General features: G+C 55.4%; 60 protein-coding genes and 2 pseudogenes (1 of these 62 cut by a window edge). 32 read left to right on the forward strand and 30 right to left on the reverse strand.

Annotation, left to right across the window (positions count from 1 at the left end; translation table 11 throughout):
* On the forward strand, positions 1-2,340 hold a 2,340-nt coding region (locus tag ACZRKZ_RS24905), incomplete at its 5' end, for an autotransporter domain-containing protein (RefSeq protein WP_463983054.1).
* 508 nt (positions 2,341-2,848) lie between these two features.
* Here ACZRKZ_RS24905 and ACZRKZ_RS24910 read toward each other — a convergent pair.
* From ACZRKZ_RS24910 to ACZRKZ_RS24995, 18 genes and pseudogenes are all read right to left on the reverse strand, one after another.
* A pseudogene (locus tag ACZRKZ_RS24910) lies at positions 2,849-3,175 on the reverse strand (transposase); the annotation flags it as partial.
* 359 nt (positions 3,176-3,534) lie between these two features.
* Positions 3,535-4,173 carry a KfrB domain-containing protein gene (locus ACZRKZ_RS24915; protein WP_463983055.1) on the reverse strand — a complete coding sequence of 213 codons (639 nt, stop codon included), beginning with the start codon at positions 4,171-4,173 and terminating at the stop codon, positions 3,535-3,537.
* A 47-nt stretch (positions 4,174-4,220) separates the two neighbouring features.
* Positions 4,221-4,703, reverse strand: coding sequence for a hypothetical protein (locus ACZRKZ_RS24920; protein WP_175389886.1), 483 nt, complete (start codon positions 4,701-4,703; stop codon positions 4,221-4,223).
* Positions 4,704-4,717: 14 nt separating this feature from the next.
* Positions 4,718-5,323, reverse strand: a complete 606-nt coding sequence (locus tag ACZRKZ_RS24925) for a phospholipase D family nuclease (RefSeq protein WP_175389885.1) — start codon at positions 5,321-5,323, stop codon at positions 4,718-4,720.
* The gene (locus ACZRKZ_RS24930) at positions 5,313-5,642 is read right to left on the reverse strand and encodes a TrbM/KikA/MpfK family conjugal transfer protein (protein ID WP_054902290.1); all 330 of its coding nucleotides are present in this window, start codon (positions 5,640-5,642) and stop codon (positions 5,313-5,315) included. Before ACZRKZ_RS24930 ends, ACZRKZ_RS24925 begins: the two co-directional genes overlap by 11 nt.
* A gap of 29 nt (positions 5,643-5,671) precedes the next feature.
* The gene (locus ACZRKZ_RS24935) at positions 5,672-6,577 is read right to left on the reverse strand and encodes a lytic transglycosylase domain-containing protein (protein WP_054902291.1); all 906 of its coding nucleotides are present in this window, start codon (positions 6,575-6,577) and stop codon (positions 5,672-5,674) included.
* Positions 6,561-7,589, reverse strand: a complete 1,029-nt coding sequence (gene virB11, locus ACZRKZ_RS24940; RefSeq protein WP_175389884.1) for a P-type DNA transfer ATPase VirB11 — start codon at positions 7,587-7,589, stop codon at positions 6,561-6,563. The genes ACZRKZ_RS24935 and virB11 overlap by 17 nt, the downstream gene beginning before the upstream one ends.
* A 9-nt stretch (positions 7,590-7,598) precedes the next feature.
* Positions 7,599-8,882 (reverse strand): TraB/TrbI/VirB10 family type IV secretion system protein, encoded by a 1,284-nt coding sequence (locus tag ACZRKZ_RS24945; RefSeq protein ID WP_094933918.1) that lies wholly within the window; start codon positions 8,880-8,882, stop codon positions 7,599-7,601.
* Between the two features lie 2 nt (positions 8,883-8,884).
* Positions 8,885-9,676 carry a TrbG/VirB9 family P-type conjugative transfer protein gene (locus ACZRKZ_RS24950; RefSeq protein ID WP_094933917.1) on the reverse strand — a complete coding sequence of 264 codons (792 nt, stop codon included), beginning with the start codon at positions 9,674-9,676 and terminating at the stop codon, positions 8,885-8,887.
* Positions 9,677-9,701: 25 nt separating this feature from the next.
* A complete protein-coding gene (locus tag ACZRKZ_RS24955) occupies positions 9,702-10,367 on the reverse strand; it encodes a VirB8 family type IV secretion system protein (RefSeq protein ID WP_094933916.1) in 666 nt (221 codons plus the stop codon).
* Between the two features lie 3 nt (positions 10,368-10,370).
* The gene (locus ACZRKZ_RS24960) at positions 10,371-11,234 is read right to left on the reverse strand and encodes a TrbL/VirB6 family protein (RefSeq protein ID WP_094933915.1); all 864 of its coding nucleotides are present in this window, start codon (positions 11,232-11,234) and stop codon (positions 10,371-10,373) included.
* Entirely contained in the window at positions 11,222-11,626 is a 405-nt protein-coding gene (locus tag ACZRKZ_RS24965; protein ID WP_094933914.1) for a hypothetical protein, read from the reverse strand. Before ACZRKZ_RS24965 ends, ACZRKZ_RS24960 begins: the two co-directional genes overlap by 13 nt.
* Positions 11,619-11,831 (reverse strand): hypothetical protein, encoded by a 213-nt coding sequence (locus ACZRKZ_RS24970; protein WP_094933913.1) that lies wholly within the window; start codon positions 11,829-11,831, stop codon positions 11,619-11,621. The genes ACZRKZ_RS24965 and ACZRKZ_RS24970 overlap by 8 nt, the downstream gene beginning before the upstream one ends.
* A gap of 27 nt (positions 11,832-11,858) precedes the next feature.
* The gene (locus tag ACZRKZ_RS24975) at positions 11,859-12,533 is read right to left on the reverse strand and encodes a TrbJ/VirB5 family protein (protein ID WP_175389883.1); all 675 of its coding nucleotides are present in this window, start codon (positions 12,531-12,533) and stop codon (positions 11,859-11,861) included.
* An 8-nt stretch (positions 12,534-12,541) separates the two neighbouring features.
* Positions 12,542-15,226, reverse strand: a complete 2,685-nt coding sequence (locus ACZRKZ_RS24980) for a VirB4 family type IV secretion/conjugal transfer ATPase (RefSeq protein ID WP_256669010.1) — start codon at positions 15,224-15,226, stop codon at positions 12,542-12,544.
* Positions 15,213-15,506, reverse strand: coding sequence for a VirB3 family type IV secretion system protein (locus ACZRKZ_RS24985; RefSeq protein WP_169882272.1), 294 nt, complete (start codon positions 15,504-15,506; stop codon positions 15,213-15,215). Before ACZRKZ_RS24985 ends, ACZRKZ_RS24980 begins: the two co-directional genes overlap by 14 nt.
* 3 nt (positions 15,507-15,509) lie before the next feature.
* Positions 15,510-15,971, reverse strand: coding sequence for a TrbC/VirB2 family protein (locus ACZRKZ_RS24990; protein WP_169882270.1), 462 nt, complete (start codon positions 15,969-15,971; stop codon positions 15,510-15,512).
* Positions 15,972-15,987: 16 nt separating this feature from the next.
* Complete coding sequence (locus tag ACZRKZ_RS24995; protein ID WP_169882269.1) at positions 15,988-16,260, reverse strand: MobD protein; 273 nt, start codon at positions 16,258-16,260, stop codon at positions 15,988-15,990.
* Positions 16,261-16,910: 650 nt separating this feature from the next.
* Here ACZRKZ_RS24995 and ACZRKZ_RS25000 point away from each other — a divergent pair.
* The 8 genes from ACZRKZ_RS25000 (at position 16,911) to ACZRKZ_RS25035 (ending at position 23,108) form a co-directional block, all read left to right on the forward strand.
* Positions 16,911-17,684, forward strand: a complete 774-nt coding sequence (locus tag ACZRKZ_RS25000; RefSeq protein WP_218585540.1) for a ParA family protein — start codon at positions 16,911-16,913, stop codon at positions 17,682-17,684.
* Between the two features lie 10 nt (positions 17,685-17,694).
* Positions 17,695-18,621 carry a ParB/RepB/Spo0J family partition protein gene (locus ACZRKZ_RS25005; RefSeq protein ID WP_169882266.1) on the forward strand — a complete coding sequence of 309 codons (927 nt, stop codon included), beginning with the start codon at positions 17,695-17,697 and terminating at the stop codon, positions 18,619-18,621.
* Positions 18,618-18,959: a TrfB-related DNA-binding protein gene (locus ACZRKZ_RS25010; protein ID WP_169882264.1), complete on the forward strand. Its 342-nt coding sequence runs from the start codon at positions 18,618-18,620 to the stop codon at positions 18,957-18,959. The genes ACZRKZ_RS25005 and ACZRKZ_RS25010 overlap by 4 nt, the downstream gene beginning before the upstream one ends.
* Before the next feature lie 4 nt (positions 18,960-18,963).
* Complete coding sequence (locus ACZRKZ_RS25015; protein ID WP_169882262.1) at positions 18,964-19,380, forward strand: hypothetical protein; 417 nt, start codon at positions 18,964-18,966, stop codon at positions 19,378-19,380.
* Positions 19,381-19,647: 267 nt separating this feature from the next.
* The gene (locus ACZRKZ_RS25020) at positions 19,648-20,277 is read left to right on the forward strand and encodes a recombinase family protein (protein ID WP_169882260.1); all 630 of its coding nucleotides are present in this window, start codon (positions 19,648-19,650) and stop codon (positions 20,275-20,277) included.
* Between the two features lie 471 nt (positions 20,278-20,748).
* Positions 20,749-21,318 (forward strand): helix-turn-helix domain-containing protein, encoded by a 570-nt coding sequence (locus tag ACZRKZ_RS25025; protein WP_169882257.1) that lies wholly within the window; start codon positions 20,749-20,751, stop codon positions 21,316-21,318.
* Position 21,319: 1 nt separating this feature from the next.
* Positions 21,320-21,829: a hypothetical protein gene (locus ACZRKZ_RS25030; protein ID WP_169882255.1), complete on the forward strand. Its 510-nt coding sequence runs from the start codon at positions 21,320-21,322 to the stop codon at positions 21,827-21,829.
* Between the two features lie 10 nt (positions 21,830-21,839).
* Positions 21,840-23,108, forward strand: a complete 1,269-nt coding sequence (locus ACZRKZ_RS25035) for a DUF1173 family protein (protein WP_175389882.1) — start codon at positions 21,840-21,842, stop codon at positions 23,106-23,108.
* A 647-nt stretch (positions 23,109-23,755) separates the two neighbouring features.
* Here the strand turns inward: ACZRKZ_RS25035 and ACZRKZ_RS25040 are convergent.
* The 3 genes from ACZRKZ_RS25040 to ACZRKZ_RS25050 all read right to left on the reverse strand — a co-directional run bounded on the left by ACZRKZ_RS25040 (position 23,756) and on the right by ACZRKZ_RS25050 (position 26,254).
* Positions 23,756-25,015 carry a Y-family DNA polymerase gene (locus tag ACZRKZ_RS25040; protein ID WP_463983056.1) on the reverse strand — a complete coding sequence of 420 codons (1,260 nt, stop codon included), beginning with the start codon at positions 25,013-25,015 and terminating at the stop codon, positions 23,756-23,758.
* A gap of 643 nt (positions 25,016-25,658) precedes the next feature.
* Positions 25,659-25,955, reverse strand: coding sequence for an addiction module antidote protein (locus ACZRKZ_RS25045; protein WP_169882211.1), 297 nt, complete (start codon positions 25,953-25,955; stop codon positions 25,659-25,661).
* A complete protein-coding gene (locus ACZRKZ_RS25050) occupies positions 25,952-26,254 on the reverse strand; it encodes a type II toxin-antitoxin system RelE/ParE family toxin (protein WP_011475355.1) in 303 nt (100 codons plus the stop codon). Before ACZRKZ_RS25050 ends, ACZRKZ_RS25045 begins: the two co-directional genes overlap by 4 nt.
* A 209-nt stretch (positions 26,255-26,463) precedes the next feature.
* On the opposite strand from ACZRKZ_RS25050, the gene ACZRKZ_RS25055 reads away from it, so the two are divergent.
* From ACZRKZ_RS25055 to ACZRKZ_RS25115, 13 genes are all read left to right on the forward strand, one after another.
* On the forward strand, positions 26,464-26,682 hold the full coding sequence (locus ACZRKZ_RS25055) for a hypothetical protein (protein ID WP_169882212.1): 219 nt from the start codon (positions 26,464-26,466) through the stop codon (positions 26,680-26,682).
* Between the two features lie 63 nt (positions 26,683-26,745).
* Entirely contained in the window at positions 26,746-26,907 is a 162-nt protein-coding gene (locus tag ACZRKZ_RS25060) for a hypothetical protein (RefSeq protein ID WP_169882213.1), read from the forward strand.
* A 99-nt stretch (positions 26,908-27,006) separates the two neighbouring features.
* Positions 27,007-27,195 (forward strand): hypothetical protein, encoded by a 189-nt coding sequence (locus ACZRKZ_RS25065; RefSeq protein ID WP_169882214.1) that lies wholly within the window; start codon positions 27,007-27,009, stop codon positions 27,193-27,195.
* A gap of 156 nt (positions 27,196-27,351) precedes the next feature.
* Positions 27,352-27,594 carry a hypothetical protein gene (locus tag ACZRKZ_RS25070; RefSeq protein ID WP_169882215.1) on the forward strand — a complete coding sequence of 81 codons (243 nt, stop codon included), beginning with the start codon at positions 27,352-27,354 and terminating at the stop codon, positions 27,592-27,594.
* 51 nt (positions 27,595-27,645) lie between these two features.
* Entirely contained in the window at positions 27,646-29,328 is a 1,683-nt protein-coding gene (locus ACZRKZ_RS25075) for a DNA cytosine methyltransferase (RefSeq protein ID WP_169882216.1), read from the forward strand.
* Positions 29,329-29,411: 83 nt separating this feature from the next.
* Positions 29,412-29,630 carry a hypothetical protein gene (locus ACZRKZ_RS25080; protein WP_169882217.1) on the forward strand — a complete coding sequence of 73 codons (219 nt, stop codon included), beginning with the start codon at positions 29,412-29,414 and terminating at the stop codon, positions 29,628-29,630.
* A gap of 11 nt (positions 29,631-29,641) precedes the next feature.
* Positions 29,642-30,064: a hypothetical protein gene (locus ACZRKZ_RS25085; RefSeq protein WP_169882218.1), complete on the forward strand. Its 423-nt coding sequence runs from the start codon at positions 29,642-29,644 to the stop codon at positions 30,062-30,064.
* 716 nt (positions 30,065-30,780) lie between these two features.
* Complete coding sequence (locus ACZRKZ_RS25090) at positions 30,781-31,176, forward strand: hypothetical protein (protein WP_169882219.1); 396 nt, start codon at positions 30,781-30,783, stop codon at positions 31,174-31,176.
* A 71-nt stretch (positions 31,177-31,247) separates the two neighbouring features.
* Positions 31,248-31,724: a single-stranded DNA-binding protein gene (locus tag ACZRKZ_RS25095; protein ID WP_169882220.1), complete on the forward strand. Its 477-nt coding sequence runs from the start codon at positions 31,248-31,250 to the stop codon at positions 31,722-31,724.
* A gap of 193 nt (positions 31,725-31,917) precedes the next feature.
* Positions 31,918-32,745 carry a DUF932 domain-containing protein gene (locus ACZRKZ_RS25100; RefSeq protein ID WP_169882221.1) on the forward strand — a complete coding sequence of 276 codons (828 nt, stop codon included), beginning with the start codon at positions 31,918-31,920 and terminating at the stop codon, positions 32,743-32,745.
* A 54-nt stretch (positions 32,746-32,799) separates the two neighbouring features.
* The gene (locus ACZRKZ_RS25105) at positions 32,800-33,222 is read left to right on the forward strand and encodes a hypothetical protein (RefSeq protein WP_169882222.1); all 423 of its coding nucleotides are present in this window, start codon (positions 32,800-32,802) and stop codon (positions 33,220-33,222) included.
* A 23-nt stretch (positions 33,223-33,245) separates the two neighbouring features.
* Positions 33,246-33,575: a TrfB-related DNA-binding protein gene (locus ACZRKZ_RS25110; protein ID WP_169882223.1), complete on the forward strand. Its 330-nt coding sequence runs from the start codon at positions 33,246-33,248 to the stop codon at positions 33,573-33,575.
* The gene (locus ACZRKZ_RS25115; RefSeq protein ID WP_169882224.1) at positions 33,568-33,864 is read left to right on the forward strand and encodes a hypothetical protein; all 297 of its coding nucleotides are present in this window, start codon (positions 33,568-33,570) and stop codon (positions 33,862-33,864) included. The genes ACZRKZ_RS25110 and ACZRKZ_RS25115 overlap by 8 nt, the downstream gene beginning before the upstream one ends.
* Before the next feature lie 749 nt (positions 33,865-34,613).
* Here the strand turns inward: ACZRKZ_RS25115 and ACZRKZ_RS25120 are convergent.
* The 4 genes from ACZRKZ_RS25120 to ACZRKZ_RS25135 all read right to left on the reverse strand — a co-directional run bounded on the left by ACZRKZ_RS25120 (position 34,614) and on the right by ACZRKZ_RS25135 (position 37,100).
* On the reverse strand, positions 34,614-35,402 hold the full coding sequence (locus tag ACZRKZ_RS25120; RefSeq protein ID WP_169882225.1) for a SprT-like domain-containing protein: 789 nt from the start codon (positions 35,400-35,402) through the stop codon (positions 34,614-34,616).
* A gap of 133 nt (positions 35,403-35,535) precedes the next feature.
* Positions 35,536-35,925: a hypothetical protein gene (locus ACZRKZ_RS25125; RefSeq protein ID WP_169882226.1), complete on the reverse strand. Its 390-nt coding sequence runs from the start codon at positions 35,923-35,925 to the stop codon at positions 35,536-35,538.
* 3 nt (positions 35,926-35,928) lie between these two features.
* Entirely contained in the window at positions 35,929-36,648 is a 720-nt protein-coding gene (stbB, locus tag ACZRKZ_RS25130; protein ID WP_169882227.1) for a StbB family protein, read from the reverse strand.
* A complete protein-coding gene (locus ACZRKZ_RS25135; protein WP_169882228.1) occupies positions 36,645-37,100 on the reverse strand; it encodes a conjugal transfer protein TraD in 456 nt (151 codons plus the stop codon). The genes stbB and ACZRKZ_RS25135 overlap by 4 nt, the downstream gene beginning before the upstream one ends.
* 417 nt (positions 37,101-37,517) lie before the next feature.
* On the opposite strand from ACZRKZ_RS25135, the gene ACZRKZ_RS25140 reads away from it, so the two are divergent.
* The 4 genes from ACZRKZ_RS25140 (at position 37,518) to ACZRKZ_RS25155 (ending at position 43,240) form a co-directional block, all read left to right on the forward strand.
* A complete protein-coding gene (locus ACZRKZ_RS25140; protein WP_256905043.1) occupies positions 37,518-37,910 on the forward strand; it encodes a hypothetical protein in 393 nt (130 codons plus the stop codon).
* Complete coding sequence (locus ACZRKZ_RS25145) at positions 37,903-39,459, forward strand: type IV secretion system DNA-binding domain-containing protein (protein WP_169882229.1); 1,557 nt, start codon at positions 37,903-37,905, stop codon at positions 39,457-39,459. Before ACZRKZ_RS25140 ends, ACZRKZ_RS25145 begins: the two co-directional genes overlap by 8 nt.
* 10 nt (positions 39,460-39,469) lie before the next feature.
* Positions 39,470-42,415, forward strand: coding sequence for a MobF family relaxase (gene mobF / locus ACZRKZ_RS25150; RefSeq protein WP_169882230.1), 2,946 nt, complete (start codon positions 39,470-39,472; stop codon positions 42,413-42,415).
* Positions 42,416-42,562: 147 nt separating this feature from the next.
* Positions 42,563-43,240 carry a hypothetical protein gene (locus ACZRKZ_RS25155; RefSeq protein WP_256669011.1) on the forward strand — a complete coding sequence of 226 codons (678 nt, stop codon included), beginning with the start codon at positions 42,563-42,565 and terminating at the stop codon, positions 43,238-43,240.
* Positions 43,241-43,902: 662 nt separating this feature from the next.
* Here the strand turns inward: ACZRKZ_RS25155 and ACZRKZ_RS25160 are convergent.
* The 4 genes from ACZRKZ_RS25160 to ACZRKZ_RS25175 are packed head-to-tail and all read right to left on the reverse strand — an operon-like array spanning position 43,903 to position 51,125.
* Positions 43,903-47,025 carry a type I restriction endonuclease subunit R gene (locus ACZRKZ_RS25160; RefSeq protein WP_463983057.1) on the reverse strand — a complete coding sequence of 1,041 codons (3,123 nt, stop codon included), beginning with the start codon at positions 47,023-47,025 and terminating at the stop codon, positions 43,903-43,905.
* The gene (locus tag ACZRKZ_RS25165) at positions 47,022-48,074 is read right to left on the reverse strand and encodes a PDDEXK nuclease domain-containing protein (protein WP_463983058.1); all 1,053 of its coding nucleotides are present in this window, start codon (positions 48,072-48,074) and stop codon (positions 47,022-47,024) included. Before ACZRKZ_RS25165 ends, ACZRKZ_RS25160 begins: the two co-directional genes overlap by 4 nt.
* Positions 48,071-49,405: a restriction endonuclease subunit S gene (locus tag ACZRKZ_RS25170; RefSeq protein WP_463983059.1), complete on the reverse strand. Its 1,335-nt coding sequence runs from the start codon at positions 49,403-49,405 to the stop codon at positions 48,071-48,073. The genes ACZRKZ_RS25165 and ACZRKZ_RS25170 overlap by 4 nt, the downstream gene beginning before the upstream one ends.
* Complete coding sequence (locus tag ACZRKZ_RS25175; RefSeq protein WP_463983060.1) at positions 49,395-51,125, reverse strand: class I SAM-dependent DNA methyltransferase; 1,731 nt, start codon at positions 51,123-51,125, stop codon at positions 49,395-49,397. The genes ACZRKZ_RS25170 and ACZRKZ_RS25175 overlap by 11 nt, the downstream gene beginning before the upstream one ends.
* 203 nt (positions 51,126-51,328) lie before the next feature.
* On the opposite strand from ACZRKZ_RS25175, the gene ACZRKZ_RS25180 reads away from it, so the two are divergent.
* Positions 51,329-51,718 carry a hypothetical protein gene (locus ACZRKZ_RS25180; protein ID WP_463983061.1) on the forward strand — a complete coding sequence of 130 codons (390 nt, stop codon included), beginning with the start codon at positions 51,329-51,331 and terminating at the stop codon, positions 51,716-51,718.
* A 37-nt stretch (positions 51,719-51,755) separates the two neighbouring features.
* Complete coding sequence (locus tag ACZRKZ_RS25185) at positions 51,756-52,121, forward strand: site-specific integrase (protein WP_463983062.1); 366 nt, start codon at positions 51,756-51,758, stop codon at positions 52,119-52,121.
* A 124-nt stretch (positions 52,122-52,245) separates the two neighbouring features.
* Here the strand turns inward: ACZRKZ_RS25185 and ACZRKZ_RS25190 are convergent, their stop codons facing one another.
* Positions 52,246-52,881 carry an SOS response-associated peptidase gene (locus ACZRKZ_RS25190; protein WP_463983063.1) on the reverse strand — a complete coding sequence of 212 codons (636 nt, stop codon included), beginning with the start codon at positions 52,879-52,881 and terminating at the stop codon, positions 52,246-52,248.
* A 141-nt stretch (positions 52,882-53,022) separates the two neighbouring features.
* Between ACZRKZ_RS25190 and ACZRKZ_RS25195 the strand changes: the two genes are divergently transcribed.
* From ACZRKZ_RS25195 to ACZRKZ_RS25210, 4 genes and pseudogenes are all read left to right on the forward strand, one after another.
* Positions 53,023-53,448: a LexA family protein gene (locus tag ACZRKZ_RS25195; protein WP_153433506.1), complete on the forward strand. Its 426-nt coding sequence runs from the start codon at positions 53,023-53,025 to the stop codon at positions 53,446-53,448.
* Positions 53,441-53,686 (forward strand): annotated as a pseudogene (locus tag ACZRKZ_RS25200) (Y-family DNA polymerase); the annotation flags it as partial. The gene ACZRKZ_RS25195 and the pseudogene ACZRKZ_RS25200, both read left to right, overlap by 8 nt.
* Positions 53,687-53,744: 58 nt before the next feature.
* A complete protein-coding gene (locus tag ACZRKZ_RS25205; RefSeq protein WP_011914410.1) occupies positions 53,745-54,764 on the forward strand; it encodes a tyrosine-type recombinase/integrase in 1,020 nt (339 codons plus the stop codon).
* A protein-coding gene (locus ACZRKZ_RS25210; RefSeq protein ID WP_011914409.1) for a site-specific integrase crosses the window boundary here: on the forward strand, positions 54,761-55,153 show its 5' portion. The gene runs 1,773 nt beyond the window's last position; only the first 393 of its 2,166 coding nucleotides appear in the window; its start codon is at positions 54,761-54,763; its stop codon lies off the right edge, out of view. Before ACZRKZ_RS25205 ends, ACZRKZ_RS25210 begins: the two co-directional genes overlap by 4 nt.

Raw genomic sequence — 55,153 nt, forward strand, 5'->3', positions numbered from 1 at the left:
ACTTCCAGCCCAGCCACGGTGAGCATTACCGTCAGCAGGCCCACCATTACCCTGAGCCCAAGCGGCCTGAGCAATGGCATCATCGGCATTGCCTATAGCGCCACCCTCAGCACTTCCGGCGGCACGGCGCCCTACACCTACACCATCACCGCCGGCAGCCTGCCGCCTGGAATAAGCCTGAACACCTCCACCGGAGTAATCAGTGGCACGCCTTCCGCCAGCGGCACCGCCAACCTGACCATCACCGCCACCGACGCCTACAGCGCTACAGGTTCACGGGCCTATACCCTGGTGATCGGTGCCCAGGTGCCTGTCGCCGGTGCCGTCAGTGCAACACTCGCGGCAAACAGCAGCGCCAACCCGATCACGCTGAACATCAGCGGCGCCGCCGCCACCAGTGTCGCCGTTGCCAGCGCGGCTAGCCATGGCAACGCCACCGCCAGCGGCACCAGCATCACCTACACACCGAACGCAGGCTTCTCCGGCTCTGACAGCTTCACCTACACCGCCACCAACGCCAGCGGTACTTCCAGCCCAGCCACGGTGAGCATTACCGTCAGCAGGCCCACCATTACCCTGAGCCCAAGCGGCCTGAGCAATGGCATCATCGGCATTGCCTATAGCGCCACCCTCAGCACTTCCGGCGGCACGGCGCCCTACACTTACGCCATCACCGCCGGCAGCCTCCTTCCCGGAATGACCCTGAGCCCCATCGGAATCCTCAGTGGCACGCCTTCCGCCAGCGGCACCACCAACCTGACCATCACCGCCACGGATGCCAACGGCGCTACAGCCTCACAGGCCTATACCTTGTTAGTCACCGATGAAACCCCGATAGCCCCGTCGCAAACCATCAATAGTGCAGGCCCTGGCCAGCCGGTTGAGATCGACTTGACCAGTAATGCCACTGGCGGTCCGTTTACCGCCGCCAACCTGCTCACCACGGTACCGGCTAGCGTAGGTAGCGCGTCCATTCATGAAGCCAGCACTGACAGGTCAAACCTGCGCGCAGCAACCGTGCGTGCAGTAGGTAAGAGCTACATCCTGCGTTTTGTTCCCAATCCCGACGCCAATGGCGCTGTCAGCTTGAGTTACACCTTAAGCAACACCAGCAAAACGTCTAGCCCCGGCGTGATCAGCATTACCCTCAGTTCGCGTAGTGACCCGTCCAAGGATGCCGAGGTACAGGGCTTGCTCAATGCTCAGGCCAACAGCAGCCGACGCTTCGCCAATGGCCAGATCAGCAACTTCCAGCAACGTCTGGAGGCACTTCACGCCGGCAATGTCAGCCCGTTCAGCAATGGCCTCACCTTGTCTTCAGCCAGCCTGCAACGCCAACGCCAACGCCAACGCCTTAATGATGACCCGACAGGCATCGAACAGTGGCTACAGATCAAAAGCGCTAAAGTACAAGCTGAGCCGTCGCTGCGGGCACGCCCCGCAAGCTCGGTAGGCGAGCAAATGCCAGTCCTGGGTAATAATCAACCTGCTAATGAGCAGACGTCTCCCTTGGCGTTCTGGACCAGCGGCACCATTAGCATCGGTGACGATGCCAAGCGCTCATCCGACAACGAGCAGAGGTTCGTCACCTCTGGCCTGTCCGTCGGCGCCGACTATCGATGGGCACCCAACCTGACGCTTGGCGTGGGCCTTGGTTATGGCCACGACAAAACCGATATCGGCGACAACGGTAGTCGGAGCCAGGCCGACAGTTACAGCGTGGCGTTGTATGGCAGCTACCGGCCAATCGAGAGCATCTTCCTGGATGCGGTGTTGGGCTACCAGCGCCTGACATTCGATACCCGCCGTTATGTCACCGACAACGCCGGCATGGTGAATGGCAACCGTGACGGTAATCAGACCTTCGCCTCACTGGCGGCCGGTTATGAGTATCGCGAAGACCAATGGCTGCTATCACCATACGCACGCCTTGACCTGGCCCATGGCAAGCTCGATCACTACCGCGAGATCGGCGATGCGATTTTCGCGCTGAGATACGAAGAACAAACCGTGAAAACCACCAGTACCAGTCTGGGCCTGCGCAGCGAGTATGCGAAAATCACGGCTTTCGGTGAGCTCACGCCGAGTCTGCGACTCGAGTACCAACACGACTTTCAGGGTGCTGGCGATGCTTCGATGCGCTATGCCGACAACAGCGGCATCGGCACGCTATACCACATCAACCTTGACCCTTTGAGCCAGGATCGCGGCGTGCTCGGCCTAGGCCTTGGCCTGCTCATGGAGTCCAACTGGAACCTGCGTATGGAGTACCAATTCACCATTGGCTCGGGCGCGCAGCAGACGCAATCGATGCTGTTCAACCTGGGGAAACCGTTCTAAATACTGGAGTAGCGGTGCGCCATGTGCGGCAGTAGGCCGCGCATGAGCAGCGTTTAGGACCTTTTTCGACAGTGAAAAAAGGTTCCGTCTGATCAGTCAGTGCGGGGCCTTCTTTTTCAGTGTCGGTAGCACCTCCGAATGTCCACTTTTGGATTTCCGACATTTGCGTTAGGCGTCACCACCCAGAAGATAGATTATAACCCTCCGGTCAAGTCATCTATCGAAGCTGGGAAAACAAGCTATGCAAATCTAGGCTCGCCCGAGCATTGTCTTTAGAAGTTGACCAGTGAGAGCCGCATTCACGTCTTGAATGTGGCGCACCAACACGCGTGCCAAACTATGTTGTCAGCACCCAGCTGCTATGCCGAGAGACGGACAGTCAACCTCTCCATTCGCGAGTGTCCCCTATGGGTCCAGGCTGTGTGAAAACGCGCTAAATACGTCGAAAACTGAGAGTCGCGAGAGTTGCCTGTGGAATCAGCGACTAAAGGGCGAGCAAGCGGCTGGACTACGCCCTGATCGCCTCAAGCAGTCCTGCGATGCCGAAGATGCTCATCATTCGTTTGAGGTTGTACGCGAGCACATGAAGGCTCATCTCGGTACTTACTCTCGGCAGGGTCTTGGTCAGGAAGTGGCTGCTTCCCATCCAGTATTTGAGCGTTCCAAAAGGATGCTCAACAGTCTGGCGACGAACCTTCATCTTCCCCGGGTCATGCTCCAGCCGAATCTGCATCGCGTCGATTACCGCCTCATGTTCCCACCGCTTCACGCGGCGCTCCTTACCCTTCGTACACTGCTTTTGCATTGCGCAGGACTGGCAGCCCGAGAAGTAGTAGGGGTTTGGGGAGCAATGGAACCGAAAACCAACGTAAGCACGAATTAGAGTTCGCTTTACTCGTATGTGACTGTTGATTGGAGAACTCTGATTGTCGAAACGAGTTTATCGAACCGCTTTTCGGATGTTTACGGTCCTTCCTGATGTTCGTTAAAGCGGTTTCATAAAACGGTGGTTTTATCGTACTCCCCAGACAGAGCGCTGGTTTGCGGGCAGGTACTGGGCTTAAGTGCGTTTACTGTTCCATTGCTCCCCGAACCCCTTGACCGCGCTTCGTTCTGACAGCATGGCGCGCTTCCACATTTACCGCAGGCAGCAAAAAGGGGGCAAAGCCCCCTTTTCAAACAATCTACCTATGTTCAGTCTCGGCCCATTCCGCCGAACCCCTTTGGCTGGTGCGAAGGCACCTTTTGTTCATGCTGCAGCTGACGGTCTTTGACGATGCCTACACCGGCGAAAGGGTAACGAATGGAAAGGTCTTTCCCACTTTGGACAAGCCCGGACTTAGCGCTGCTCAGCGCAGAGCGATCATGCGCAATGTGCGTCACTCGATCACCGTTCACAATCTGCTGGATGACTTGGTTCTCTTTGAACCCGACAACCTTACCTTCGTAGGTTTCGCCAGTTACAGCGTGCTCGAACGCCGGCATATCCGCTTGTTTTGAACGGGCTTGCTCATGTTCGACTGGCTTACCTGCTGCAGCGCCTGCCAGCTCCTTCTTGCTCAATTCGAGGGCGTCTTTGAACGACGCCTTGAACTCAGCAGCGCCAGGTGCATTATCAAACGGCAAATCCTTGTATGCCTTACCTTCATGCACACCGGTGCCAGCGTACATTTTCGGACGATCACCGGGCTCTTGTACCAGGATCATCGGTTTATTGGTCAAGTCTGCCTTGAACCACGCTTCTCCCGCAGCCTTTGCGTCAGTGAATACCTGACGCTCTTTGCCTTCCTGATTGATGGTGTAGGTGGTTTTAGTAACGTCTTCTTTGGCCATGTCCTAATCCTCTTATCTGTCCTAGATCTGCAGCAATTGAAAGCGGATTAAACCCGCCCTATTCCAGCGGCGCCTTTCGGCAGGCGTTCCGGTGATCTTTGTCCATCCAGCTCCAGGGCTGGCTTCGCTATGCCGACGCTTTCAGACACATAACGAACGCTCACTGACCTGTCATTGGTGAACACGTTGGATTGCGCGCTGTTGAGCGACGTGCGCTTGTGTTCAATCAAAACATCGTAACCATTGACCCGTGATGCTTGATAAAACGACTGGGAATCGCGATGAACGATTGGACCTTCGTAGGCCCTGCCAATGTCCGGCTGGATAGCTGGACCGTACTTTTGAAACAGCTCGAAGGATGGCTCACTACTGCGCTTATGATCGGTCGCCCAGTCTTCGGCATTCCGTGGCGAAGCGTTCACATGCTCTGCTACGTTCTCACCAGGTCGCTTGGCTCCAGTCAGCTGATAAGCACCACGTTCACCCTGTTGCGTTCGATCCTTGTCCATTGGGTTTTCGTCTTTGTCCATTGGTAGACCCTCGCTCAATATTGCGGCTTGAAAGCTTTGCCCTGATCCCACCGGCTTTGCCAGTGGTTCAGGTATTGCTCGGCGAGATCGGCATCATTCCAAACCACCAATGCGTTCTCGCTGTTGCTCTTGGCGGCGGCAGCGGTGTAGTTGAAGCTTCCGGTTTCTACCGCTTTGCCATCCACTACGATGAACTTGTCATGATGAATCGCGTAAGTGCTGATAGTGCGCGTCGGTATGCCAGCACGTACCAGGAGTGACAGAGCGTGTTTCCCAGCCCGTGAGCCGTTGCCCTGCAGGTTGCCTTGGTAATCAGCAACCACCGCCACATCGACCCCGCGCTGTTTCGCAGTGATCAATGCTTTCGCAACATCAGGACTGGTGAACATGTAGGCCGAGAGCCTGATCGAGCTGGAGGCTGAATTTATGGTTCGCAGTACCAAATCGCGGGCAGATCCTTCCGGAGAAAACCCCACCTCGATACGGCGGGCACCATCAACATCGACAGCCACCGCTGACGACTTGGCGTCCGTGGGCTGGTTCGCCCATGCAATCGGCGACACCAAGCCAAATAGCGCGGAGAAGGCAAAAATACGGAAAGCGTGCAACTTAGAATCCATTGCGTGAGCCTCCCCACTGATCGTTTGCTTTTTTGGCCCCAGCCTGATCACCAACGCATTGCGCCACGAAATTCCCTCGAGCAGCGGCAGTGCGTGAAGGGCTGAAGTGCCCGTGCTTGAATCTCACGATGCTGAAATAGCGCTTGAGATATTTGTTGCAATCACCATCGCGGGACATGCCAAGCAGACAAAGGGTTGCGCCACATGCGTCCTCATTACTGTTGTCCCCATCCGAGAAGTCTGTAGGGGGCTGCGCGCCTGCTTGGGCAGCACCTGCGAATGCCAAGGTCGCCATAAAAGCTAAAAAGTGTTTGCGCATTGGGATCTCCTTTTCTCGCATGCGAGAAATCAGTTGATTATCTGTACGAATGAAGGGGCAGATTGTTGTTGCTGTACGGGCATTGCCGCTGGCTCTGCATTGGCAGTCCGCGCGTCGAAGGCTGTGAACTGCCGTTTTTCCTCGGGCGCATCGCCGGTATCCAACTGGACCTGAATCTGCGGCTTTTGCTGTGCTTGAGGCTGGGCCTGTGCTACCGCCTGACCATTTGCATCCGTGAAGGTCAACCACGGGCCTGCAGGTTGCTCAGCGGCTCCCTGAGCGCGCTTACGAGCTTTCGATGGGGATTTGGTGCTAGCGACTACAGGAATGGCTTGCGCGGCTTCCTGAATGTCGAACGCGGGCACAATCGGATCTTCTGCCGTTGGATTACTTGCACGGTCGACAACCTTTTCGACGTAGGACATTTCCCCAGGATGGTCTGGTTTGAAACCGCGCAGTTCGTTGCCGCTGTAATACATCGACGTTGCTTTCAACAACGCTTCTTGCTTCGTGCTGCTGGTCTTGAGGGCCTGACTGTAATACTCGATCAGCAAATTGCTGATCGCCTGCAGGTTGCGGCATGGCTCGAAAACATCTTGATAGCTCAGGCCCCGGGCTCGCATGTTCGTAACCAACAATTGCCCCAAGCCCATCGCGTAACGATGACCATCCCGCTCCAGTTGCTCAGCCGTCGCAACGGCTTCGCTCAGGGACTGGGGTTGACGCTCTAGACGAGTACCAACTACGCCAATGGCATAGGGGTTGAACGAAGATTCATTGCCTATCAGCGCTTTGAGAGTTGACGCATGAACGTTCGGCGCGCACTTAGCTGCCAGTTCGGAAAAGCGCTTGGGCTGTGATTCTTCGGCGGCAACGTGGCCGACAAGGCAGGCCGATGCGAGGATGGCCAGCGCGAATTTAGGCAGCTTTTGCATATTGCACCTCCGTGATGTAACGACGGCCATCAAAGCCATATTCCCACTGGATCACTACGTCGATCAGCTGACGGGCGAATTCCACAAGTTGGTTTTTGCTCATGTCGGAACCGCCACGCGATGCCATCGACGCAAGCCGGTCAAACATCAGGTCGGGGCTATCCGCGTGGATAGTGCTGAATGAACCGCTATGACCGGTGTTCAGCAATTCAAGATAGGGGTAAGCCTCAGCACCGCGAAGCTCGCCCATGATTGCGCGGTCAGGCGTAAGACGGAGAATCGATTCAAGGTGATCAAACGGCGTGACTCGCGCTTTGCCTTGGCCACCTCGGGAATAGATCAAATGAACCACGTTCTCGCTTTTGAGACGGATCTCGCGGGTATCTTCGATTGTGACGATCCGCTCATTAGGGTCTACATGCTGCAACAGCATGTTGAGGAAGGTGCTTTTGCCCGCGTTTGTCCCTGCCGAAATCATGATGTTTTTGTGGGCCTTGACGCACCCAATGAAAAATTCCGACCAGCGCTTGGCGCGGTACAACTCGACCAGGTGATCATCGCTGTACTGATCTGGCGTGCGTGCCTCGTTGATCTGGTCAAACGCTCCCGAAGCGATGTATTGGTCCATCGTCAGCTGAACGCGGCCAGGTTTACGAATACAGACGATGCCGCCGATATGTTGCTCAACGGCAGGCGCAAGCACGCACTGGACTCGATAGTCGCCACGTTCCGAGTCCGCTACGTGGTCGCTCATGTCCATAGGGATGCGACCGGAAAGGATCGGCGTATAAGCGTTGACCTCTTGCTCTGTATGCGCCGCAATCAACTCGGCTAGCGACTTGATCAGCGGAAGGGTGACGCCATCCACAGCGACGGGGCGCATGAAGCGGCTACCGCGATACGCCGCCCATACGTTGCCTGGACCGTTGATAGCGATCTCGGATACCGCTGGGTCATCGAGCAGGAAATCAAAACTGCGCAGCTTTTGGCGGAACGAAGCAATCTCAGACATGGAAAAACCTCAGTTAATGAATTTCACGCCGCCGTTGTCAGCCTCTTTGGCTTCCTCGGCGAACTGTTCGGTGAAGTCCAAATCACGCTGCAGGTAGATCACCACGCGTGAGCCATGAGGAACGGTGACTGTCGGTTGAATGTTTGCGTACCGGCTAAGAATGGTTTGCGAAGACTCAGCGGCAGCCTCTTGCACTTGAGTGCGGTACTGAGACGCGGAGTTGTCTTGATCGCCCGAGGAAACGCCGGAGTTGGAAGCACCCGCGCCGATGATCGAAACGGCAGCAGCAACACCGAAGATCTGCGCCCAGTGGTTATCAACGACACCACCTTGGCCAGCGGAACCCAGCTGATCAGATCCAGCGCTATCCAATGGAATTTCCATTGCACGGCGACCCGCCAACTTGGGCATACGCAACCAGTTCCAAACGGTGAATAGGCGCTCTTGACCAGGTGTCAGACTGGCGTTGTAGCTCCCGCACACCGAAGACCCCCAAGGGATCATTACGCGGCGACCCTCCGCTGCATAAACGTCCTGAGCAGTGGTTACGCAAATCTGACCGGGCAATTGACTCTGCGCACGTGGCTGCAAAGTCGCCTCGATTGCAGCACCCTGCAGAACCTTGAACTGCAAGTTCTCCAGAGCCCGAGCTTTCGCCACCGGCACGCCGGTGGAGTAAGTCGACGATGCGAAATTCTCGTTGGCATTGCGGGAGACGTGCCCGGAATTACCCGAGTTACCGCCCAGCAACGACCCACCGGCTGACTGTTGAGCTGGATCTTGATCGTCACGACCTTGCGCAAAACCATCGTCCTTTGCAGTTGCAAAGATCGCAGAGCGCTGGCGCGCAGCGAGCATCTGTTTGCGTTTAATTTCTTCCTGTAATTCCAACGCTTGTCGCTGACGTTCAGCTTCGCTCAAACCCTCCTGTTGAGTCTGACGCTCAGCTGTTGAACGCGGTGTGTCAGCAGGTGCGCCAGGCTCGCCATCGTTGCTCACTGGCTTGACCTTCGCCGCTTCGCGCTTAGGTGTTGGGTCTTGGACCTTACGGCGCTCAGCCGCGACTATCTCATCGTTTTTTGCAGGGGCAGCAGGCTCGCCACTGTCATGCTTGAGCCAGTACACAAAGCCACACGCCACAACCGCTGCGCCAATCATGAGAACGCCGCTGCGCTTTCCACCAGAACCAGCCTTTAGCATCGAGTTCGATTGCGACTCGTTCCATTCGGCCATTTCTTCTTCGCGGGTTTTATCCGCTTGCTGATCAATTGGCTTGATAGGTTCCTTCGCCATGGTTATGCCCCTCCCCCATCACGCGCACCCCGAGTAACTGTGCGCTTGTACGGATTCGCCAGGTTTTCAACACAGATATAGGAATTGCCGCTGCGCACTACGAACATGCTGGCCAGACGCTGAACAACCCAGTACTCGCCCTCGCGGCGTGCATTGACCATCGCCTCGGTGCCGTCAGGCAGTACGCGGTAAAACTGCGGCAGATCCGCACCTTTTTTCATCAGAAACTTGGTGAACTGACCGTCATCCATGACGCCCTGCAGGCCGATGGCTTCTTTGTCACCCGAATAGCCGTAGTTGATGTTCGGGGAGGACGGAGTACCGGTGCTGGTAATTGGCCCAGTAGCGGCAGGCGCTGGGGCTTCCGATGCATTGTTATACGATGTGACACGGCTGGTTGGATAAACGAATCGGATCAGGTACGACTGACTTGTTTTCGCCGTCGTACTGTTGAGCTGAAAGTAATACGTCCGTTTGGATGTAATCACCGTCATGTTTGTGTCCGCATTGTCTTCCACGGGCTTCAAGAAAACCCGGTTACGGAATGGCATGCTTTGCCAGGAGATCGTATCACCAAGTGCAACAACCTTGACCAATTCATCCGCTTCGAACTCAATAGATGTTTGGTACCCGTATGTTCCGACCAGCTCGTAAACTTGGTTTGGATCATAGGGAACCTGTTTGACACGGTTGTCGGAGGACAGAGCCCTCGGCAACTTTGCAGCTTGTGCGTTAAATGCACACAGAGCCAAACTCAGGGCAATAGCTGTCGGTAGAACGAACTGTTTTTTCATGATTAGTTTCCTTGGGGGGAATGAATTACTGGCGGCTCAGTTCTTCACTCTTACGGTATAAAGTTGCCAAAGTGCCAAACGGGTTTTCCCAACGATCACCCAAAGCTCTAGGAATCATCGTATGTGCAACCTTTATCGTTGCCAGATAGGAAGTAACCTTTGGCTCTTTATCACCCCATTTGTGATTGGTTGAAATAAACATCACCTGATACTCATCGCCAATCTTGTTCATGCGCTTGGGTTGGGCTTCGATCCAGTCGTTTTCCCCGAGCGATGCGTATGGATTGCGCGCATTATCAGGGCTGATTTCCTTCTCATATTCGACCGCGACATTGCGAGTCATGTATGTGTGGCAGGTATCGGACAGCTGTTGCTTGCGCCGAGGGTCAAAGGTGTTACAAGCACGTATGAAGTCAAACAGAACGCCTTCGATGATAGCCTGCTCTTTGTCGACGTTTTCCGCCGTAACGGTGCGCTGTTTAAGCACTTCACCATCGGCGCCGATCACCGTCACCACATTGACGAACGTCTTGGTTTCAGCCAGGAACGCAATGGCTATGGCCAACCCAACCACGGTTAGTGCAAACGCACCATTCAGAAAATAACCACGGTTACGTTCTTGTTTTACCTTCTTGTGTTCGAGTTGACGCTTACGGCGCGCAATCTCATCTTTCTTTAATGTATTGTCCATTGCTTATTTCCCCAATCCTACGGTTCGCAATGCCATCATTGCCAGCGAAGAACCACCGACTGTTGCGCTGGTAGCAATCGCAGCAGCCCACCCGCGCACTTGCAATAAGCAGATGATCAACACGCCTTCAACGATGATAAGAGTTCCCCATTGTTGAGCGGTTATCAACGCAGCATCCGAAATGGTGGCTGTATTGGCAACTTCGTCAATTGCTTGGCCGAAAATCGCATATCCAAAACGAACAATTGCGATGGACAATATGTAAATCAGCGAGAAGTTAAGCATTTTGCTGAACCAGCTCATTGTCCATTGACGCGTCTGCTCGAAAAATATGAATCCGATCAGTATTGGCAAAATGCACATAATGATCGCTGCACCAAACTTGGCAATCAGCATATTCAGGATTGCAGCGATAAAAAGAATGCAGTTAACCGCAAACAAACCGGAACCCATGATAATCATGCCGAACTGACGCCAGCTTACGTTCATCAACGTGCTTGCAACCTGACCGACATTCACATAAAGCGCATCAAGCATAGAAGTGCTATCAACACCTCGACTCATGATTTGTGCTGCAATCGTTTCAGTCCAAGTCCCCCAAATCTGATAGAGCGCCGATCCCCCCGTCGACCAATTGAGCGTCAGGAAGACCATAAACGTAAGCATTGCCCGTTTAACAATGTCCCACGGCGCAACAGAGATTTTGCCGTTATAGGTCTGAATACCCAGCACTGCCCAATAAGCGACGGCTATTGTCCATACTAGGGGCTCTACCAAGTTAGCGAGATTTGGGAAGACCTCGGCGACAAAGCTAGTCGTCACATCATCGGTCGCCCCAATCAGGCCCTTGAGGGTTAGGTCCGCCATGGATTCGATGCCCCGTACACAGACTTGAAGTGCGTGATGACCTCGGAAGAACGGAAGTCATCAGCACCAAGTGTCACACCCGTTTCGGCTTTGATCTCTTTCGACGTTTTGTCGATGCAACCAGCGACCAGGCCCCCTTTGTACGATGGGTTCTTCATGTAGATCTCGGCGAAGCAGGTCCCCGGAAACCACCTGGCCACATCAGCTTTAGAGGCTTTCAACAACGGGTTGCCCAAGGACGTTTCGATCCGTACTGGAGCATCGCCATTGGAAACCGCAGGAGCCTCGCTTCCGAACTGATAGGTGGTGGTGTTGACGTAGATGATGGTCCCCACGACAAACCCGGCGATGACCACGCATACGGTATTGGTGACGGTGAAGAACTTAGGCATTGCGGGCCTCCTTGGCCTGAATAACGAAAGGCTTGAACTCACAGGCGCATGGCGACTTGTCGATCTTGCCGGTGTTGGTTACACAGCCCGACGCGGCAGACACGATGACGAGCAGCAGCATGAATTTGCCAAACCGGTAGAACAGCCACAGAGGCCCCCAAGCCGGTACGGTGATGATCTTGAGAATCAGCCAAAGAGTTTTCATGTGATCTCCTTTTCTCGCACGCGAGAATTAGTCTTTTTTCCAACGGAAGAACTGTTCGTTCTGCGACGTTGCTTGGTTTTCCTGATTCGCCAGATTCGCCTGCAGGTTCATGTTCAACGCCTGCAATTTGGACTGGGCCGAAGTCAGCATCCCGTTTTCAGTGGCAATACGGTTTTGCAGATCGGCGGCGTCCTTCGCGTTGGTGGTGTTATCCACTTGCATTGACATCGTGGTCAGGTTGTTCAAGTGAACCTGTACCTCGCTGTACAGCGCTTCACCGGCGGACATGGCGGCAACGACAGAGTTAGAGCTGAGTTGATAGCCGCGTGCGCGATTGCTATCCGGATTAGCGAACAGCTCTTGCGGCAAGGTGTTGACCAGTTCCTCGTAATGCGACTGCTTACTGCCGTAGGCACCAGAGTTCTGACGAGATACCACCTCTTGCCAGGAACCAGGCACCACGGACGCGGAATTGATCGAATCATTCAGACCGATAGAACCACGGCCATAGGAACCGCGCATGTTGTTCATAATGTTGGTCTGAGTTTCGTACTGCTGCTTGAGTACCTTGAATTGCTCTTGGAGCTGGAGCAGCTCTTGAGCCATCGCGGCAGCGTTTGCGTAGTCGAATGTAGGGACACCCGCGTTCGCTGCACCACCGAGCGTAAGAGTTATCGCTGTAGCAAGACCTAGTTTCTTCATACGAGCCATCATTTGATCGCCTTTAAGTTATGGGTGTTGTTGGCCTTGGCCTCTGCCATGAAAACTGGCACCCAGACCTCGGGGTCATTGGTGCCCAGGCGCTCAATGATTGAGTACATCAAGGCCACACCAACATCGTTTGAAGACAGGACCGGGATGAAATCGGACAGGTCTTCTTCAGGGTTATCGGAAGTCAGGTCGAAGCACGCACGAATCGATTCCTGACCGCGACGAATCAAGAACTTGCGGTCCTTTGGATTCAGCTCGCGCAACCACTTCTTTTCTTCCTCCGTCAGGTTCGTGTGGTCTTCGTCTTTCACCGAGTCGCTGGCCAGGTAGATCTTGGTCACGGTCTGCTTGTCGATGGAGTCGGTTTCACTGTGGAAGTATTTCGCGTCAGGGGTGATGAAGATCAAAATCCCGTTTTTACGGCGGATCTGCATGATGAAATTATCAATCCGATTGCGCCAAAAATCGTTTTTGACCAGGTTCTGGCCTTCATCCAAAACCAGAATGAATGGCCTGCCATCCATAGCCTGCTCAATGCAGTGCAGTGGGTAGCTCATCACGACAGGCAGTTCCGGGCGCGCATCGCCACCTTTCATCAGCTCCGACATTTCAAAGCAGTAGTGCCGGGATTTACTGAGATCGAAAGTATCGGTTTCGTTATCAAAAACCCCGGCGTTTGCGCCTTCGATTCCTTTGGCACCGTGCCAAATAGCCATAATGTCGGCTAAAGCTCCGTGCCCGTAAGTCCATACGACATTGCGCAACCGGCGATTTTCGTATGGCAGCTCGTAGTTCTCGTTTACCGCATCCTTGAACCGCTTAATGTCGTCGGCCTCAGTGGGGGTGCTTGCGTAGCACTCCCGCATCTGGATCTGTAGATCGATGAGGTAGGCACGGTTCTCAGCCGTATCAGGCAACTTGAAAGGGTTCCAACCCATGCTGTTGTGTGGTGAAAGGATCGAATGAACGCCACCCATAGCCATCATGAAAACGGTGGCCCCGTACCGCATGTCAAACCAGTACACCACCGGCAAGGCTTTGTCCGCTTCACTGACCGTTTCAGCGATCAATGCGGTTTTACCCGACCCGGTGCCTGCGGCCACACCAGTGTGGCCAGCGACCATCCCTTCCAATTCACGGTGGTAGTTGAAGTTATATTGAGTGCCGCTTTCCGTTTCGAAAGCAGTGATTGCAGGGCCCCATAGGTTGCCGTCACGACGTCCGCGAGCAAAGTTGTGCAACGACGCGAAGCCCGCAAAGTTGGTTGACTTGATCTTTCCCCGGCGACCGATAAGAGCTTCTTGTTGACCAGGTAGCTGCGACCAGTAGAACGTCTCAAGGGCCAACCACTCACGAACCGACTTGACGTTCAGGTCGACAAAACAACCCTCGATCAAACCCACCGCATCATCCAGTCGCTTCACATTGGCTTTGCGACTCTCGGCGTTGGTGTTGGCGTCTGAGGGAACGTGAATGAAAATGGTCAGGTGATGTTTGCCATTGACTGTATCGCCACGGCGCAAAGCACGGATACCCTCTGCCAGTTCCTTTGCATCGTCCTCCGAGATTTTGTGTGGATCCGCAACCTTGAGACGCCGAGTTTCATCCATCATTGCGGATTCAGCTTCAATGCGGTTTTCAAAGAAAAACGACTGAGTGATGATGAATTCAACAGGCTGTTGGAGAAATTTATTCATCATGCGCGACGGTGTACGACGCGGCCATTCGGCCATGCTCAACATGGAACCGATGCGAGCTGACGTACTGCCTCGAATCTCGCACATGTTCGCCAGGATGCGGAAATTCAACCGGGCATAGGGCAACGCCTCCTTGATTTTCAGCTCAGTGACGGGGATTTTCCGATACTCAAGGTTGATCAAGTAGTTGAAGAAGCTACTCAGCTCGCAGTATTCCTCGCCCAGGTAATCATAAACAGCTTCCGCGTCGTACTCATCGTGATCCCCAAGCTGGACCTTGAAGTCCTCCCATTTCCATTGGAAGCGGGACACTGCTTGATATGCAGCTTCGCGATCAACTACACCATTGGTTGCGGTCGGATGACGCTGAATGCGAAGACGAGTAGCGCCGTAATCGGACAAGCCTCGCAGTACAAGGTTTGCTGCCTTGTAGAGCGAGTCGGCCATCGCTTCATGTGTCTCGCCAGCTTCATCCGCAGCGGAGTTACCAGTAACCAGCGCCAATGCACGATCCATGAGTCCAGGCACGCCGGAGCGAAAGCGATTGCGGACCAACGAGATATAGATCTCGTTGACGTAGAAACCTCTGTTCTCATAGCGCTTGCGCAACCGGGCATTGAAATACTTGGAGAACCAAGTACCGCCCTGCCCTTCGGGAAAGTCCGTTACCTTGCGACGAATGACATGAACGTAAATGGCAAAATCGCTGCTCGCCACCGTGCGCAGCACAGTATTACGGCGTTCTTCAAACAGCTTGATTTGCGTGCTGGTGAGCGAGTCAAACATCAGGCCATCGATCTTGATGACCTGCACCAGTGAATCCTCGCCGGTGATGACAGTTTGATCGTCATAATGCACGTCATACGGCACCATCTCGCTGACCACCAACTCATCGAGATCCTGATCGGACCCTTCTGGATGTTGGACACCAAGCGAAAGATCCATATTTCGCACTAGCTTATTAAAAGCTTTATCAACGAGGCGCATAACTTCTATATCCCCACAGTTTACGTAGTCGTGATGCTCTCAACTTGAATGCTGCTCTAAGCACACCGAACAAGTACACGTCTTTGCTACAGATCCAGTACGCAGCGGCAAAAAGTATTGGCATCGTAGCGAGCACATAAAGTGATCGAAGTAACAGTGCTGCTAACACTGGGGTTATAAGGCTGATCAAAATACTCGATAAGGTAAACGGCCCCACCATTGATGGCCGGGCCATCGCCACTACGAGCACTTCACCTTCATCAGGATCTGGCTCGGCCATGGATTACCTCAAGCTTGATTGAGCGCCTTCTTTGATCGTGTCGACAAAGTTCGGGGCAAAGAACACCAGGAAGATACCGAATACGGCCCAGCCAAACTGGCCCCACGACATACGACCGGACTTCGCCTGGAAACCGCAGAACGCAATGGCTGCGATACCCAGGTAGTAACCAACGTCAAAGATGAGGAAGGACACAAAGTCCTTGGCCATGCCCTTCAATCCGCTGAAATCCAGTGCAGCGTTGGCGAATTCAGGGATCAGGGCGAGCGAGAGAATCGACCCCAGCGTTGCAAACTTGGTAGCCTTGGCCACCCAATCATTACGCATCATCGCTTTATGCGACGGGGTCTTTTGCGAAAGAACGCTTTGCAGGGTTTGTGATGCTTTGGCCTTGAGCCAAGTGCGCCAAGTTTGTTTGTTCAGTCCTTCTATGTTGCGTCCAACTTTGGAAGTTTGAGATTGCATACCATTGCCTCTTTCATCATGACGGGGGAACCCCGTAGGTTACTGTTATTACTCTAAAAGGATTGTTAGGGCAGGTTTCCTTTATGAAGTCGATAGCAGTATCGGCATTCTTGAATAACCTGGTTTTCCCTAACGCGGTTACAACGTTGTAAACCTGTCCCGTCGAAGGACTTTCAATAATTAATGCCCACTTCCGTCCGTCGCTTTCGATTCGTTCCTCAAGAACGACGCGGTAGTCCGGCTGTGCGACGGCGAAAACCGCCAACTCTCTTTTGTCTAGGCTCTGCATCATTTCCCCTGGGCAACCGTTCACTAGATACAGGGGCGATACTGGAGTCCTACACGTCTTTGATCTAGATCCCACCTCTCATTTCTTCCCTCTATCGGGTTTTATTCCATGAAATCGCTGTTTCGTGACACAGAATATTCATTTCATTTGACGAAATCAAGGTTTCATTCTGAAAAATTTGGATCCATGCAGATAAAAAACGAAAGGCCTAGCCCCAGGCATTAGCCCGGCTACGGTTATGGTTCTATAAGTGTTTGAAAGGGCTGCGAATTTCCATATTCACGTCATCGAGTGGTGCAAGGCTGTGCCTTGCCTAAGAGCGGATGTGGCACCACGACAGTGCTTCACGCGCTAATGACAACGGAAATGACATTTTGTTACAAACAGGAGACGAACGGTCAGAATGCCCGGTCTAGAGAGGTCGGGCGGCGGACAGGAGCCGCCCTGATCCGCCACCCTTGATCAGTGCCCTATAGATGCGCAAGGAAACGCCCCGCTCTATAGACCCCCGACCCGGTGCCGATTTTAGCAGGCTGCCTATTTCTCGCATGCGAGAAAGAATGCAAAGTAAACCCTATTAAGGTGTTGACCAAGGGGTTTACCCATGCAAGGATGTGCCTACACAAATCAGCGCTCACCGGAGAATACCCATGGCGATGAAAGTCACAACCGTGGCGAACCAGAAAGGCGGCGTCGGCAAAACGACTATTGAAGTCCATCTTGTCAGTCTCGCAGCCGAGCAAGGTAAACGCGTTCTTGTCGTCGACCTCGATGAAGGCGATCTATCGCAGTTCTACCCGCCTCTCGAAGACGGGGACGACACAACCTATGTCCAATCAAGCATGCTATTCAGCGACGAATATAAGGGCTTGTACCCTCGCCAGGTCGCGGCAAACATCTGGCTAATCGAGGCCGATGTTCCATTGCTGGATGTTGACGACATGGATCTCAGCATCGTGACCAGGTTGAAAGAAGCGCTCGATCACTTCTCCGCTGATTTTGACCTCTGCATGATTGACACACCGCCCAACCTGCAACGCCGGATGATCGCCGCGCTCGCAGCATCTGACGCGGTGGTGTCGCCTTTCAATATCAGCGGATTCACACTCGCTCGCATGCCCAAGCTTCTGTCCACTATCGAAGCTGTGCGTGAGCAGTACAACCCGAACTTGCAGTTCCTCGGTTTTCTTCCAAACCAGATCAACAGCCGATCAACCAATGAAATTGACCTGTTGCCAAGCCTTCAGGAGAGCTATGGCGATGCCATGTTTCCGGTCCATATCGTTCACCGGCCATGCATCAACTCGGCACTCGCTAGCGGCAATCCGGTTTGGTGGAAAGCGAAATCCGGTAGTCAGCGTGCTGCAGGACGGGAAATGAAATCTGCCTGTGCCGCTGTTCTTGAGAAGGTCTGGTCAATCTGAGGTAGATCACATGACGAAGAAACCAAATCCTTTTGGCAGGGCCGTTTCTGCGACTGCAAAAAAACTTTCGGATTTTCAGAAGAAACCGGCGCTCAATGATGGTGAAACCATCATCGGCGTCAGCACCGGTGAAATACAATGCATCAAGCAGATTCGAAACCGTAATAACCCCGGGTTTTCCAAGGAGTCGCTTGAGGAGCTGGGCGACGACATAGAACAGAACGGACAGATCGAGCCTGCAATTCTCCGTCCCCACCCCAACCCCGAGTCAGGTTTCAAATACCTGATGGTTGCAGGTGAACGCCGTTACCTGGCTTGCGAACTGAAAGGCATGTTGCTGAAAGCGGTTGTGCGTGAACTTACAGACGCACAGGCCAAGCGCATCCAGCGTTCTGAGAACGTACACAGCGAAAACCTCAGTCAGCTGGACATTGCACTCGCTCTGAAAGCCGACAAGGACGAGCTGGGAACCCTGCAGGCGGTTGCTAACGAATGGAACAAAAGCCTCAATTGGGTAGCGGAACGCATCGCTTATCTGGAAAACGTAACCAGTGACGGGGCCAGCCGTGAGGCTGTTACCAAGGGCATCACCGCGGATATATCGACTGTCAATGATCTAGGTCGCCTTGGTCGCTTGGACAGCGCTGCAGCTGCTGACCTGCTACAGCGTGCAGACGCAAATCCAGATATGAACGTGCGGACAGAGGTCAGAACAGCGCTGCGCAACACCAAAGCCCTGCGCGTTCATGGCGGGTCAAAGACGAAGGCCAAACCCGCAGGCCCTGCCCTTCTCGATGATGAACTCGACAAGTTGCGCGAGGCGAATACCGTCCTGTCCGCACAGGTTGAAACCCTGCAATCCGAAATCGACTATCTCAAAACCGAGCTGGACAAAGCGCGAGCCGCCCAGGCCGAGAACTGGAAAGCACCGGAATGAGTAGCCGAGTTGCTGACCAGGACCTACGGATCCCGCCCGATGAATTCGAGCGGATCCGTTCAAAATCAAAGATGCATGCCCGCAACCTCGATGTTGCCTATGAGCTGCTGGTTGAAGGCAAGGGCCTTGTAGCCGTTGCAAATGCACATGGGCTCACCAAGCAACGGGCACTTGCCATTCGCAACAAAATTTATTCGGCATACCTGATGAAGACCCCCGAAGGCTGGAAGTGCGCGCAGATCTGCGCACCCACCGACATGATCGATCGCTTCGTCAAGGAAGCCGACGCGGTACGCGTGCGCTACTGGCAGAAGAATTCAATGAATCACAAGGAGTAGGCCCATGAGCAATGACAAACCAGTCACCATGAAAGAGCTGTCCGAAATCCTACGGCCTCTATCCGAAGCTGTGAGCAGAATCGACCAATCATTGTGGCTGATGGCTCAGCTTCAACTTGCCGCTGAGTTCGAGCCAGAGCAAATCGAACGGCAGAAGCACTATCAAAAATTAGCCACCGCCGAACTGAATTACAAGAGCGCACGCGAAGCTCTGACCGAAGCCCAGAACAACAAACCATTGCCTTTACCTGATGTTGGCCACACCGAGCTGGTGAAGCTGCACGGGAAGGAGAAAGCTGACGAACAGTACAAACCCGTGATTGATGCTATGGCGCAGATATCAGCGGCATCTGATCACCGCACGGCAATTGAAAATGCTGCGCCTGTACTGACAAGGCTTCGTGAAGCGTGGAAGCGCTGAAACAGCAACATGGTGCCCCTGTATAGTACGATACAGGGGCATAACCTCCGGGCTTAGCGACATCCTCACCCACCGCAGCGCCTGCACGAAAAAGCGAGTAATCAATGTGACGGGTTGCCCCTGCTAGGTGTGATCACCCTGTCATATTTGGGTATATCTCAAGTAAGACGCGGCGGCGCTCTGGATCTTCACGAACGATTCAATTTAAGTGACAGCCTTTCTGATACACTCACATGAACACACCCAAAATGATACAGAGAGGTTTACATGTTCGTGCGTGCTTACCTCCGAGCCTCTACCGAGGATCAGGACGCCAGTCGTGCCCGTGATCAACTGGAAGAATTTGTTGCAAGCCACGGAAAGGTTATCGCTGCCAGTTACATGGAGAACATCAGCGGCGCGCTCGCTGATCGGCCAGAGCTTCAACGCCTTCTGAACGATGCGCGCCGGGGTGACGTAATTCTGGTTGAAGCTATTGACCGGCTGTCTCGTATGAACGACCAGGACTGGCGGGCACTGAGAACGGCGATTGACAGCAGAGGGCTGCGAATCGTAGCTGTCGACCTGCCGACTAGTTACCAGGGCCTCACTTTGCCATCTGGTGACGAGTTCACAGATCGAATGTTGGCCGCGATCAATTCAATGATGACGGATATGATGGCGGCAATCGCCCGGAAGGATTATCTGCAGCGTCGGCACCGGCAGTCGCAAGGCATCACCAAAGCCAAAGCCGCAGGGGTCTACAAGGGCAGACCGGCAGATCTGGAACTACGAAAGCGTGTTAGTGAGCTTTTGGCCGCTGGCCTAGGGATCCGAGCAATCGCCCGTCATGCAGCTTGTTCAACAACGACCGTGATGCGTATCCGTGACGAACTGGTCGAAGGTTTATCCAGTTGAGCCGGTTGGGAATGAATGACTAGCGAAGGCGTAGCCGTAGTCTGTCATTCGTTCACGACTGGCCGCCGCCGGCAGGCGACCTTGAGTCCCTAACAGCCACTGCATGAGTTGGAGTGGTTAGAGATCATAAGAACCAGGAGATAGAAGCCCTTGAATTACGGGGCTTCCAGGGCATTGCCTAGCTCACGACTTGAGCGAACCTCAGTTCACCTACTTTGCACCACCATCGCTCACTATCCATGAGCTAACCCCCGCTCACTATCTGTGAGCTAGGTTAGCTCACTATATGAGCTACCCCCCCATGAGCTACCCCTCGCTCATCCTTGAACGATATCCCCCATTTTGTGAGAGATAACGTGCATGGATGCACTACCTATCGCTCACTGCATGAGCTAAGATAGACCTACCTTGTTAGATATCTTCCAAATTTGCACGATATCTAACACGCTAACGCAGCTTGCCGGAGGCACAATGATTGATGACGAAGGGGAAGTCCGCGCACTGGTCCAACCGACACAACGCGGTACATGGGTTCAGACCGAACGAGCGGGACACGAAGCATGGGCAGCTCTCATCGCTCAAGCGCCGAGGGCCGGGCAATTGATGCACATCATCGTCCAGCATATGGATAAGTCCGGCGCATTGATCGTCAGCCAGTCGACCTTGGCAAAGATGATGGACACGTCCATTGCGACCACGAAGCGAGCAATCAGCGTCCTGGCCAAGCACAACTGGATTCAGACGATCAGTGTAGGTGGGCAACGTGGCGGAACACTCGCCTACGTGGTGAATAGCCGGATCGCATGGGCAGACAAACGCGAAAATCTGCAATACGCCCGCTTCAATGCTCGGGTGCTTATATCGTCAGAGGACCAGGCCGATCTTGGCAGCGACAAACTCAAGCAACTGCCGACCATGGATGACGGCGAAATCCAATTGCCATCCGGCCCAGGTATGGCACCACCGGCGCAAGACTCATTAGAGGGAGTAGACCTGCCTGATATGCCTTCGATTCCGCACAGCGAAAAGAAGGAACCCTAAAATGACGAAACCCGCAGCACGGCAATGCTTGCGGGTTTCTAGGTTTTTTGCGAAGGAGCAAAAATCCACGCGCCCATCATACACCGTGGCCGTGGGTATTTACAGAGCGCGCCGAACTGGCGTCAGCAACCACACGGAGATCCAACCAATGTCTTCAAGCTATGTACGGGCTCAGATCCGGCATGTGGAAGAAGTTATTCAAAGCGACGGGCCTGATGACTTTTTCACAGGCCCTGACCATGACGTCTATGAGGTTCTGGTCGAACACGGCCCAGCGGCCGCTTTTCTGGATTGGTTTCAGCAGGAAGATCCCTACGACCTTTGCCGGATCGGCGACACCGCGCAGTTTATCGATTTGGGCAGCGCCAAATCCCCGCACGATGGCGCTGTCATTGACTTCACATTCGACGAGTTTTTCCCTCGCTGGCTGGAAGCTGTCGCGGACGTGGCCAAGGCGCATTTAGCGCGCATGGCCAGCACCGCTATCGACGCGCTCCACGACGATCCGTAGGAGTCATCTTATGTCTGATCAACGATACGCCGTGACCATCGTTCACGGTGATTCAGTCAAGCAGTACAGCGAGCAGTTCCAAACTCAGGCCAGCTATGCAGCACCTTGGAAAGCGGTACTGCAGAAAGCTCACAAGCAGGCGACCGTCAGTTGCCAATGCCCTGGCACTGGTTGCCGCCTCCTTGCTGTACGGCATATGTCGGATAACGATTCATTCCACCTTTCGCGTTATCCACGCACCGGCGCCGAACACGCCTTGGATTGCGTTTACTACTCGCCAGATCCCGATAAATCGGGTCTTGGCTCGTACAGCAAAGGCGTGGTTGAAGAAACGTCCGAGGGTGATCTCAAGATCAAGCTCACCCTCTCGTTACGCAAGAAAGAGCCCGCAGACACTGGACAGGCACCCGAAGCCACCGGCAGCAGCTCGGGCAGCGGCAAAGCCACAAAACCGGCCATGACCCTGTTGGGCTTGTTGCACCTGCTTTGGAATGAAGCAGGGCTCAATACATGGTCGCCGGGCATGGCAGGTAAACGCGGGTTGGGCCTCGTTCATAGCAGGCTACAGGACGCAGCAGATCGAATGCTTGCGTCGAGAATGCGGATCGGTGATGCGCTTGTCATTGCGGCAGGATCGAAGGGGTTTCAATCCGAGGCCAACGAGCGGAAGGTCAAGAGCGCGATCAAGAACAACCGTCGCTTATTGGTGATCGCTCCACTTGCAGGCCATACCGAAGACCGAGAAAAGACCGCAGCTCGCTACCTGACCATCACGGGTTTCAATGGCGTGCCTCGCATGTTCCTCGATGACGAGATCTGGTCGACCGTTGCTCGTCGATTCAAGCGTGAGCTGTCGGCCTGGAGGCAAGGACGGCGGGTTATAGCGATTGTTCAGACCGATCAACCCACGGAGCCGGGTAAAGCACAGGCGCTCAATGTCGCGTTGATGGTGGTCAGTGACGAGTGGATCCCGGTGGAATCCTCTTATGAAGCGGTGATCGAGGCGAGGTTGCGTGAGGAATCACGCAGGTTCGTCAAACCCTTGCGATTCGACTCAAGCGAAGACCAGGTATTCCCCGACTTCTGGCTGATGGACGCCAGTGCCGGCACTGAATATCCGATGGAGGTCTATGGCCGCTCCGATCCTAAATATCTGGCACGTAAAGAGGTGAAGGCCACTTACTACCGGACTCATTACGGAACTGGGTGGTGGGCATGGGACGCAAGCTCCGATCCGCAAGGCAATGCAATACCGGAATTCCCATCTGTTCGGACGTAAGACTTTCTCGCACGCGAGAATTCGTATGCGCCTAAACGAAAAAAAACCGCCCTAGCAAGCTAGGGCGGCCCTACAACTGGTGTTACAACATCAGCGGATCACTGCCCGTTAGGACAAGAAATCATGATGATCACGAATGAATTCCCAGGCTGACTTGAGCATGCTCAAGGTTCGCAAGGTGCTCCATACGTGGCTCAAAATATTTAGCATACGCTTCATATTCCATGGCCTCCGTGTTGGCTGGCCATCCTTCCAACGCCTGTGCTGGCACTCAGCGCTTTAGGTACGAGTGACTGTATCTAGTGGAAGTACGACCGGGGGTTGGCCCTCCCAAAACATCCACCAGCACGACTTTCTCAGGGTCGTGTCGGGAGGGGTGGTACAGCGAAATCTTTACGTCCAGCCCCTTCCACTTGATACAAATCGCTCATAAGCGTGGGCATCATACCGCATCTTCTCAGCTTTGGAATGGCATCATGCCAGCGTGATCGGCAGTGACGTAGGATGAGACGTAGTGATTGACATACGTGTCAACTCTTTCTACTATCGTCCTCAGTGACTGTATCTAGTGGAACCGCTGGCCAGGTCTCTCAACCAGACCAGCAAAAAAGACCGCCCCTCTCAGGCGGTTTTTTTTTGCCTGCGATTCAGCATTTTACTGTCCACATCTGATCCCAACTGGTCATGTAGCTAGGGCTCAGCAGAGCCCTACGCATGCCCCAGTCCGGCGACAGGGGCACAGCTGCAGTGCGTAAGCAGTCATGTCCCCACCGTCTATTGATCTTGTCCATAACGCTCATGAGCGCGTCAGTGCGCGCCGGTTGACTCGGCGTGAACAGATCTTGCGTGTACTCACCACGCTTTCGCAGATCCATCAACATGACCTCAGCTTTGCTGTACGCAAAGCCCGGCCTGTAGATGCCTTCCAACGCACGCAGCGCGTGCTTTGTCAGCACGCGCACGTCATCTGTTGGGTAGTCGGGAATGACCGTGGCTGCATTGGCGTACTTCGGACCGTCGCCATGGATCGAGGTCTGTATGCCGATCCGCAGGCCACCGCACAAAGATCGCTGCTTGCGCAGCTTCTCAGCGGCCTTGTGGATATAGGTGGCCAACGCCTGGCCAAGCCCCTCGATTGTGTGGACGCGCTGACCAAACATCTTGCTTGAGCAAATGGTCTGTTTGTCCGGTGGGCTTTGTTCCATGTCGATGCAGGACTCGCCGCGAAGCTCCCTGATCGTGCGTTCCAAGACCACTGAGTATTTGCGGCCCATTGTTCGCGGCTCAGCGTGCGATAGCTCCCACGCTGTTTTAATGCCTTCACCGGCCAGGTTATCGCGCATACGCCTGCCAATGCCCCACACTTCTTCGACAGGCATCCGGCGCAACAACCACTCAACGGCCTCCGGCTTGCGCAGGTCTACTACACCACCGGTTTTCTCTCGCCAGATCTTCGAGGCATGTTGTGCTGCCTTGGCGAGCGTTTTGGTGTGGCCGATACCCACACCTACCGGCAACGCGACCCACTGCAGCACGCGCGCCTGAATAGCTCGGCCCACGTCCACCAATGGTTCGCGCTGGTCCTCTAAGCGTACAAAGGATTCGTCAATTGAATACTGTTCCACGGCACTGACCAGGGACGCTGTAGCCATGGCCATCCTGTGCGATAACTCGCCGTAGAGCGTGTAATTGCTGCTGAACGCTGCAACACCGTTACGCTCCAGAAATGCCCGGATCTTGAAATAAGGATCTCCCATCTTCAAACCAAGCGCCTTGGCCTCATTGGTGCAAGCAACGATGCAGCCATCCGAGTTCGAAAGAACCACCACTGGTTTACCCCTCAGCTCAGGCCGGAAAATGCGCTCGCAGCTGCAGTAAAACTTGTTCGCGTCGACCAGGCCGAACACAGGGCGCCGGCCTGCGCGCTCCGCTTGCCGGTCCTTCCGCATCACCAGGTAGGCTCATCATCATCGGAAGGTAGCGGATCGCCCCAATGGCCTATCCGCCGCCCGGCCTTGCCTGCAAGGGGCTTTCGCGGCATATCCTTGTCGCTTCGCGCCTGCGGTATTCCACGACCCCTTGCACGCGGCCCGGCTCTGGATAGTCCGGGCTTACCGCGACCTTCCGAAGCTGACGAGCAGACCCACCACCGGCAGCGCGCTCCAGTCCCAAGGGTTTTGATGCAGCCTGCGGCTGCTGCTTTGAAAAGCGTTTATTTACCGCGCCCAACACTCGGCCTCTGAGCAGCTCCGGCAGAGCCGCCGAGTCAACATTTGAGTAAAGAAAAACCCGCACATTGGCGGGCTTGTCTGCAAGCATTCTGCCTAGGATTCAATGGGCGAAACGCTTTTGTTCGTAGGCGAAGCCCACACCAGCCCGATCAGCCGGTGGCGGCGTAAATGGTATGTAAACTTCCCCTTGGTCTTGCTTGAGGTACTAGCAATCTCGAAAGAGAAGCTGTCTTGAACCTGTGCAATCCGTTGGCCTTTGCATGGCCCGTCAATGACGGGCAGGCGCGCTGATGTATCACGGCCAGACATGGTGCCTCCTTTATCCGTGGGCAGCTTCACTGTGTTGTTTGGCTGTCATGTCCAAGCCAACCGCCCGCATTACCCCAATCATGGTTTTCAAAGTCGGGTTGCCGTTTTTCAGTTGGTAGAGGTGTGCGCGGGTAACGCCTGCCTCTTTTGCAATTGCGGTCATGCCTTTGGCGCGAGCTACCACGCTCAGCGCTTGCGCGATAAATGAGGCATCCCCCGATTCGAAAGCATCAGCCATAAAGATGGCGATAGATTCCGCGTCTGTGAGTAATTCCGCTGGATCGTATTCGTAAATTGGTTCTTTCATTCGTCTTCACTCCACTGGCTTGCCAGAGTTTTAGCGGTTTCTATATCCCGCGCCTGACTGCTTTTATCCCCACCGCAGAGCAATAGGACCAGCTGATCGCCGCGCTGCTGGAAATACACCCGGTAGCCGGGGCCATGATGAATTCGCAACTCACTGACGCCTTGACCGACTGGCTGCACGTCACCAAGCAACCCGTGGGCTACGCGCAACACCCGCGCCGCGATAATCAGTTTGGCCTTCTTGTCACGCAGTTTGCGTTCCCAAGTCATGTAAGTGGCGGTTTGGATAATCGTTTTCATGGGTATAAGTGTATTATATATATGACACAAGGTCAAGCGGATGGGCGCATTCTCGCATGCGAGAAAGTAAATATATAGTCCTATCAGATGATACTTATAGTTGACTCGTTTTCTATTTTTTGAGATAATTTCTCCGTCGAAGCAATCCCGCTTCGGTAGCTTGGAACCAGCGGCGGCAACCGCCCAAGCGAATTGCGAAGGAGAATGAAATGGCTGTTCATCGTGTTATTTGGGAAATGGACGTTGATGTAACTGGCGGTCCCCTGGCTGCTGCTCAAGCTGTTGCGAAACAGTATTTCGCTAAGCGTGTAGCGAATGGCGAGCCAGGTAGCGCATGCGTGTTCACAGTCATCGATCCGAAAGGGAAACGCGCGTTGGTCGACCTGGCGCCGAGTCGCAGTGACCTCGAAGGCGACGACACCAAGTAATCAACATTCGGCGCGCCTGGTGCAGGTAAGCACCGGGCAACCCCAACAGATGAGGTGATAACGATGACCCTGGACGAAGCTCTCGAAGAAGACAACGTGGTAAGCCGCGACGAAGCAAAAGCCGAGTGCGAGAAACATTCCCTCGCCTTCGCCGATCTTGTAGACGAGCTGGGCGACCACTCGGAATACAAGTCCCGTGACGTAATGCATTGGCTGGGGTACTGATTTGATGGCTACACCAGTTGATGTCGATTCTTGAAATAAACTGCTAAGCCCATCGCCCGCTCCGCCGGGCCACTTCACCAGGTCAAGGAAATCAGATCGATGCAAAACGCTAAATCAAAACGCAGCACTGTGCTGCTGGTACTGGCTCTGTTTGTCGCTGTCGGTGCGGTATCGTACAGCGTTCTTGTGTCGCAACGACAAGCCAGTGAACTAGCTGAATATTGCGCGAAGCCAGTTGTCGAGCCATTCAAAACTAAGCTGGCCTGTATTGCCCGTCAGTTGAAGTGAATTAATAAAAAATTACTAAAGGTAAAATCTAATGATACTTTTAGTTGACTTTTTGGGGCTCCTTTAAAATAATGGATTTGTCGAGGCAATACCGCCTCGGCAGCTTGGGACAAAGCGGCGGCAACCGCTCCAAGCCACTCGAAGGAGATTCAAACAATGGCTACCGAAACCCACCTGCTTTATTTCAGCGACGCGAAGACCCTTCGCGAGTACAGCGGTTTTACCGTTGAACCCTCCCACCAAGCCCGTCCTGGGCAAATCCCTTCCACCGTCACCCTGTACATGGTTGTCGCGCAGCGCTCCGGCATCGGCCAGCGCGAAGTTCTCGCCGAGTTCCCGTTGGAACTGCACGCCGAAATCTTCCGCGACATGGCCGAAGCGACAGCCTCAGCCATTTGACCTCAGCACGCCCGGACCTCTCGGTCCGGGCATCAGTGACGGAATACGATCATGCCTATCAGGTACGTGCTCAAGCACTTTCATTTCTGCTGCGGTCTTGGCGGCGGCGCAAAGGGTTTCAACCAGAACAAAGAGATAGTCGGCAAGCTGCAGGCCGAATGGCGTTGCGTCGGTGGTGTCGACGTGGACGCCGGAGCGCTCAAGGATTTTGAGCGCTTGGCCGGTGTACCAGGTACTCAGATGGATCTGTTCACCCGCGAGCAGTACATCGCGTTTCACGGCAAGCAACCGCCTGCGGATTGGCGGGAGGCTACGCCGGATGACATTCGCCGCGCCGCTGGCTACCAAGATCCTGACGTTGTGTTCATCAGCAGCCCATGCAAAGGCGCGTCGGGCTTGTTGTCCGAAGCATTGAGCCTCACCCCCAAATATCAGGCGCTCAACGAGCTGACGCTACGTTGCGTGTGGCTCATGTGCGAAGCATGGCAACACAACCCAGTCAGCTTGATCGTGTTCGAGAACGTACCGCGTCTGGCCAGCCGTGGCCGACACTTGCTTGATCAGATCGGGCAGATCCTTGAGTTCTTCGGCTACGCCGTCTCGGAGACGACCCACGACTGCGGCGAACTGGGGGGACTGGCCCAATCCCGGAAACGGTTCTTGCTGGTCGCCCGCCACGTCGAGAAGGTTCCTCCGTTCCTGTACGAGCCGGAAAAGAAGTCGTTGCAATCCGTCGGTGCCGTCCTCGGCCGCATGCCGATGCCAGGTGACATCGAGCGCGCAGGCCCAATGCACCGCGTGCCGTCACTGCAATGGAAAACATGGGTGCGGCTCGCGCTTGTCGAAGCGGGCAAGGATTGGCGCAGCCTCGATCAACTGGCGATCCATGACGGCTATCTGCGGGACTTTGTGATCGTGCCAGAGGCGTTCTCAGGCTATTTGGGTGTAAATGCCTGGAATAAAGCCGTAGGGACCGTGGCGGGCCAATCAGGCCCTACCAACGGGGCATTCTCTGTCGCAGATCCGCGCAGCCCCATAGACGCCCCGCAATATCATCAATACGGCGTGCGCAAGTGGGAGGACACCAGCGGCGCAATTATTGGGGTCAAGTCACCAGGTCAGGGCACGTTCAGCGTTGCGGATCCGCGTGGCGCAGCTGGTGGACACGGCAAGTACAACGTAACCCGTTGGAATGGCTGCGCTCGAACTGTGATCGCGGGCAGTACAACAGGGCAGGGGGCCTTCGCTGTGCAGGATCCTCGCTCCGGCCTGCGCCGCGTGAAAGGGGATGCCTATCTCACTGGCGGGCATTACGGCGTGGTCCCTTGGGACAGCACTGCCGGTGCTGTGTCCGCCAGTGCGCGCTTGGACAATGGCCGTTGGAGTGTCGCCGATCCAAGAATGCCGGCAGCCAATGATCGACTGACATGCGTGATCAGAAGCCTCGACGGCACCTGGCACCGCCCATTCACCACACTTGAAATGGCTGCATTGCAAAGCCTTGTCGACCCCGAGGAAATGCTCGAACTGGATGGCTTGAGCGATCAAGCATGGCGGGAACGGATCGGGAACGCGGTTCCACCAAAGGCTGCTGAAGCCATTGCCGGTGTAATGGCTCAAACCATCCTGCTCGCCAAGCAAGGGGAAACCTTCTTGCTCAGCCATATGCCTGTATGGGTTCGCCCAGTGGCCGTTGGCCTTTCGTTAGTCAATCACCTCGATAACGCAGCATGAATCTGCGCCCCTGACGGGGCGCTTTATCTTCCTAGGACAAGCGGCGGCAACCGCCCCGGGAAATCAGTGAAGGAGATCCACAAATGCACTTTCGTGACCTCACTCAAAGCAAAGCCGAACGTTCCTGCCATGCACTGCAATCCGCTGCGCGGTTGGCAGAACTGCACAAGAAGTGGTATTCAGCCGCGGAACTTTACGAGGCCGCCGCCTCGATCTGGCCTGGCAACGGCTTGACCTACATGCGAAGGGCCGAACTATGCCGCTCGCTGGTCGATTCCGCACGCGATGAAATGGACCTCTGAGGACCGAAGTAATGGACAACACAAATGCGCAGCGCTCGAACGATTACCTCGATGTTCTCATGTGGCTCGAAACCGCGTCTGAGGACGAAATCGCTGGAGCCTATTGGCTGGCCAGCGGATCCACCAAAATGGATTTGCGCGACGGCATTCAAGCTCTGATGGAGTCCGATAGACCAGCATTGGCCATCTACTTCCCGGAGCTGGTGATCGCGCCACTCAAGCTGGCCGACCTTCCTACAAAGTATCCCGAGGTTTGCGAGCCTATGGAGCGGCTACACGATTCAATTTCGAGGCGACAACATGAGCCCAATTACCCCTTGAAGGGCTACGGGGCTTTATCTGCCGTCATCAGTGAACTGAAAGACCAGGGACGACTCAGTTCAGCCCAAAGCACGCTGCTGTTAGCAGAGTTGGCTGAATTGAAAAGTGGATAACGAAATGTCTGCCGTCATCGTCATCGTGTTTTTAAGCGGTGTATTGCGTTACAAACCATGGGAAATTCGCAACTAATACCCTCTCTTGCGTGCCCCCTTCGGGGGGCGGCTCTCGTGAACCAAGCCCTGGCCAAAAGCGCGCCAGGTCTTGGCCCTTCGGGCTTCGATCCTCACGTCTCCGGCCTGCGGCCTGCGCGCTCCGCTTGCCGGTCCTTCCGCATCACCAGGTAGGCTCATCATCATCGGAAGGTAGCGGATCGCCCCAATGGCCTATCCGCCGCCCGGCCTTGCCTGCAAGGGGCTTTCGCGGCATATCCTTGTCGCTTCGCGCCTGCGGTATTCCACGACCCCTTGCACGCGGCCCGGCTCTGGATAGTCCGGGCTTACCGCGACCTTCCGAAGCTGACGAGCAGACCCACCACCGGCAGCGCGCTCCAGTCCCAAGGGTTTTGATGCAGCCTGCGGCTGCTGCTTTGAAAAGCGTTTATTTCCCGCGCCCAACGCTCGGCCTCTGAGCAGTTCCAAAAGCACGCCAAAAGCAAGCGAATTAGCGAATTTCTCGCATGCGAGAACAGCGACCGACGGTCAATTTAGATTTTACCAATAGTTGACTTGGGGTGGTGGATTTGCGATAATTTCTACGTCGAAGCAATACCGCTAAGACAGCCTGGAACCAGCGGCGGCAACCGCCCAGGTAAATCGCGAAGGAGCTTTCAATGAACATTGATACCCAGTCTCAAACCACCGCGCCAATCTTTCACAACTGGCTGACCGCTGATGACTTCCTGGCTTTTGCTCAGGGCATTTTCAAGCCAAAGGCCCCCAGCATTGAAGAAATGAAAGCCAAGGTCGACGATATTTTTTCGTATGCCTGTAAGCGTGGTTCGACCTATGAAACTGTCGTTCACAACTTCTTTTGCGCGGGTGTAGAGGGTGAATTCGGCACAGACGAAACAGCGCCCGAGTTCGCGGAAGTTTTCAAGTATGCGCGGGAATATGGCTACATGAATGCGACTGAAAACGCCGCACGCGAACAGGCGGACGCCGAGAACGGCTATTGCCATCATGGCCTGGATGCAATGACCTGCCCGTGCGGTTGCTTCGAAGACTGATCGCAAGGCGACGCATACTTAAACCACCCCACAGCCCCGGTACGCCGGGGCATCTAAAAGGAGTTTCCATCATGGCCCGTGGCGTAAACAAAGTGATTCTAGTAGGGACTTGCGGCCAGGATCCCGAGGTTCGTTACCTTCCCAACGGTAACGCCGTGACCAATTTGAGCTTGGCCACCAGTGAGCAATGGACCGATAAGCAAACCGGGCAGAAGGTCGAAAAAACCGAGTGGCACCGGGTATCCCTGTTCGGCAAGGTGGCCGAGATTGCCGGCGAGTATCTGCGCAAAGGTTCACAGGTCTACATCGAAGGCAAGCTGCAAACCCGCGAATGGGAGAAGGACGGTATCAAGCGTTACACGACAGAAATTGTCGTAGACATGCAAGGCACCATGCAGCTGCTGGGGGGCAGACCACAGAACCAGGACGGCACCAACCAGGCGCCAAGGCCGCAGCAACAGCGGCGACCACAACAACCGGCCCCACAACAAGCGGCGCCGCAACCGCTGCCCGATTTTGACCCCGAGGATGACGGGATTCCGTTCTGACTGACTGTCTGCGCTATCAGAGCCCGGCCCAGTGCCGGGCATTTTATGAGCGTAAATAAGTAAAATTAGATTGTACTAATAGTTGACTATGTAACGATCTTTTGCGATAATTTCTACGTCGAAGCAATACCGCTAAGACAGCCTGGAACCAGCGGCGGCAACCGCCCAGGCACATCGCGAAGGAGATTCAAAAATGCGTCTATCCAGCAGCTTCCGCAACCCTTGCATGGTTCGCAGCAACACCCCTTTGACTAACGACGAAATCGCGCGTGTCGCGCCGTCCATCTTTGCCGTCGAAGCGCACGACAGCCGCTCCGATCGCTACCGCTACATCCCAACCGTCGACGTGCTTACCGCGCTGCGCGCAGAAGGGTTTGAACCCTTCATGGCCTGCCAAACCCGCGTGCGTAACTCCGACAAGATCCAGCACACCAAACACATGATCCGCCTGCGCCATGCGTCCAACATCATGGACAAGGAAGCCAACGAAATCATCCTGCTCAACAGCCACGATGGCACTAGCAGTTATCAAATGATGGGCGGGTGCTTCCGCTTTGTGTGCGCCAACGGCCTTGTCCTGGGCGAAGCCGCGATGGATCAGAAAGTCCGTCACAGCGGACGCCAAGACGTGATTGGCGAAGTCATCGAGGGGGCTTACGAGGTGCTGAATCAATTTGCACTGATCGAGGATCAGCGCGAAACCATGAAGCAAATCCAGATCCGCCCCGAGCTGCAACATGCCTTCGCCGAGGCTGCATTGGCCTACCGCTACGACCCCGCAGAAGGCCCGGCGCCGGTGACAGCTTCACAGCTGCTCATGCCTCGCCGCCGTGAAGATCGCACCGATGATCTCTGGACCACGTTCAACCGCGTACAGGAAAACAGCATCAAGGGAGGGCTTACAGGCCGCAACAAGCAAGGTCGCCGCACCACTACCCGCGCCGTCTCCGGCATTGACCAGGACGTGAAACTAAACCGCGCCCTTTGGGTACTGGCTCAGCACATTCGCGAAGCCGCCTAACAAGTCCAGGCCGGGCTTTATCCGCCCGGCCTTCCTCGCAAGGAGAAAGCCGCCATGCAGAAAGTTTTCTTTGTACCAGGACAAACAACGATTATTGACTACGCCCGCGAGATTGGCCCCAACATGTGGGCCGCTCGGTGCAGCTGGCTAATGTTGCCGGAGATTCGCGTGCGTCACCCCGGCGCTGTGCTGGACGATCAAACCGCTTTCCTGCAGGCGCAGGAAGCGGCCAACGGCACCAAGCCTGCGCGCATCACTGAGGCGCGCTTTGATTTTGCGGTCAGTCATGGCCAGGTGCTGGACTACTTCGCCGATGACACCGGCGATTCATTCATACTGCAGGCCCCCGAGGTCGGCGATTTGGTGCGCGTGTATGCCCGTTGTTTCGGTCATTGCTGGTCGTTCCTGTGTCTGCCGATCATCACCCATAGCGAGATCCGTTCCCGGATCCGCGAAACGGTGGCCGCTAATCATTGACCACTGAAAAACGGAGCTACTACATGCACCCGATTTACACCGCCGAGGACTGGAAAAGAATATCGCCGGTATTCGCCTCGCGCCGCTTGGCGGTCTCTACCGTAGAGATCGCCAAGGCCATCTTGGTAGATGGCCAACGACCGCAAGACGTGGCCAACGATAGGGGCATGTCTAAACAGACCGTTCACGCAGCAGTAAAGCGAGTTCGGGCAATCCTAGACGAGCACGGGGCCAGTGAGCTGGTGCCCGTTATGGTCTGGTTGCCGCCCGAGTTGGCCGCACAGGTCATGGAGATGGCCAAGCCCTATATGGACACAAAACCGGCACCGAAAAAGGCTGGCAAAGATGCGTAAAACCGATTTTAAATCATGGCTAAAAGACAACGGAATGGCCTTGCCGGTGCTGTTTGAAGATGACCCGGTGGCTTATACATTCGCGCCTCAAACCGTGACCCTCACGCCGGAGTTGCTGCACCAGCTCGACCGCGTGCGGCTCTTGCAAGACGCCGCCCATGATCACAACTGCCCCGATCGGCAAGCGCTGGAAAGCGAGATTGAACAGGCGCACCGCTTTGTTAGCTGGACGCTGCAAAGCATCGTTTTTCCCGAATCAGTCTGTGAAGATCCTCGACAACCAAAATGAATGGAACTCACTAAGCCGTCCGGGCGTGTTCGGCTGCGCCTCAACGGCTGTCGTAAACCAAGCCCCGGCCAAGAGCGCGCCGGGTCTTGGCCCTTCGGGCTTCCATCCTCACGCCTACGCCCGTTCCGGGCTGCGCGCTCCGCTTGCTCTGTAAAGTACGGCACAGGGGATTTTCCTTGGCCGACCTCCCGGTCGGATTTAAAACCTTCCGGCCTGGCGGCCGGGCGCTGCAGCAACTCACGTCTGAGATCAGCGCTAGGCTCAGGAAATCGTCCTGCAGTTGCCCACCGCCCGGGCAAACAACACGCCCGGCCCGTGGACAACTGCACCGCTCGCTCTGGCCTTTGTTGGGCCTCGCTCGCTGGACGATTTTTCGTGCGTGAGCTCCTGCAGCGCAAAAGCTGCCTTCGGCGACCAAGAGCTACGCCCTTGGATCCGCAGATGGAAGGACGAAAAAAACCGGCCAGATGGCCGGTCGCCGGTGGGCTCACGTTCAAGATTTGCGGACGACTCAGGAAATCACCCTGCAGTTACCCACCGTCCAGGCAAACAACACGCCTGGCCCGTGGATAACTGCACCGCTCGCTCTGGCCTTTGTTGGGCCTCGCTCGCTGGGCGATTTTTCATGCGTGAGCCCACCGTCGCCGAAGCTGCCTTCGGCGACCAAGAGCTGCGCCCTTGGATCCGCAGCTCATAAGTCGCCTGATCGGCAGCAGCCAGGCGCAAAAACTGACGATCATCCTGATTCGTCAGAAATTTGCGACCGGCTCAACTGGGACTTCCACCAGTTCTTTCGAGTCGACGAACAGCACCTTGCAGTCGACGCATTGCACGCGACCGCTCAAACCAGGCTTACCCCACAAATTCAAATGGCAGCTCGGGCATGTGTATTTGCGTTTGTTCTTTGCATCTTCCGGGTTCGGCGCCGGTGTCAATAGACCCGCCGAGGTTAGAGCGAGAATGTCTATCGTCGGGTCAGCCAAGGGCTGCTCAACGGGTTTACCGTCCGGACCATAAAGCTGGGTAGCTGACATGGCTACCCGATGGGTAACCACGTCAATCCAGGAAAGCATGCCCCCCTGATCGATCAACTCCTGACACGCAACAGCGAATGGCCCCCCATCAATGATGTAGTGCGTCATCTGCTGGCCGCATTGTTTGCCACCAGGTTCACCCGTATCTGACGGCATCAGTCCGATGGCTTTCATTTTGTTGGCCCACTCGCGATTGTGGTAGCCACTCCTTGAAGGAGTGCCTAAGTGAACCTGCCACTGATGTACCTGTTCATGAGCAAGTGTCGAAAGGGTCTGATCGATACGACGATGCGCGAAGTACGCACAGTTGAGTGCAATCTCATCGCTTTTCCCCGCGCCGTTCCGGCGCAGGAACCGCGAAGGAGAGAAGTACCCGAATGTGTTCGCCTTTCTTTGCAAAGTGAAAATACAACCAGGCAACTGGCCGTCGAATAATTTCTCGTTGAACCAGTCGTAAGCCCCCTCAATTTCTTCGTAAAGCTGCTGACTTGGCGTAGCGGACATATGGACTCCTTTCTCGCATGCGAGAACCCCCCTGAAGCCTGATCACCAGCGCCGGGGGGGGGGACTTCGTGGAAAAGTATAATCTGTATCGTACTATACAGAATAAATCTGAAAAAAAGGGGGAGTGCCCCCCCTATTTACCGAACAGCCCGAGCAGGTGGCCGACGATCATGAGTAGCGCGCCGATGACCATCCCGGAGCCGATGAGTAAAGCGCAGAAACCCACGGCGCGGCGCTGCGCTTGCGCCGTGACCAGATTAGCCGAACTTCGGTTTATCTCGTTACCGATCCTTGCGACCGCTTCGCGCCCGGCAAGGATCAGCGCATTGCGCTCCTTTTCCATCATGGATTCGAAGTTCATCTGCGACTGGAGCAGAGCTTTGCCTGAGCCATCGCGCACGGCCTCGGAGATCTTCCCCGCCAACTCGCCGTCGACCTGTTCCAGGCGACGGACGATGGCGTCGAAATCTTCCATCATCTGCCCGACCATCGCTTCTCGCGCTGTCGTAGGCTCCTTGGCCATCGCTTACTTCACCTTGCCAAAGAGCGTGGCGTAAACCTGATCGAGGTTCTGCCAGGCAGACTTGGCCAACCGCTGCACCGAAATCATCCGCTTAGCGTGTTCCTTGGTCGCGTCGTCTTTTGCTGTACGCAATTGTTCACGGTAATCCGTGGTGTCTTGCACTACTGCGGCAATATTCGTTTTCAGAGCCCGCAACCGCTCGAAAACTTCGTTCGAATAGATAACGGCATCACGCTTGAGCGTGAACTTCTTTTCCAGCTCATGGAAACCGATCAATGCAGCAAAGGTGTGCGGCAAGTCGTCCGCGTCATCGATCTCGACCTTGTTGAACACCACCAAGATCCGGCTACGGGGAACACCCAACGCTGCCAAGGTCTTGATCGTGTTGATCGTATCGGCCTGTTGCTTCTTCTCTGATACCGTGGGCACCAGGAAGTAATCGAATTCTTCGTGCGAGCCTGCGAACTGGCCCATGTACTTGAAAAAATCTTCGACGTTGGATGCTCCAACGTCGATAACTGCATTGTCCTCGGTCATCAAAATTTCGGAAAGCTCGCCAAACTGGCGACCCTTCATACGTTCTATCTCAGCCGCGTCGTCTGAAGCACCGGCGTTGATCGTTTCAATGGCAAAACGCAAACCTCCTAAGCGCGGCCAAACCAATTGATCGGATACGGTTGTTTTACCGGTATTGCCACTGAAATTGACTACTGCGAGTTTCATGTGCGCTTCCTTCTGCTACGGCCAGCACTTTCGTACATGGCCAGATCTGAGGCGTTCTGATCGTCCCCAGGATTCATAATCTTGCTCAGCTCACTCGGCCCCAACGGGGCCGTTTGACTCTCCTTTGAATCTGCATCTGTATAGTACGATACACCTCCCTCTATCTCCGGTGCCTCTCGCTCAATCACAGGTTGCATGCTTGGCACTGGGCTTGTCGTTTTTGTCTGTTTCGCAGGGTTTTGTCGTTGCGCTTTTCGATACCGCTGCAGGTAGCTTTTCAGCGTTGGCATGCTCAGCTCGACACCCTGCTGTATCAACACATCCAGGATCACTTGGAGACGTACACCTGCACTGATTTGCTGCTCAATCAATGGCATCACCTGGCGTATTTTCGCTGCCTTTGATTCAGGCCCTACCGCCATCAGTGCATTCGTTAGATCTTTGTTGGTCATTTTGCATCCTTTTTGCATCCTATGTGCAACCTACATGCATCTTACTCGCCACCTATCTGCCGTCAAGTTGCATTCTTTCTGCATCCTAGTTGCATCCTAGTTGCATCCTGTCTTTGCTACCCCCCTACGGCCTTCGGCCTAACTAGTGGATACGCCCTTAACAAGAGCTTCAACTTTTCCCCTTAACAGGGTCAAAGTCTCAATACACAACACGCACCCCCCTAGCGGGAGGTGAAAGCCGCGCTGTGCGCGGCCTACAGAGCAAAATCCTGTTTTTTATGTGCTATACATATGTATTACAAAAGTACCATCTAGACCAGTAAAATCAAGCTTTTTATGTATTACATTTGCTATACGTTCTTTTGGCAGTTATCGTTAGCCTGAATATGTCCCATTTTTGGCTCTGAGAGGACCACCGTGGCGAAGACACTACCCATACGTTTAAACGACGACCAAGAGGCTCGCCTAGAGCAAGCGGCGGCGTTAGCAGGCTACAAACACCTGTCCACCTATGTGCGTGACAGGGCTCTGGCCAGCGAGAAATCAGGTGGCCGACAGACCGATTTGGACAGCTGGGCAGATCAGCAACGCGTGCTTGGTTTGCTCGAAAACGTCAGTCAGGCTCAGGCGCAAAACCGAACCCTGTTGACCATTGCCGTTCACCTGCTGCGCCAAGGTTTGCAGCAAGGAAAGGTCAACGAATTGCGTGCCGAACTTAGCCATCTGGCCGACACCGATCAGCTCATCAGAACGCTGTTGCCAGAGTTGGCAAGCGACATCGAGCGTCTATCAGGAGAGGACAATGCATAAAAGAGAAGTCGATTCTGCGGTGATGACAGCGGGTTTCGGTTTGCCGATCGCTGGATGGGCAGCGGGCGTGTATTTGGCGCAGATGCCTTTGACGCCATTCCCTGCAGCGTTCAAGGAAACGCTTCACAACGGCTGGCACAACCCGATTGTATTGGGGGCCACAATTGCCACGTCAGCGGTCGCCGCTTCACTGGTTTATTACCTGTACGAATATTGTGACGATGGGTTCCGTGGCGAGCAGTACCAGGAATTTCTACGGGGTTCGGAGATAAAAAACTGGCATACCGTCAAGGCAAAGGTGCGCCGCCGCAACGAGAAGACCAATCGTGAGCGAAAAAAACGGGGGTTGGCCAAGTCTGAGCCGATCATGATTGGCAAGCTGCCTATGCCTCTGCACCTTGAAGATCGAAACACGATGATCTGCGCGTCTATCGGTGCCGGTAAGTCGGTAACTATGGAAGGCATGATCGCCTCGGCATTGAAGCGTGGTGATCGCATGGCCGTTGTCGACCCAAACGGCACGTTCTATTCGAAATTCAGTTTCAAAGGCGATTACATTCTCAACCCATTCGACGCTCGGTCCGCTGGCTGGACGATCTTCAACGAGATCCGTGGCATCCATGACTTCAACCGGATGGCCAAGTCGATAATTCCGCCCCAGGTCGATCCGAGTGACGAGCAATGGTGCGCTTACGCACGCGACGTATTGTCCGACACCATGCGCAAGCTGAAAGAAACCAACAACCCAAACCAAGACACGCTGGTAAATTTGCTGGTGCGGGAGGATGGCGACACCATCCGCGCTTTCCTGGCCAACACGGACTCCGAGGGCTACTTCCGCGACAACGCAGAGAAGGCAATCGCCAGCATCCAGTTCATGATGAACAAATACATTCGTCCCCTGCGCTACATGAGCAAGGGCGATTTTTCCATCTATCAGTGGGTGAACGATCCGAATGCCGGCAATCTGTTCATCACTTGGCGGGAGGACATGCGGGACACCATGAAACCACTGGTGGCCACGTGGATTGACACCATCTGCGCAACGATCCTCAGCTCTGAGCCAATGACAGGCAAACGGCTATGGCTGTTCCTCGACGAGCTGCAGTCCCTCGGCAAGCTGGAAAGCTTTGTTCCAGCGGCGACCAAAGGGCGGAAACATGGTCTGCGTATGGTCGGCAGTCTGCAGGATTGGTCCCAACTCAATGCCAGTTATGGCCGTGACGATGCGGAAACGCTGCTTTCGTGCTTCCGAAACTACGTCATTCTTGCTGCAGCGAACGCCAAGAACGCAGGCATGGCCAGCGAAATCCTCGGCTCTCACGATGTGAAGCGCTGGCGGAAATCCTACACCGCGGGCAAGTTGACCAGGACCGAGGAAGTCACACGGGATGAGCCGGTGGTTCAGGCGTCTGAAATCTCCAACCTTCCAGATCTGGTCGCCTACGTGAAATTCGGTGAAGACTTCCCGATCACCAAGGTGAAGACGCCATACATCGATTACAAAGAGCGCGCCCAGGCAATCATGATCACCGGTCAAGCCGCGTAACGAGGTAGCCATGTTCAATGTTACCTCTATCAAGGGGAGCAACCAGTACGCTGCAGCTGGCTACTACACAGCTGCAGACGACTACTACGCAAAAGAGTCCCCCGGTGAGTGGCAGGGGATCGGCGCCGAGCTTCTAGGACTGGATGGGCCAATCGACCAGAAGGAGCTGGCCAAGCTTTTTGACGGCAAGCTCCCGAACGGCGAGGTGATGCCCAAGACCGTCAACAAAGAAACAGGTGAAATAGTTAATCGCCGGATGGGTTTGGACCTGACCTTCTCAGCTCCAAAATCTGTGTCTATGCAGGCACTGATCGCCGGTGACAAGGACGTGGTAGCGGCGCACGACCGCGCAGTGACTAAAGCGATGGAGCATGTCGAGAAACTGGCGCAGACCCGCCGAAAGGAACATGGCAAGTCCATGCTCGAACGAACTGGCAACCTGATCATTGGTAAGTTTCGCCATGAACTCAGCCGCGCCAAAGATCCTCAGCTGCACACCCACGCAGTAGTCATGAACGCGACACGGCGTGCAGACGGTAAATGGCGAGCAATACACAACGACGATATTTTCAAGATCCAACCGCAGATCGACGCCATGTACAAGGGCGAGCTGGCCAAGGAGCTGCGCGAGCTGGGCTATGAAATTCGGGTGTTGGACAAAGACGGGAATTTCGAGCTGGCCCATATTTCGAGGGACCAGATCGAGGCGTTTTCGAGTCGGTCCAAGGTGATCGAGGAAGCGTTGGCCAAGGACGGCAAAACACGCAGCAACGCCACAGCGCTGGAAAAGCAGATCATTGCGATGGCCACCAGGCCACGCAAAGACGAGCGCGACCGTCATCTGGTCAAGGAATACTGGGTCACCAAGGCGAGAGATCTAGGCATCGAGTTCGGTGGCCGCAGTCAGCTTGATAACCGCGAGTACGGCAGGCGCTCAGAGAGCATCCATGCAGAACACAATCTGCCGGAAGGCATCACCGCAGGCCAAGCAGTGGTGCAATACGCCATAAACCATCTGACCGAACGTGAGCAGGTTGTCGGCGAGTCAGATCTGCGCACAGCTGCACTACGGCGCGCTGTGGGCTTGGCTTCGCCATCCGAAGTCGACGATGAAATCAAACGTCTGGTGAAACAGGGAACGTTGATCGAATCGCCACCAACCTACAGGATGGCCACCGGAACCGAGGGGGCAGCGCTGTCACCTGCAGGGTGGCGCGCATTACTGAAAGAACAAAAGGGCTGGACCGACAAGGAAGCCCAGCAGTACGTCAAGATGGCTATCAATCGTGGCTCTTTGGTGGAAGCTGAAAAACGGTACACCACTCAACGGGCACTAAAGCGGGAAAAGGCGATTCTGGCCATCGAGCGCACCGGACGTGGCCAAGTCGCACCGCTGTTGAGCAAAGAACAGGTAGCGAAAGCGCTAGAAGGCTCAACACTTTCTGCAGGCCAGTACCAGGCCGTGGAAGTGATCGTCAGTACGAGCAACCGATTCGTTGGCATCCAGGGCGACGCAGGCACCGGCAAAACTTACTCAGTTGATCGCGCTGTGAAGTTGATCGAGTCAGTCAACAATGCCATGACCGAGCGTTCCACAACGACCGATGCAGGTTTTCGTGTCGTTGCTTTGGCACCCTACGGCAACCAAGTAACCGCACTGAAAAACGAGGGGCTGGACGCTCACACACTCGCTAGTTTTTTCCACACCAAAGACAAGAAGCTGGACGAGCGGACAATCGTCGTACTCGATGAGGCTGGTGTGGTCGGTGCCCGCCAGATGGAACAGTTATTGCGAACCATCGAGCAATCAGGCGCACGACTGGTGATGCTGGGCGACACCAAACAAACTGAAGCTATCGAGGCTGGCAAACCATTCGCCCAGTTACAGCAACACGGTATGCAAACTGCGCGGATCAAGGAAATTCAGCGACAGAAGAACCAGGAACTAAAAATTGCTGTTCAGCATGCGGCTGATGGCAATCCGGGAAAATCACTTGAGCATGTTAATCATGTTGAAGAATTCAGGGAGCCCAGCCAACGGCACCAAGCCATCGTTCGTGACTACATGTCGTTGACGCCGCAAGAACGTAAAGAGGTATTGATCGTCGCCGGTACGAACAAGGACCGCAAACAGATCAACGCAATGACAAGGGAGTCGCTTGGGCTCGTGGGCAACGGAAAAGAGCTGCCAACGCTCAACCGCGTCGACACCACACAGGCCGAACGCCGGTACGCTCCAAGCTACAAAAAGGGAATGATCGTACAGCCCGAGAAGGACTACATAAGGGCTGGTCTGTCCCGAGGGGAGCTGTATACCGTTGACCAGGCCTTGCCCGGAAACGTGCTGGTGGTAAAGGACAAGAATGGGAATCGCGTCGAGTTCAATCCTCGGAAGCTGACAAAACTCAGCGTGTACAACCTTGAGAAGCCAGAGTTTTCCGTTGGCGATCTGGTGCGGATTACCCGCAATGACCAGAAACTGGATCTCACCAACGGCGACCGAATGCGGGTGGTTGGGAACGCCAATGGCGTCATCGAGCTGGCATCCCTCAAAGAGAAAGACGGCACGCCAGAACGTGTAGTGGCCCTCCCAACTAACCGGCCTTTGCATCTAGAACACGCCTATTCCGCTACCGTCCACAGCGCTCAAGGTCTTACAAATGATCGAGTGATGATATCCATCAACACGAAAAGCCGGACGACCTCACAAAACCTTTGGTACGTGGCCATCAGTCGGGCAAGACACGAAGCGCGCATCTATACGGACTCAATAGCCGGATTGCCTGCCGCCATCGCAAACCGTTACGACAAAACCACCGCCCTTTCATTGCAGCAAGCGCGAGAGCGTCAGCGTAACGAGTCCATCAAGCCGCGCACGGTGTTGGACGGTAAGGCGCTGGAACGCAAACAGCGTTCCGCCCTGGACGGAGCGAGCGCAGGTAAATCAGGCGTGTAGATGATTTTTTGAATTGTGATGAGAATATGGGTTCCGGTATTGCCGGAACCTTTCGCATTTAGATGACAGGATTATATGGCTGATTGGAAGAATATAGGCCAAGCCAGGTGGTATGACTGCAAACTGGGAACCATGAGAGACGAGGACTTGGCTCAGCTTGTCGGTACGAAAAAGAATGTAATTCGTTACCGGCGTCAGCTATTCGGTATCGAAGCTTGGAATGTAAGAATGGCCATCGAGCCCTACCGGCATTTGCTGGGCATAGAATCAACTCGCACTGTAGCGCGTCTTTGCGGGGTTTCAGCCTACAGCGTCGATCAATACCGGAAGTCTTTAGGGGTCAAGGCCAAGCCGGGACCGGCCTCACTCCCTAAACCAAAGCGTTTCCCCATCAACCACCCGTTGCGTCCCTACAAGCCGCTCTTAGGCCTTGTGCATGACCAGGACGTGGCAGATCTGGCAGGAGTATCAAGATCAACGGTTCGAAACTGGCGTGAAACGTTAGGCCATACCCCTGCTAAACCATTACCGAAGCCACGAGCAGCGGCCCCGCTAAAAAACTATGTCGGTCCGTGGCTGGGTTACGAATCACTGTTCGGATCAATGTCAGCCGCGAAGATAAGCCGCGCCGTGGGCGTGCCCTTCGCCGTTGTAGAACAGCGGCAGAAGTTTCTAGGGGCGACCCCATATCAGCGGGTTTCAAAATTGGCCCGGTACCAACATTTGGTCGGGCTCATTCCTATTGGTCTGTTGGCTAAACTTGCCGGTGTTTCCATCACTCGCGCTAGCGAATTTTGCAACACGGTGGTCGTCAAGCAGAGCTAGGATAGCCCCTGGCAGCCAGGGGGCCCCCTGGACGGCAGAACAAAGCAACACCAAGGGCGCGGCCCTTGTCAACGCGCTGGGGTCGCCCAGGCCTCGGGTGCGCGGGGTGGTGAAGCTACCCCACACACCCCGGCGCAGACTGGGGGTCACTGCGCACCGTCAAGCAGAATACGCCTGCGGCGGTCCTGCGGACGCGGAACCCACCTTCGGCGGGGCCCCCGCCATTCCACTTGCCTACGGTCCCGGCGTCGATGGTACGAACGCCCACGACCCTGTGTCAGTGATAACGTTGAATCGGCTAGGTCTTATCGAACCCGCTTACATCAAGTTCAAGACGTTCGAGCCTGGCGGACACGACGACCGTTATGGCGAATATGGTCCAACTCAGGATGAGATAAGTTTTCCGGGAGATTTGTCGAGCGTCGTCATTACACCGTTAGGCTATGCGTTCGGGAGAGCGGTTGGTTTGACGATCTCAGGCGCGACCTCATCGCCGTCGCAGCCAAAAATATAGCGTACAGCCATTCTCCATTCGGTCGAGACATTCCGAGGCCACAGAAGTCTAAGTCAGGCGACACCTTTAAGGCAGATTCATTGCCAGAGAAAAGGTGTCGCATGCTTCTGTCTCGCTGTCCCCACGGACAGGCTCGCTTAGCTCACGCCTATAGCCACGCCTCACAGAGCGTTTCCGCCTGGTTAAGCACTAACTGCGCCGCTTCCTCAGCTTGATCCGGTGGGTACTTGTACTTGCGCAGAATCCGTCGCACCAGGATGCGCAGTTTGGCCCTCACGCTTTCACGGCTGCTCCAATCGACACTGACGTTGGCCCGCAAGCTGGCGGTCAGTTCGTGGGCAATTTTGGCCAGGATCTCGTCGCCCAGTTCGCGCACCGAGGCCTCGTTGTTGGCCAAGGCATCGTAAAACGCCAGCTCGTCATCGTTGAGCCCCAGCGCATCGCCACGCTGGCTCGCGGCGGCGAACTTCTTGGCCATTTCGATCAGCTCTTCGATGACCTGAGCGGTCTCGATCGAGCGGTTTTGGTAGCGTTTGATCACATTGGCCAGTAGCTCAGAGAACTTCTTCTCCTGGGCCAGGTTGGTGCTGTAACGGCTCTTGATTTCGCCTTCGAGCAAACGCTCCAACAGCTCGACCGCCAGGTTCTTCTCTGGAAGATTGCGTACCTCGGCGAGAAACGCGTCGTCGAGCAGGCCGATATTGGGCTTGTCCAGGCCCACCGCCTCGAAGATGTCCACCACGTCGCCAGAGACCACGGCATTGCCGATGATCTGGCGAATGGCCAACTCGCGCTCTTCGTCGGTCTTTTTCTGCTGACTCACTTCACGCTTGATCAAGATCACCTTGATCGCCTGGAAGAATGCCACTTCCTCGCGTACGGCCTTGGCTTCATCCAAGGTGCAGCACAGGGTGAAGGCCTTGCTCATGGCCAGCGCGGCGTCAGCAAAGCGCTTCTTGCCGTCTTCCAAGCCCAGCACATGGTTGGCTGCCCCGGCGAGCAGCTTGTGTCCACCGGTGAGGAAATCGCTGTAATCGAAGCCATGCAGTAGGCTGCGCAGGACGTCGAGTTTCTCCTCCAGCACTGAATAGGCTTCATGGGCATCCACGGTCGGCCGCCCTTTGCCCTTGCTGCCGGTGTACTCCTTGAGCGCCGCTTTTAGCTCATTGGCGATACCGATGTAATCCACCACCAGGCCGCCTTGCTTGTCCTTGAACACACGGTTGACCCGGGCAATGGCCTGCATCAGGTTATGGCCCTTCATGGGCTTGTCCACGTACAGGGTGTGGACGCAGGGCGCATCGAAGCCGGTCAGCCACATGTCACGGACGATCACCAGCTTGAGCGGATCGAATGGGTCCTTGAAGCGCTTTTCCAGGCGTTTTTTGAGTTGTCCAGAATAGATGTGCGGCCGCAGCAAGGCCTTGTCTGAGGCACTGCCGGTCATGATGATCTTGATCGCACCTTTCTCCGGATCTTCGTCGTGCCACTCCGGACGCAGGGCGACGATCTCGTTGTACAGGTGCACACAGATCTCGCGGCTCATGGCCACCACCATGGCCTTGCCGGGCATCTGCCCCATGCTGACAAGCCCCTGATTACGCTCCTCGAAGTGCGTGACCAGATCAGCCGCCACGCTGTGGATCCGCGGCTCAGCCCCGACCACCTTTTCCAGTGCGGCCCAACGGCTTTTCAGGCGCGACTGCTGGTCGTCCTCTTCATCTTCGGCCAGCTCATCGACCTGATCGTCGATCGCGGGTAGCTCGCTGTCTTTCAAGGACAACTTGGCCAGACGCGATTCGTAGTAGATGGCGACGGTTGCACCGTCTTCGGTGGCTTGCTGCATGTCGTAGACGTGAATGTATTCACCGAAGACCGAACGGGTGTCGCGGTCTTCGCTGGACACCGGGGTGCCGGTAAAGGCCACGAAAGTGGCGTTTGGCAGCGCATCGCGCAGGTGCTGGGCATAGCCCACTTGGTAACGGGTCTGGCTCTCGGCGGTCTGCAGCCCCTCCGACGTTTTCAGCTCGGCGCCAAAGCCATACTGGGTGCGGTGCGCTTCGTCGGCGATGACCACGATATTCGAGCGGTCGGACAGCACCGGAAAGGTGTCTTCATCCACCCCAGGCATGAATTTTTGGATGGTGGCGAAGACAATGCCGCCACTGGGCCGGTTGGCCAGCTTGGTGCGCAAGTCACCGCGTGACTCCACTTGGACGGGCTGTTCGCGCAGCAGATCCTGGGACAACGAGAACACTCCGAACAACTGGCCATCCAGGTCGTTGCGATCGGTGATCACCACGATGGTTGGGTTCTCCATCGCCGCTTCCTGCATCACCCGGGCGGCGAAACAGGTCATGGTGATGCTCTTGCCCGAGCCTTGGGTGTGCCAGACCACTCCGCCCTTATGGGTGCCGCCGGGACGCGAGGCGGTGACCACCTGCTGAATGGCGGCGCGCACGGCGTGGAATTGGTGATAGCCGGCAATTTTCTTTACCAGTCGGCCGTCATCCTCGAACAACACGAAGTAGCGCAGGTAATCGAGTAACATCTTCGGTGCCAGGGCACCACGTACCAGGGTCTCTAGTTCGTGAAATTGACCCAGCGGGTCGAGATCCTGGCCGTCGATGGTGCGCCAGTTCATGAAACGTTCGGCATCGGCCGATAACGAGCCCATTTGGGCGTCGCTGCCATCGGAAATCACCAGAATTTCGTTGTACTGGAATAGGTCCGGGATCTGCTCCTTGTAGGTCTGGATCTGGTCGAAGGCTTTGGTCAGGTCGGCCTTCACATCGGCCGGGTTTTTCAGCTCCAGCAACACCAACGGCAGGCCGTTGACGAACAGAATGATGTCCGGACGCCGGGTATGTTTCGGCCCCTGGATGCTGAACTGATTGATGGCCAGCCAGTCGTTGGCTTTCACCTCAACCCAGTCGATCAGGCGCACGAAGTCGCCGCGAGTTTCGCCGTCTTTTTGGTACTGCACCGGTACGCCGCTGACCAACAGGCGATGGAACAGGCGGTTGGCTGACAGTTGTACCGGCAGGCCCAGCTCGAGCACCTGCTTGAGCGCATCTTCGCGCGCGGCCAGTGGCACCTTGGGATTGAGCTTGGCCATGGCGCTGCGCAGCCGCTCGACCAAGACCACCTGACGGTAGTTGTCACGCTCAGGGCTCTCGCCGTCATAGGCGATAGTCGGGCCGTACACATGGGTGTAGCCCACCTCTGCCAGCCAGCCGAGGGTTTCCTGTTCCAATTGGTCTTCGGTCATTCCACTTCACTTCCTGTGTTCAGCTCACCGGCCAGCTCCGCCTCGATCTCGGCAATGCTCGGCAGATTTCGGCCCAAGGTGTCGGGCAAGTCGCGCAGTAATTGGTATTCGGCGACGCCGATGGGTTTGTCGATACCCGACAACGCGTACTCGGCCACCAGGCGGTTTTGCTGTTTGCACAGCAGCAGACCGATGGTGGGTTTGTCGTCCTCGGCCTTGATCTGTGCATCTACCGCAGCCAGGTAGAAATTCAACTGGCCGGCGTGTTCGGGTTTGAAGGCTGTCGCCTTGAGCTCCACGACCACATAGCACTTGAGTCGGGTGTGATAAAACAGCAGGTCGATGAAGAATTCATCACCACCGACTTCAAGGCGAAACTGTCGGCCGACGAAGGCAAAACCGGCCCCTAACTCCAGCAAGAAACGGGTGATATGACGGATCAGCCCTTCTTCGATTTCGCGTTCCTGGGCGTCGTGGCCCAGGCCAAGAAAATCGAACAGGTAGGGGTCTTTTAGGGTTTCCTGGGCCAAGGCCGAATCAGCGGCGGGCAGGCGGGTGACAAAGTTGGTGACTGCTGAGCCTTGGCGTTGCTGCAGGCGGCTCTTGATGTTCAGCTCCAAGGTGCTACGTGACCAGCCATGCAGGACGGTTTGTTGCGCATACCACTCGCGCTCGGCAGGACTGTCCAGCTTGGTCAGCAGGGTCACCACATGGAACCAGGGCAATTGGGCAGCAGGCTGCTGCCCAAATTGGCCGTCCGGGCAATGCTGGGCGAAGAAGGCCATATACTTGAGGTTGCGGCTGGAGAAGCCGCGTATCTCGGGGAAGGCGTCTTTCAGGTCCAAAGCCAGGCGTTCGATGACTTTCGCGCCCCAACCTTTGGTTTCCTGTCGTTGCTGAATTTCGATACCGATCCGGTGGTACAGCTGAACCAACTCGGCATTGACTGCCAGCGCCGCCCGCTGCCGGGCCTGAGTGATGTCGCCTTTAAGCTGAGTCAGCCAGTCGGCGTAGCCCTCAGGCAGTGCGGGAATCGTTCCCTTGCTCATGCGCAAACTTCCTCGATCATCACCTCGGCTTCCGGCAAACGCAGCTGGCCGGAGATCAGGCGTGGCAGCAGGGTGTCGCGGAGTTGGGTGAGGGTTCGCATTTGGTCGATGTTGTTCTGACGGCGCTCACTAAGAATCTCTGCTATAGATGAGAACGATTCCATCACCTCACTTGGTGGGCACACAAATTGATAGGTCCCCACTCCATCCTTTGCCAAGTGTAAGACAGTCGTACCTGACGTATGGGCAAATGTATGGCTCTGAAACGACTCCGTCCGGAACAATCCATATAAATATTGCCGACTTACTTTTGTGATATCTGGCCGAATAATACCCACATCAAGCGAAGCGACGAGTGTCTGATATTCTTCCACTCTGACAACAATTGCGGGCTTACCAATCAATTCCGCAGCCTGTGTCACATCAGTGTAAGCAACGATAAGATCTCCTGATGAAACAATTTGGCTGGGCTTGTAGTTCCCGGTGTATGGCTTAAAACCGTCAAGTCGGAAACCACCACCGCGCTCGAAGGACTTAAGCGTGACCAATGCCGTGTGGTGCAGATCAGCAAGGTCTTTGCTTGAGTACGACTTGCCTTTGACTATTTCCGCAACATCAGCAATACGGGAAGCCTTCCATCCACTCGGCACCAGCCCCAGCTCGGACTCTTCAAAGCTGTCGGGGAACAGAGCGGCGGTGGCGGCGTCCATACCCTCTGGGTCAAGCCCTTCCGCCTTGGCCCGCACCGGGTCAAAATCGACAAACCAAGATTTGAACAGCGCTTGGGCAATGGCTTCCAAGGTAGCATTGGTTTCGCGTAGCAGGGCAATGCGGTCGTCAAAGGCTCTCGCAATAGCCCCAATGGCCAATTGAGATTCTTGATTTATTTTAGCGATCTTTATGGAGCCAATACCCGTCGCACTTATATTTGCTTGCGCGCTACCTGCCGATGCATTCTCTATTATCTTATCGAAACCGGAAATCGAAAGAACAGCGTATATGTAGTCATCAATTTTTTTATTATATTTTGATGTTATTCTTGCCACCCGCTGATTAAGAAATGCACGTTCCTTTTGGACAAAACGTCCGACCTTACCAACAGTTGCTCCTGTCATCGCCATGAGAATATCGCCATCGGCAAGCTCAAACCTTTCAAGTCCTATAACACAGGAAGGCTTTACTCGATCAGCGCCCAAAAGCGAAACAAATGGTGGCTTTATATTTGCGATTTTTACAATCGCTATGCCTTCGTCACCAAAGTCCGAACTTTTGAAAGCATATCCACCTTGAATTACAGCAATATCGGCCAGTGATTGTAGATCAAAAGTCATAGCCCAGCCCTCCCAGCTTCTGCCGGATCAACTGGTCGAGCTCAGCGCCCTTGGCCATCTGCTCCCCTAGCAAAGCCGTGAGATTCTGCATCTTGTCGGTAAAGGCGTCGTCGTCGTCCTCGACGGCCTTCGCACCGACATAGCGCCCCGGCGTCAGTACATGGCCATGCTCGGCAATTTCTGCCAGGGTCACGCTGCGGCAGAAGCCTGGGATGTCGGCGTATTCCGCGATCTCACCGCCGACGTCCAGCGGCTCTCCGCGCCAGTCAGCCACGGTCTGCGCGATGCGTTCTATGTCGCTGTCGAGCAGTTCGATCTGTACCCGACTGACGTTGGTACCGAGCTTACGTGCATCGATAAACAGCACTTCACCGGGACGGGCGACTTTCTGTTTGCTGAGGAACCACAGGCAGGCCGGGATCTGGGTGTTGAAGAACAGTTGGCCGGGCAACGCGACCATCACCTCCACCACATCGGCTTCAACCATGGCGCGGCGAATATCGCCTTCAGTGTTCTGGCTGGAGCTCATCGAACCGTTGGCCAACACGATGCCGGCCCGGCCGCTGGACTTGAGGTGAAACAGCATATGCTGCAGCCAGGCGTAATTGGCATTGCCGGATGGTGGGCTGCCATAGACCCAGCGCGGGTCGCCTTCGAGGCTACCGTGCCACCAGTCACTGACGTTGAACGGCGGATTGGCCAGCACGAAGTCGGCGCGCAGGTCTGAATGTTGGTTACGGATAAAGGTGTCGGCCGGCTCACGGCCGAGGTTGAAGTCGATACCACGGATGGCCAGGTTCATTGCCGCCAGGCGCCAGGTGGTCGGGTTGGATTCCTGACCGTAGATCGACACGTCGCCGAGCTTGCCGCCGTGGGCCTCGATGAATTTCTCCGACTGCACGAACATGCCCCCGGAGCCGCAGCAGGGATCGTAAACCTTGCCATGGTGCGGGTTAAGTACGGCCACTAGGGTTTTGACGATGCTGGCTGGGGTGTAGAACTGTCCGCCGCGCTTACCTTCGGCGCTGGCAAACTGGCCAAGAAAGTATTCGTAGACCTGGCCAAGCAGGTCGCGTGCCTGGTTGGCATCGCTGCTAAAGCCGATGATGGATATCATATCCACCAGCTCGCCGAGCTTGCCATCCGGCAGTTGGGCACGGGCGTAGCGTTTGTCGAGGATGTTTTTTAGCTGCGGGTTTTCCGCCTCGATCACCGCCAAGGCTTCATCGATGCGCTTGCCAATATCGACCTGTTTGGCGGCGGCGCGCAACGCTTCCCAGCGGGCCACTTCCGGTACCCAGAACACATTCACTTCTTTGTAGTAGTCGCGCTCTTCGAGTTCTGCGGCCAAATACGTCGGGTCGTCACCGCCCAGGTAGTAGTCATCGCTGGCATCGGCAAAACGACGCTCCAGTTCGGCGCGGCGGCCGGCGAAGCTGTCGGAGATGTACTTGAGGAAGATCAGGCCGAGCACAAGGTGCTTGTATTCGGCGGCGTCCATGTTGGCGCGCAGCTTGTCAGCGGTGGCCCACAGGGTTTTTTCCAGATCCTGCAGGGTGCTGCTGGTCTGACTGGCGACGGCTTTGCGTCCCCTCTTTTTCGGCGGTTCAGGTGCTTCGGCGGGTGTTGCCTCTACCGAGGCATACCGGGCGCGAGCCTCGTTCAGGGCCTGAGTCGCAAGGCTGCTGGCCACCTGTTCGGCACCTTTTTGATCCGTCATGCACTGCTCCTACATCCCACGCAGATAAATTGCGCGGTAAAAAAATGAACATCCGGCCACCGAAGGGCCGAGCGAAGATGGGCTGCATGATAACGGCTCGATGGGTTTTCGTCTGACTTCCTCGGTGACGGGGTAGCCGTTGGCCATATCTGGTTTCTACAGGTGATAATGTCCTTTATCACATATGTAAAAAGGTAGAGGCGATGTCCGATCAAGAACGAGTAACGCTCATCCTTGCCGCTGCACCAGACGACCCGGCCGTCGCCGATCCAGAATATCAACGGGGTCTGAGGGCAGTCAGCGGGGCGCTGCGCGATGCAGGCATTTTATATTCTCAACGGAGAATGACGTTCGATGCTGATGGGGCAGCAGGCTATTCGGTGGGGCAGTACGTTATCTCACTCGCGCAAGTTGCTGGCCCCGTCATCGGAGTCGCTGTCGGTGCATGGATAACTGCTCGTTCAGGCCGGAAGCTTCGAATAAAGGTGGGCGATATCGAGTTGGAGGCCAACAGCCCCGCCGAGATCGATCACCTGGTGGCGAAAACCATCGCGCTCAAAGCTCAGCTGGCTGAGCAGGACGCTGGGCGATGAATCCGCTGGTGCGGACGTCCTCGGTGCCCCACATGCGATGCCCTGCCACCATCTGTTGGAGGAGTACCTGCATACCTACCTGGTACAGACCGGGATCGAGGGCGATCTAAAAGGCCCATTGTTTCGCACGATTGGGCGCGGTACCGGGCAGTTGAGCCCTACCGTCCTGCCTCAGGCCAATGCGCATGCCATGGTACGTCGGCGCGCCTTAGCCGCCGGCCTAAAGACGTTGATTGGCAATCACACCTTCCGCGCCACGGGAATCACGGCCTACCTGAAGAATGGCGGCACCTTGGAAAACGCGGCAGCCATGGCCAACCATGCGTCGACCCGCACGACCCAGCTGTACGACCGGTGCCGGGATGACATCAGCCAGGATGAGGTGGAAAAAATTAGGTTGTAACGGTTTAAAACGGACTCACCGATCGAAATTTAGATTCGTTAGCGTACGATTTTTTCCGTTTTCTCTATCGCCCCCGATTAGTGTTAACCAACGGCGGGGGCCTTTGTTTGAAGTCACCGCGTCGTTACGCAGCGGTCATACGATCTGCCGGATACTCCTGCATGAACTCCATGCTCTCGCTTGCGGAAGCATTCAACCAATCGTGATAGAGCCCCTTGGGCAAAATCACAACCATACGTTTCTCGTCACCCGCCCGATGGTAATTACGCATGAAAGAGTGCTGATCGGCATTGATTGTCAGCATAGAGTAACTAAAAACATCTTCACCCAATGGACTCTTCCATCGCTCCCACAAGCCCGCGATGCCCATAGGCTCGCCGTCGCTGCGAGTGATCCGGGTTGCGATGGCTTTACCGCTACGCCAGTCGGGCTCATAGATGGCGGCGGCTGGGATGATGCAATGTTGACCGTGCTTCCAAGCATTGCGAAAGGACGGTTTAACAGCCGCTGTTTCTGACCGGGCGTTGTAGCAGCGCCGTGCAATTTTCGTATCTTTGCTCCAACCAGGTATCAGGCCAAACGAGCCCGATAGCACCTCCCGCATAGAATAGGAGTCCTCCGGATCGTCCGGGCCGGCCATCCCCCGGACAAAGGGGCCGAAGTAACCAGGCCAAAGGTCCAATTTGGCTTGCTCAACAGGCTCTACGCCGAACGCCAAGGCAAGTTGCCCAGGGCTTGGGGCCTCATAATGGCTGCACATTACTCATCTCCGTCATTGGTCTGATTGCCCCGCCGTCGCGCTCCAGAGCGACCCGTCTATCTGCATCCGCTAGATAAAAATTGACCGGATCGCGCTAACAAAGTTAACTGTATATTTGTACAGCATTCGGAAGCGTGCGTCATGAGCTATTCCATCCTGGGTCCACTCGCGGCAGGCGGTGTTCCCCTGCCTCTATGTTCGTTTCGCGTACCCGCTGGGTTCCCGTCGCCGGCAGCGGATCATATTGAGCAGCAAATCTCGCTCGATGAAGTATTGAACATCCGAGCGCCGCACGTTTATCTCGCGTCGATAAGCGGGGATAGCATGCAGGGTGCTGGAATTTTTGACGGTGACCTGGCTGTGGTAGATCGATCCATAGAAGCCGTGCACGGTCACATTGTTATCGCGCTGTTGAACAACGAGCCGCTGTGTAAACGGCTCTGCCTGCGCGGCAAGGACGTAATCCTATTGTCTGAAAACCCCAAGTACCCGCCGCGCTACGTCATGGATGGGGACGAATTGGCCATTTGGGGGGTGATAACCAGCAGTGTGCGTAGTCATGTCTGAATTGCCGCCTGTATTCGGCTTGATTGACTGCAACAGCTTTTATGCCAGCTGCGAGCGTGTGTTTCGCCCGGATCTGGCCAAGGTTCCGGTCGTCGTTCTCAGTAACAACGATGGTTGCGTCATCGCCCGTAGCTACGATGCGAAGCCGTTCGTGAAGATGGGCGAGCCGTATTTCCAAATCAAAGACAAACTGCGCCGCCACGGCATCGTGGCCTTTTCTTCCAACTACGCGCTTTATTAAGTTAGGTGGAATGCTTTTGAGCTAGGCTGAATCCGTTGACGCTCAGGGGGCGCCCATGACCACCACCCCATTGCACAAGCAAGTGTTAAGTCGTTATTCCAGTGTACAAGCTTGGCTGGAGCTCTTGGGTAATCTGGGGCGTGCGCCGGCCACCCTTGACGCCTATGGCCGTGCCCTTGCGCATTACTTATTGCATTGCGAAGGGAGTGGGCTGAAACCCGAATCCGCGACATTCGAACAAGTCACGCTCTACATCCGTGAGCTGCTACCTGGCGCAAAGAGCGCGGTGGCGAATTCAACCTTGCACCAGCGGCTTACTGCTATCCGGTTGTGGTACGACCACCTCGTTTTTCAGGGTCTTTGCGAGCACAACCCCGTGCCCCGCGGACAGCATGGTCGGCTGGCCCAAGTGCCTGGACATGGAGGGTTTGTCAGGGGCTTGCTCCCACGGCTGATTAAGTTGCCAGACATTCCCACCGATGAGCAGTGGCGACACTTTCTCAGTATTGCGGCCAGGTCGTCTATCCGTGATCGACTAATGCTGTCGTTGGCGTATTTCGGGGCTCTTCGCCGTGCCGAGTTGGTGGCCTTGCGTATTGAGGATTTAGACGTTGCACACCGACTGATCTCGGTGCGAGCGGAAACGACCAAAGGCAAACGCAGCCGCGTCGTGTGCTACAGCCCAGACATTGCACCTGTCTTGATAGAGCATCTACATGCTCTTCGCGGCGCTGGCTGGATGCGAGGTTCGTTGTTTCGATCAGCATCAGATCGTAATCGAGGCTCGCCACTGTCCCGTTGGGCGTGGAGTAAAACGGTTGAAGGGTGGGCCAAGGAAGCGAAACTATCGCACCTGAGCACTCATACCTTTCGCCACCTTCGGCTTACCCATCTGGCCCGTGCGGGCTGGAAGCTCCATGAACTGACCACGTATGCTGGACATCGAGACCCCAAAACCACTTTGATTTACCTGCACCTATCTGGCGCGGATTTAACCGCAAAGATGGCGCACTCCGTCGGCAGTCTCGATGCTCGGATGTTCTGTGAACTCTTTGGGTCTGAGGCATTGCTATGAGCACCCCCTCAGTCACCCCTTATGTTCCGTTCGACGCGAGCAAGTACGTACGTCAGAGCGATCTATCGAAAATCGAGCTGAGCATACTTTCGAATCGCTCTCACCGTTCAGACTGGGGCTACCTCCAATCAGAGATACCTGAGCTCATGAGGCCGCTAGCTGATATAGCGGCGCACAGCGGCGTTTCTCAGCGATTAGCCATTTCATCAGTGGCAGTCATTCTCTGGAATGTCAGCAAAACCGGTAAACCCTACTGGTGTTGGTCTGAGTCGCAGTGGTTGACCTTGCTCAGTAATCGAGCAGGATCACGACCATATCTCGCTTCCGTTGCTTACCATCTCGGCGATTTTCGAACCCCGCAGCGTATCGCCAAATTCCGGCAGCCGGCG

The sequence above is a fragment of the Pseudomonas sp. c313 genome (genome assembly GCF_055407145.1).

What these genes read in the sequence shown, in the direction of transcription:
- ACZRKZ_RS25145 (WP_169882229.1), top strand. Translation starts at nt 37,903, where the DNA reads ATGCATAAAAGAGAAGTCGATTCTGCGGTGATGACAGCGGGTTTCGGT.
- mobF (WP_169882230.1), top strand. Translation starts at nt 39,470, where the DNA reads ATGTTCAATGTTACCTCTATCAAGGGGAGCAACCAGTACGCTGCAGCT.
- ACZRKZ_RS25085 (WP_169882218.1), top strand. Translation starts at nt 29,642, where the DNA reads ATGGACAACACAAATGCGCAGCGCTCGAACGATTACCTCGATGTTCTC.
- ACZRKZ_RS25035 (WP_175389882.1), top strand. Translation starts at nt 21,840, where the DNA reads ATGTCTGATCAACGATACGCCGTGACCATCGTTCACGGTGATTCAGTC.
- ACZRKZ_RS25125 (WP_169882226.1), bottom strand. Translation starts at nt 35,925, where the DNA reads ATGGCCAAGGAGCCTACGACAGCGCGAGAAGCGATGGTCGGGCAGATG.
- ACZRKZ_RS24990 (WP_169882270.1), bottom strand. Translation starts at nt 15,971, where the DNA reads ATGCAATCTCAAACTTCCAAAGTTGGACGCAACATAGAAGGACTGAAC.
- ACZRKZ_RS24945 (WP_094933918.1), bottom strand. Translation starts at nt 8,882, where the DNA reads ATGGCGAAGGAACCTATCAAGCCAATTGATCAGCAAGCGGATAAAACC.
- ACZRKZ_RS25090 (WP_169882219.1), top strand. Translation starts at nt 30,781, where the DNA reads ATGAACATTGATACCCAGTCTCAAACCACCGCGCCAATCTTTCACAAC.
- ACZRKZ_RS25160 (WP_463983057.1), bottom strand. Translation starts at nt 47,025, where the DNA reads ATGACCGAAGACCAATTGGAACAGGAAACCCTCGGCTGGCTGGCAGAG.
- ACZRKZ_RS25190 (WP_463983063.1), bottom strand. Translation starts at nt 52,881, where the DNA reads ATGTGCAGCCATTATGAGGCCCCAAGCCCTGGGCAACTTGCCTTGGCG.
- ACZRKZ_RS25135 (WP_169882228.1), bottom strand. Translation starts at nt 37,100, where the DNA reads ATGACCAACAAAGATCTAACGAATGCACTGATGGCGGTAGGGCCTGAA.
- ACZRKZ_RS24985 (WP_169882272.1), bottom strand. Translation starts at nt 15,506, where the DNA reads ATGGCCGAGCCAGATCCTGATGAAGGTGAAGTGCTCGTAGTGGCGATG.
- ACZRKZ_RS25055 (WP_169882212.1), top strand. Translation starts at nt 26,464, where the DNA reads ATGGCTGTTCATCGTGTTATTTGGGAAATGGACGTTGATGTAACTGGC.
- ACZRKZ_RS25120 (WP_169882225.1), bottom strand. Translation starts at nt 35,402, where the DNA reads ATGTCCGCTACGCCAAGTCAGCAGCTTTACGAAGAAATTGAGGGGGCT.
- ACZRKZ_RS24980 (WP_256669010.1), bottom strand. Translation starts at nt 15,226, where the DNA reads ATGCGCCTCGTTGATAAAGCTTTTAATAAGCTAGTGCGAAATATGGAT.
- ACZRKZ_RS24955 (WP_094933916.1), bottom strand. Translation starts at nt 10,367, where the DNA reads ATGGACAATACATTAAAGAAAGATGAGATTGCGCGCCGTAAGCGTCAA.
- ACZRKZ_RS25110 (WP_169882223.1), top strand. Translation starts at nt 33,246, where the DNA reads ATGCACCCGATTTACACCGCCGAGGACTGGAAAAGAATATCGCCGGTA.
- ACZRKZ_RS24965 (WP_094933914.1), bottom strand. Translation starts at nt 11,626, where the DNA reads ATGCCTAAGTTCTTCACCGTCACCAATACCGTATGCGTGGTCATCGCC.
- ACZRKZ_RS24960 (WP_094933915.1), bottom strand. Translation starts at nt 11,234, where the DNA reads ATGGCGGACCTAACCCTCAAGGGCCTGATTGGGGCGACCGATGATGTG.
- ACZRKZ_RS25195 (WP_153433506.1), top strand. Translation starts at nt 53,023, where the DNA reads ATGAGCTATTCCATCCTGGGTCCACTCGCGGCAGGCGGTGTTCCCCTG.
- stbB (WP_169882227.1), bottom strand. Translation starts at nt 36,648, where the DNA reads ATGAAACTCGCAGTAGTCAATTTCAGTGGCAATACCGGTAAAACAACC.
- ACZRKZ_RS25060 (WP_169882213.1), top strand. Translation starts at nt 26,746, where the DNA reads ATGACCCTGGACGAAGCTCTCGAAGAAGACAACGTGGTAAGCCGCGAC.
- virB11 (WP_175389884.1), bottom strand. Translation starts at nt 7,589, where the DNA reads ATGTCTGAGATTGCTTCGTTCCGCCAAAAGCTGCGCAGTTTTGATTTC.
- ACZRKZ_RS25105 (WP_169882222.1), top strand. Translation starts at nt 32,800, where the DNA reads ATGCAGAAAGTTTTCTTTGTACCAGGACAAACAACGATTATTGACTAC.
- ACZRKZ_RS25050 (WP_011475355.1), bottom strand. Translation starts at nt 26,254, where the DNA reads ATGAAAACGATTATCCAAACCGCCACTTACATGACTTGGGAACGCAAA.
- ACZRKZ_RS25095 (WP_169882220.1), top strand. Translation starts at nt 31,248, where the DNA reads ATGGCCCGTGGCGTAAACAAAGTGATTCTAGTAGGGACTTGCGGCCAG.
- ACZRKZ_RS25070 (WP_169882215.1), top strand. Translation starts at nt 27,352, where the DNA reads ATGGCTACCGAAACCCACCTGCTTTATTTCAGCGACGCGAAGACCCTT.
- ACZRKZ_RS24935 (WP_054902291.1), bottom strand. Translation starts at nt 6,577, where the DNA reads ATGCAAAAGCTGCCTAAATTCGCGCTGGCCATCCTCGCATCGGCCTGC.
- ACZRKZ_RS25025 (WP_169882257.1), top strand. Translation starts at nt 20,749, where the DNA reads ATGATTGATGACGAAGGGGAAGTCCGCGCACTGGTCCAACCGACACAA.
- ACZRKZ_RS25020 (WP_169882260.1), top strand. Translation starts at nt 19,648, where the DNA reads ATGTTCGTGCGTGCTTACCTCCGAGCCTCTACCGAGGATCAGGACGCC.
- ACZRKZ_RS24915 (WP_463983055.1), bottom strand. Translation starts at nt 4,173, where the DNA reads ATGGCCAAAGAAGACGTTACTAAAACCACCTACACCATCAATCAGGAA.
- ACZRKZ_RS24920 (WP_175389886.1), bottom strand. Translation starts at nt 4,703, where the DNA reads ATGGACAAAGACGAAAACCCAATGGACAAGGATCGAACGCAACAGGGT.
- ACZRKZ_RS25115 (WP_169882224.1), top strand. Translation starts at nt 33,568, where the DNA reads ATGCGTAAAACCGATTTTAAATCATGGCTAAAAGACAACGGAATGGCC.
- ACZRKZ_RS24930 (WP_054902290.1), bottom strand. Translation starts at nt 5,642, where the DNA reads ATGCGCAAACACTTTTTAGCTTTTATGGCGACCTTGGCATTCGCAGGT.
- ACZRKZ_RS24995 (WP_169882269.1), bottom strand. Translation starts at nt 16,260, where the DNA reads ATGCAGAGCCTAGACAAAAGAGAGTTGGCGGTTTTCGCCGTCGCACAG.
- ACZRKZ_RS25175 (WP_463983060.1), bottom strand. Translation starts at nt 51,125, where the DNA reads ATGACGGATCAAAAAGGTGCCGAACAGGTGGCCAGCAGCCTTGCGACT.
- ACZRKZ_RS25080 (WP_169882217.1), top strand. Translation starts at nt 29,412, where the DNA reads ATGCACTTTCGTGACCTCACTCAAAGCAAAGCCGAACGTTCCTGCCAT.
- ACZRKZ_RS24970 (WP_094933913.1), bottom strand. Translation starts at nt 11,831, where the DNA reads ATGAAAACTCTTTGGCTGATTCTCAAGATCATCACCGTACCGGCTTGG.
- ACZRKZ_RS25100 (WP_169882221.1), top strand. Translation starts at nt 31,918, where the DNA reads ATGCGTCTATCCAGCAGCTTCCGCAACCCTTGCATGGTTCGCAGCAAC.
- ACZRKZ_RS25015 (WP_169882262.1), top strand. Translation starts at nt 18,964, where the DNA reads ATGAGCAATGACAAACCAGTCACCATGAAAGAGCTGTCCGAAATCCTA.
- ACZRKZ_RS25205 (WP_011914410.1), top strand. Translation starts at nt 53,745, where the DNA reads ATGACCACCACCCCATTGCACAAGCAAGTGTTAAGTCGTTATTCCAGT.
- ACZRKZ_RS25010 (WP_169882264.1), top strand. Translation starts at nt 18,618, where the DNA reads ATGAGTAGCCGAGTTGCTGACCAGGACCTACGGATCCCGCCCGATGAA.
- ACZRKZ_RS25030 (WP_169882255.1), top strand. Translation starts at nt 21,320, where the DNA reads ATGACGAAACCCGCAGCACGGCAATGCTTGCGGGTTTCTAGGTTTTTT.
- ACZRKZ_RS25185 (WP_463983062.1), top strand. Translation starts at nt 51,756, where the DNA reads ATGCCCTGCCACCATCTGTTGGAGGAGTACCTGCATACCTACCTGGTA.
- ACZRKZ_RS25165 (WP_463983058.1), bottom strand. Translation starts at nt 48,074, where the DNA reads ATGAGCAAGGGAACGATTCCCGCACTGCCTGAGGGCTACGCCGACTGG.
- ACZRKZ_RS24975 (WP_175389883.1), bottom strand. Translation starts at nt 12,533, where the DNA reads ATGAAGAAACTAGGTCTTGCTACAGCGATAACTCTTACGCTCGGTGGT.
- ACZRKZ_RS24950 (WP_094933917.1), bottom strand. Translation starts at nt 9,676, where the DNA reads ATGAAAAAACAGTTCGTTCTACCGACAGCTATTGCCCTGAGTTTGGCT.
- ACZRKZ_RS25000 (WP_218585540.1), top strand. Translation starts at nt 16,911, where the DNA reads ATGGCGATGAAAGTCACAACCGTGGCGAACCAGAAAGGCGGCGTCGGC.
- ACZRKZ_RS25180 (WP_463983061.1), top strand. Translation starts at nt 51,329, where the DNA reads ATGTCCGATCAAGAACGAGTAACGCTCATCCTTGCCGCTGCACCAGAC.
- ACZRKZ_RS25045 (WP_169882211.1), bottom strand. Translation starts at nt 25,955, where the DNA reads ATGAAAGAACCAATTTACGAATACGATCCAGCGGAATTACTCACAGAC.
- ACZRKZ_RS25075 (WP_169882216.1), top strand. Translation starts at nt 27,646, where the DNA reads ATGCCTATCAGGTACGTGCTCAAGCACTTTCATTTCTGCTGCGGTCTT.
- ACZRKZ_RS25065 (WP_169882214.1), top strand. Translation starts at nt 27,007, where the DNA reads ATGCAAAACGCTAAATCAAAACGCAGCACTGTGCTGCTGGTACTGGCT.
- ACZRKZ_RS25005 (WP_169882266.1), top strand. Translation starts at nt 17,695, where the DNA reads ATGACGAAGAAACCAAATCCTTTTGGCAGGGCCGTTTCTGCGACTGCA.
- ACZRKZ_RS25170 (WP_463983059.1), bottom strand. Translation starts at nt 49,405, where the DNA reads ATGACTTTTGATCTACAATCACTGGCCGATATTGCTGTAATTCAAGGT.
- ACZRKZ_RS24925 (WP_175389885.1), bottom strand. Translation starts at nt 5,323, where the DNA reads ATGGATTCTAAGTTGCACGCTTTCCGTATTTTTGCCTTCTCCGCGCTA.